Annotated in this window: 44 protein-coding genes and 3 pseudogenes (2 of these 47 only partly in view); 25 read left to right on the plus strand and 22 right to left on the minus strand. The window is 54.2% G+C overall.

What is annotated here, in order from left to right:
- The 3 genes in view from ACFK9X_RS01585 to ACFK9X_RS01595 are tightly spaced (at most 43 nt apart) and all read right to left on the minus strand, a layout consistent with a single transcriptional unit that may run on beyond the window.
- Positions 1-551, minus strand: partial view of a dihydrodipicolinate synthase family protein gene (locus tag ACFK9X_RS01585; RefSeq protein WP_023258638.1) — the 5' portion only. 355 nt of this gene lie to the left of the window's left edge; only the first 551 of its 906 coding nucleotides appear in the window; its start codon is at positions 549-551; the stop codon falls past the left edge of the window.
- 43 nt (positions 552-594) lie between these two features.
- Entirely contained in the window at positions 595-2310 is a 1716-nt protein-coding gene (gene ilvD, locus ACFK9X_RS01590; protein ID WP_151115342.1) for a dihydroxy-acid dehydratase, read from the minus strand.
- Positions 2307-3641 carry an MFS transporter gene (locus ACFK9X_RS01595; protein WP_151115344.1) on the minus strand — a complete coding sequence of 445 codons (1335 nt, stop codon included), beginning with the start codon at positions 3639-3641 and terminating at the stop codon, positions 2307-2309. The genes ilvD and ACFK9X_RS01595 overlap by 4 nt, the downstream gene beginning before the upstream one ends.
- Before the next feature lie 339 nt (positions 3642-3980).
- Here ACFK9X_RS01595 and ACFK9X_RS01600 point away from each other — a divergent pair, with 339 nt between their 5' ends.
- From ACFK9X_RS01600 to ACFK9X_RS01610, 3 genes are all read left to right on the plus strand, one after another.
- Positions 3981-5090 carry a glycerol dehydrogenase gene (locus tag ACFK9X_RS01600; protein ID WP_151115346.1) on the plus strand — a complete coding sequence of 370 codons (1110 nt, stop codon included), beginning with the start codon at positions 3981-3983 and terminating at the stop codon, positions 5088-5090.
- 157 nt (positions 5091-5247) lie between these two features.
- Complete coding sequence (locus tag ACFK9X_RS01605; RefSeq protein WP_023204122.1) at positions 5248-6744, plus strand: PstS family phosphate ABC transporter substrate-binding protein; 1497 nt, start codon at positions 5248-5250, stop codon at positions 6742-6744.
- A gap of 9 nt (positions 6745-6753) precedes the next feature.
- Positions 6754-7299, plus strand: coding sequence for a hypothetical protein (locus ACFK9X_RS01610; protein WP_151115348.1), 546 nt, complete (start codon positions 6754-6756; stop codon positions 7297-7299).
- 46 nt (positions 7300-7345) lie between these two features.
- On the opposite strand, the gene glpD is transcribed toward ACFK9X_RS01610, so the two are convergent.
- A complete protein-coding gene (gene glpD, locus ACFK9X_RS01615) occupies positions 7346-8854 on the minus strand; it encodes a glycerol-3-phosphate dehydrogenase (protein WP_000448178.1) in 1509 nt (502 codons plus the stop codon).
- A 198-nt stretch (positions 8855-9052) separates the two neighbouring features.
- Here glpD and glpE point away from each other — a divergent pair, with 198 nt between their 5' ends.
- From glpE to ACFK9X_RS01630, 3 genes are all read left to right on the plus strand, one after another.
- Complete coding sequence (gene glpE / locus ACFK9X_RS01620) at positions 9053-9379, plus strand: thiosulfate sulfurtransferase GlpE (RefSeq protein ID WP_000434523.1); 327 nt, start codon at positions 9053-9055, stop codon at positions 9377-9379.
- A gap of 75 nt (positions 9380-9454) precedes the next feature.
- Positions 9455-10285, plus strand: a complete 831-nt coding sequence (gene glpG / locus ACFK9X_RS01625; RefSeq protein ID WP_000928699.1) for a rhomboid family intramembrane serine protease GlpG — start codon at positions 9455-9457, stop codon at positions 10283-10285.
- Between the two features lie 93 nt (positions 10286-10378).
- A complete protein-coding gene (locus ACFK9X_RS01630; protein ID WP_000815085.1) occupies positions 10379-11137 on the plus strand; it encodes a DeoR/GlpR family transcriptional regulator in 759 nt (252 codons plus the stop codon).
- Positions 11138-11205: 68 nt separating this feature from the next.
- Here ACFK9X_RS01630 and malT read toward each other — a convergent pair whose 3' ends face one another.
- Positions 11206-13911: an HTH-type transcriptional regulator MalT gene (gene malT, locus ACFK9X_RS01635; RefSeq protein ID WP_151115350.1), complete on the minus strand. Its 2706-nt coding sequence runs from the start codon at positions 13909-13911 to the stop codon at positions 11206-11208.
- Positions 13912-14504: 593 nt separating this feature from the next.
- Here malT and malP point away from each other — a divergent pair.
- Complete coding sequence (gene malP, locus ACFK9X_RS01640; protein ID WP_151115352.1) at positions 14505-16898, plus strand: maltodextrin phosphorylase; 2394 nt, start codon at positions 14505-14507, stop codon at positions 16896-16898.
- A gap of 9 nt (positions 16899-16907) precedes the next feature.
- Entirely contained in the window at positions 16908-18986 is a 2079-nt protein-coding gene (malQ, locus tag ACFK9X_RS01645; protein ID WP_151115354.1) for a 4-alpha-glucanotransferase, read from the plus strand.
- Between the two features lie 118 nt (positions 18987-19104).
- On the opposite strand, the gene gntT is transcribed toward malQ, so the two are convergent.
- The 3 genes from gntT to gntX form a co-directional block, all read right to left on the minus strand.
- A complete protein-coding gene (gene gntT / locus ACFK9X_RS01650; protein ID WP_151115356.1) occupies positions 19105-20421 on the minus strand; it encodes a gluconate transporter in 1317 nt (438 codons plus the stop codon).
- 376 nt (positions 20422-20797) lie between these two features.
- Positions 20798-21373, minus strand: a complete 576-nt coding sequence (gene nfuA / locus ACFK9X_RS01655) for a Fe-S biogenesis protein NfuA (protein ID WP_151115358.1) — start codon at positions 21371-21373, stop codon at positions 20798-20800.
- Positions 21374-21431: 58 nt separating this feature from the next.
- Positions 21432-22115 (minus strand): DNA utilization protein GntX, encoded by a 684-nt coding sequence (gntX, locus tag ACFK9X_RS01660; protein WP_000958732.1) that lies wholly within the window; start codon positions 22113-22115, stop codon positions 21432-21434.
- A 37-nt stretch (positions 22116-22152) separates the two neighbouring features.
- Here gntX and bioH point away from each other — a divergent pair, with 37 nt between their 5' ends.
- Positions 22153-22923, plus strand: coding sequence for a pimeloyl-ACP methyl ester esterase BioH (gene bioH / locus ACFK9X_RS01665; RefSeq protein ID WP_000998146.1), 771 nt, complete (start codon positions 22153-22155; stop codon positions 22921-22923).
- 35 nt (positions 22924-22958) lie between these two features.
- Here bioH and ACFK9X_RS01670 read toward each other — a convergent pair whose 3' ends face one another.
- The 6 genes from ACFK9X_RS01670 to greB form a co-directional block, all read right to left on the minus strand.
- Positions 22959-23873: an Rpn family recombination-promoting nuclease/putative transposase gene (locus ACFK9X_RS01670; RefSeq protein ID WP_151115360.1), complete on the minus strand. Its 915-nt coding sequence runs from the start codon at positions 23871-23873 to the stop codon at positions 22959-22961.
- Positions 23874-24107: 234 nt separating this feature from the next.
- Positions 24108-24344, minus strand: a complete 237-nt coding sequence (gene feoC, locus ACFK9X_RS01675) for a [Fe-S]-dependent transcriptional repressor FeoC (RefSeq protein WP_000157589.1) — start codon at positions 24342-24344, stop codon at positions 24108-24110.
- Between the two features lie 12 nt (positions 24345-24356).
- Positions 24357-26675 (minus strand): Fe(2+) transporter permease subunit FeoB, encoded by a 2319-nt coding sequence (feoB, locus tag ACFK9X_RS01680; protein WP_151115362.1) that lies wholly within the window; start codon positions 26673-26675, stop codon positions 24357-24359.
- An 18-nt stretch (positions 26676-26693) separates the two neighbouring features.
- Positions 26694-26921 carry a ferrous iron transporter A gene (gene feoA, locus ACFK9X_RS01685; RefSeq protein ID WP_001160955.1) on the minus strand — a complete coding sequence of 76 codons (228 nt, stop codon included), beginning with the start codon at positions 26919-26921 and terminating at the stop codon, positions 26694-26696.
- Between the two features lie 436 nt (positions 26922-27357).
- Positions 27358-29688 (minus strand): Tex family protein, encoded by a 2331-nt coding sequence (locus ACFK9X_RS01690; protein ID WP_151115364.1) that lies wholly within the window; start codon positions 29686-29688, stop codon positions 27358-27360.
- 98 nt (positions 29689-29786) lie between these two features.
- Positions 29787-30260, minus strand: coding sequence for a transcription elongation factor GreB (gene greB / locus ACFK9X_RS01695; protein WP_151115366.1), 474 nt, complete (start codon positions 30258-30260; stop codon positions 29787-29789).
- A 225-nt stretch (positions 30261-30485) separates the two neighbouring features.
- Here greB and ompR point away from each other — a divergent pair, with 225 nt between their 5' ends.
- Both ompR and envZ read left to right on the plus strand, forming a co-directional pair.
- Positions 30486-31205, plus strand: coding sequence for a two-component system response regulator OmpR (gene ompR / locus ACFK9X_RS01700; protein ID WP_151115368.1), 720 nt, complete (start codon positions 30486-30488; stop codon positions 31203-31205).
- On the plus strand, positions 31202-32554 hold the full coding sequence (gene envZ / locus ACFK9X_RS01705; RefSeq protein WP_001253818.1) for a two-component system sensor histidine kinase EnvZ: 1353 nt from the start codon (positions 31202-31204) through the stop codon (positions 32552-32554). Before ompR ends, envZ begins: the two co-directional genes overlap by 4 nt.
- Positions 32555-32628: 74 nt before the next feature.
- Here the strand turns inward: envZ and pckA are convergent, their stop codons facing one another.
- Complete coding sequence (gene pckA, locus ACFK9X_RS01710; protein WP_001265685.1) at positions 32629-34248, minus strand: phosphoenolpyruvate carboxykinase (ATP); 1620 nt, start codon at positions 34246-34248, stop codon at positions 32629-32631.
- A gap of 379 nt (positions 34249-34627) precedes the next feature.
- Here pckA and ACFK9X_RS01715 point away from each other — a divergent pair, with 379 nt between their 5' ends.
- On the plus strand, positions 34628-36337 hold the full coding sequence (locus ACFK9X_RS01715; protein WP_151115370.1) for a DUF4153 domain-containing protein: 1710 nt from the start codon (positions 34628-34630) through the stop codon (positions 36335-36337).
- A gap of 110 nt (positions 36338-36447) precedes the next feature.
- Here ACFK9X_RS01715 and hslO read toward each other — a convergent pair whose 3' ends face one another.
- From hslO to igaA, 4 genes are all read right to left on the minus strand, one after another.
- Complete coding sequence (gene hslO / locus ACFK9X_RS01720) at positions 36448-37326, minus strand: Hsp33 family molecular chaperone HslO (protein ID WP_001675842.1); 879 nt, start codon at positions 37324-37326, stop codon at positions 36448-36450.
- A 24-nt stretch (positions 37327-37350) separates the two neighbouring features.
- Positions 37351-37752, minus strand: coding sequence for a ribosome-associated heat shock protein Hsp15 (hslR, locus tag ACFK9X_RS01725; RefSeq protein WP_000660723.1), 402 nt, complete (start codon positions 37750-37752; stop codon positions 37351-37353).
- Positions 37753-37762: 10 nt separating this feature from the next.
- Positions 37763-38431 carry a GMP/IMP nucleotidase gene (gene yrfG, locus ACFK9X_RS01730; protein WP_001520508.1) on the minus strand — a complete coding sequence of 223 codons (669 nt, stop codon included), beginning with the start codon at positions 38429-38431 and terminating at the stop codon, positions 37763-37765.
- Positions 38432-38495: 64 nt separating this feature from the next.
- On the minus strand, positions 38496-40628 hold the full coding sequence (gene igaA / locus ACFK9X_RS01735) for an intracellular growth attenuator protein IgaA (RefSeq protein ID WP_151115372.1): 2133 nt from the start codon (positions 40626-40628) through the stop codon (positions 38496-38498).
- 322 nt (positions 40629-40950) lie between these two features.
- Here igaA and nudE point away from each other — a divergent pair, with 322 nt between their 5' ends.
- Positions 40951-41514 carry an ADP compounds hydrolase NudE gene (gene nudE, locus ACFK9X_RS01740; protein ID WP_000045725.1) on the plus strand — a complete coding sequence of 188 codons (564 nt, stop codon included), beginning with the start codon at positions 40951-40953 and terminating at the stop codon, positions 41512-41514.
- A 95-nt stretch (positions 41515-41609) separates the two neighbouring features.
- On the opposite strand, the gene mrcA is transcribed toward nudE, so the two are convergent.
- Positions 41610-44162 carry a peptidoglycan glycosyltransferase/peptidoglycan DD-transpeptidase MrcA gene (gene mrcA, locus ACFK9X_RS01745; RefSeq protein WP_000673816.1) on the minus strand — a complete coding sequence of 851 codons (2553 nt, stop codon included), beginning with the start codon at positions 44160-44162 and terminating at the stop codon, positions 41610-41612.
- A 120-nt stretch (positions 44163-44282) separates the two neighbouring features.
- Between mrcA and ACFK9X_RS01750 the strand changes: the two are divergent.
- The 12 genes and pseudogenes from ACFK9X_RS01750 to trpS all read left to right on the plus strand — a co-directional run bounded on the left by ACFK9X_RS01750 (position 44283) and on the right by trpS (position 54568).
- Positions 44283-45062, plus strand: a pseudogene (locus ACFK9X_RS01750) (DNA utilization protein HofM).
- On the plus strand, positions 45062-45601 hold the full coding sequence (locus ACFK9X_RS01755; RefSeq protein WP_000951390.1) for a PilN domain-containing protein: 540 nt from the start codon (positions 45062-45064) through the stop codon (positions 45599-45601). Before ACFK9X_RS01750 ends, ACFK9X_RS01755 begins: the two are co-directional and overlap by 1 nt.
- Positions 45585-46058 carry a hypothetical protein gene (locus ACFK9X_RS01760; RefSeq protein WP_151115374.1) on the plus strand — a complete coding sequence of 158 codons (474 nt, stop codon included), beginning with the start codon at positions 45585-45587 and terminating at the stop codon, positions 46056-46058. Before ACFK9X_RS01755 ends, ACFK9X_RS01760 begins: the two co-directional genes overlap by 17 nt.
- A complete protein-coding gene (locus ACFK9X_RS01765) occupies positions 46048-46449 on the plus strand; it encodes a DUF2531 family protein (protein WP_000648135.1) in 402 nt (133 codons plus the stop codon). Before ACFK9X_RS01760 ends, ACFK9X_RS01765 begins: the two co-directional genes overlap by 11 nt.
- Positions 46364-47602 carry a DNA uptake porin HofQ gene (gene hofQ / locus ACFK9X_RS01770; protein WP_151115376.1) on the plus strand — a complete coding sequence of 413 codons (1239 nt, stop codon included), beginning with the start codon at positions 46364-46366 and terminating at the stop codon, positions 47600-47602. Before ACFK9X_RS01765 ends, hofQ begins: the two co-directional genes overlap by 86 nt.
- Positions 47603-48066: 464 nt before the next feature.
- Entirely contained in the window at positions 48067-48588 is a 522-nt protein-coding gene (gene aroK, locus ACFK9X_RS01775) for a shikimate kinase AroK (RefSeq protein WP_000818621.1), read from the plus strand.
- Positions 48589-48644: 56 nt separating this feature from the next.
- Positions 48645-49733, plus strand: a complete 1089-nt coding sequence (gene aroB / locus ACFK9X_RS01780; RefSeq protein ID WP_000439824.1) for a 3-dehydroquinate synthase — start codon at positions 48645-48647, stop codon at positions 49731-49733.
- Positions 49734-49830: 97 nt separating this feature from the next.
- Positions 49831-51108: a cell division protein DamX gene (gene damX / locus ACFK9X_RS01785; protein WP_151115378.1), complete on the plus strand. Its 1278-nt coding sequence runs from the start codon at positions 49831-49833 to the stop codon at positions 51106-51108.
- A 180-nt stretch (positions 51109-51288) separates the two neighbouring features.
- Positions 51289-52125 (plus strand): adenine-specific DNA-methyltransferase, encoded by an 837-nt coding sequence (dam, locus tag ACFK9X_RS01790; protein WP_000742132.1) that lies wholly within the window; start codon positions 51289-51291, stop codon positions 52123-52125.
- 17 nt (positions 52126-52142) lie between these two features.
- A complete protein-coding gene (gene rpe, locus ACFK9X_RS01795; RefSeq protein WP_000816284.1) occupies positions 52143-52820 on the plus strand; it encodes a ribulose-phosphate 3-epimerase in 678 nt (225 codons plus the stop codon).
- Positions 52813-53571 (plus strand): phosphoglycolate phosphatase, encoded by a 759-nt coding sequence (gene gph / locus ACFK9X_RS01800; protein WP_000359649.1) that lies wholly within the window; start codon positions 52813-52815, stop codon positions 53569-53571. The genes rpe and gph overlap by 8 nt, the downstream gene beginning before the upstream one ends.
- The gene (gene trpS / locus ACFK9X_RS01805; RefSeq protein ID WP_000165562.1) at positions 53564-54568 is read left to right on the plus strand and encodes a tryptophan--tRNA ligase; all 1005 of its coding nucleotides are present in this window, start codon (positions 53564-53566) and stop codon (positions 54566-54568) included. Before gph ends, trpS begins: the two co-directional genes overlap by 8 nt.
- Before the next feature lie 143 nt (positions 54569-54711).
- On the opposite strand, the pseudogene ACFK9X_RS01810 reads toward trpS, so the two are convergent.
- Positions 54712-54881 (minus strand): annotated as a pseudogene (locus ACFK9X_RS01810) (YhfL family protein).
- 192 nt (positions 54882-55073) lie between these two features.
- A pseudogene (gene bigA / locus ACFK9X_RS01815) lies at positions 55074-57671 on the minus strand (autotransporter adhesin BigA); it runs 3304 nt beyond the window's last position.

Consider the following 57671-nt stretch of genomic DNA (forward strand, 5'->3'; position numbering starts at 1 on the left):
CTGACATTATTGATGATTTCACGAATATGGCTGATATTATCAACGGTATCCTTAATGCCGATAATATTGGGGTGATCCTGCGCCAGCCGGGTAATTAAATCAACGCTAAGGTCCTGTCCCGTCAATGCTGGAAAGTTGTAGAGAATGACCGGGCTTTTTATGTTATTAGCCACGGTTTTGAAATGATGATAAATATACTCATCGGTCAATCTGGCATAGTAGGGATTGAGTACCAGCACGGCATCGACTTCGAGTCGGTCGGCATGCTGACCATACTCAATCACTTCCTGCGTGCTGGTGCTGCTAATACCTAATAGTACTGGAATACGGCGGTTAATATGACGGACGCAAAACTCTGCGGTTTCCAGACGCAGCGCATTGGTCATATGGCAAAATTCCCCCCCGCTGCCCAGCAGTAATACGCCATTGACCTTGTTTGCAATAAGATGATCCAGCAAGGTTGCCATGCCGACTTTATCTAACTCTCCCTGCGCATTAACAATGGTCGGAACTGGCGGAAATACGCCGTGAAATTTCGTAATCTGAGTCATGTATTGATCCTTAAAACAGGCGAGCCGTAGCCCGCCAGGGATATTATTTAAGCCAGGCTCCGGCCATTAATGATGTTGCATTAGCGGTGAACTGTTTAAAGACGCCGCGACGGTTTGAATAATCAGGTTTCTTCCAGCTTGCTCGACGTTCTTCAAGACAGCGGCGTATTTCCTCTTCTGTTTTAGGCATCCCGTCGATCCCTACAATATTGAGCTTGCGGCCTTTCACATCCATTTCGATTAAATCACCATCTTCCACCAGGGCAATCGGCCCGCCATCAGCGGCTTCTGGCGAGACGTGTCCGACACATGGCCCGCTGGTTGCTCCAGAGAAACGACCGTCGGTAATCAATGCGACTTTTCCGTCGAGGCGTTTGTCATACACGATGGCATCGGTGGTCATCAGCATTTCCGGTGCGCCAGAGCCTTTTGCGCCTTCGTAGCGAATGAAAATGACGTCGCCGGGTTCGATATGGTTATGGATGATGGCCTGCTGAGCGTCTTCTTCGGAGTTAAAGACCCGAGCAGGACCGGTATGGTGGTGCATATCCGGCGCACAGGCCGCGTATTTAATGACCGCTCCTTCAGGCGCGATGTTGCCTTTCAGTACCGCAATCGACCCTTTTTTGGTGGCATTTTCTGGTTTACGGATTACCGCCTCCGGACTGACTTTGTAATTGTTGAGGTAACCGTGGTTGCGGGTAAAGAAGCCGGATTGATGGAGCATTTCCAGGTTGTCGCCGAGCGTACGGCCAGTCACGGTAAGAACATCAAAATCCAGATAATCGCGCAGATACCATTGCACCATTGGCACGCCGCCAGCGAACCACATCATTTCGGTAACGTATTCACCGCTGGGCTGAATATTGGTCAGATAAGGGATTTCGTTATTGATCCGATCAAACAGTTCGGGCTTCAGCTCCCATCCAAGTTCATGAGCGATGGCCGGAAGGTGGATCATCGCATTGGTGCTGCCACCAATAGCAGCATGGACTTTGATAGCATTTTCAAACGCCGCAGGAGTCAGGATCTTATGGGTGGTGATATTTTTCTCCGCCAGATACAGCGCTTGGTGGCCTGCGGTTCTGGCAACGCGGCGAATTTCCGCCAGGGTCGATGGCAGCAAAGCGCTGCCTGGCAGGGCCAGCCCCAAGGCCTCCGACATGCACTGCATGGTACTGGCCGTTCCCATAAACTGGCAGGCTCCGGCGGTGGGGCAACCGCATTGCTGCATGGCTTCCACTTGCTGAATGCCGATTTCGCCTTTCTTCAACTTAGCAGTGATCCCGCCGAGGTCAGAAGTACTCATATTCGGTGCCGGACGCATAGAACCGCCAGGAATATGCAGCAGCGGCAGGTTCAGGCGTGCGGCGGCAATCAGATGCGCCGGGATAGATTTATCGCAGCTTGAGATCAGAATACCGGCATCATAAGGCACCACTGAGGCATGAATTTCGACCATGTTGGCAATAGCTTCTCGAGATGCCAGGATGTAATTCATCCCATCGTGGCCCTGACCCCAGCCGTCGCAGATATCCGTCACATGGTGACGGACCGCGCGACCGCCGCTTTCATGAACACCCAGCACGGCTTCATCGCCCAGTTGGTTAAGATGGAAACTGCCCGGATGACTTTCGCCATAGCAATCATCCACCAGGACCTGCAGTTTATTGACATCTTCTTTGCTGTAATTCATTCCAAGACGCAGGGCGTCGAGCTGCGACCACAGGTCGCGAGCATGTTGACATTTTTGGCTCATTTGGCGATTCCTTCCTGTTTAAGTGACGCACCCGGCGTCGAGGTGTTAGGTGTGTTGCTGCTACCTGCAGGACGAGCGGTAACAGAAGGTAAGCTGAAAAGCAGTCCAACGGCGATAAGCAGGGCAGCAACCAGTACGGTCATTCCTGCTGTTTGCGAGAACGTCACCGTTAACAGCCCGACGAGGTACGGACCGATAAAGCCGCCGATGTTGCCCTGGGCGTTGATCGTGCCGCGCACGCCGCCCAGAACGTTGGGGGCGAAGAGTAATGGAGGCAGCGTCCAGAATGGACCGGCATAGGCTTGCAGGAAGAACCCGCAAATAACCATCATGCCGTAGGCGAGCCAGACGTTATCTTTCAGTAATAAGGAGAGGGCGAGACAGACCGCGAAACCCAGCAGAGGAATAGCCGTGTAAAGGCGGCGATTCATCGTTTTATCACACCATTTGGCGATGTAATACTGACCGATAATGCACAGAACGTAAGGTGCCGCGGTGAGTACCCCAACGATGGTCATGCCGCTGCCGGTCAGGTGTTTAATCAGATTTGGCATCCATAGCGCGAAGCCATAGAAGCCGACCTGTACGAAGAAATAGATACCGACAAGCTTCCACAGGTTGATGCTTTTTAATACGCCGCGAATGCTGCTTTGCTCTCCGCCAATACTCAACGCGCGATCGGCCAGCAATTTTTGTTCGATCCAGGCGCGCTCTTTCGGATCCAGCCACTTTGCCTGATGCGGGTGATCGGAAACCAAAGGTAGCCAGACAAAGAGCAGACCCAGAGAGAGCAAGCCTTCGATGATAAACATCTCCCGCCAGCCGTAGGTTTCAATAAGCCAGCCGGAAAGCGGCCCGGTAATAATAGAAGCGACGGCCAGGTTCATCTGGAAATAGGCGATAGCCCTGGCGCGCTCCTCATTTGGGAACCAGTGGCCAATCAGCGCCAGAATGGCGGGATACACAGCACCTTCCGCCACGCCGAGCACAAAGCGGATAATCAACAACTGCGTCGGTGTCTGAACAAAACCGGTCAGCAGGGCAAAGCCACCCCAGGCGACGATTGTCCAGGCAATTAACTTTTTGGCGCTTAGCCGCTCGGCTATCTGACCGCCGGGAATTTGCAGGAAGATATAACCAATAAAGAAGATCCCGGCGACCAGACCGGCAAAAGAAGCCGTCATGCCTAAATCTTCATCCATGCCGCCTGCGATCCCAATGGCGATATTGGTCCTGTCCATATAGGCCACGATATAAACGAGGATCGTGGCTGGAATAATATGCAGCCAGCGCCCTCGTGTGGTCGGTTTCTCTATTTCAATGCTCATCATTGCATCCCTTTAGTATCAAAAAATTATGTTCTGTATATGGAACTATTATTCTGCATATTGACACTATGCCGACGTATTCATACAGCGTCAATTCCATACTCTAAGGAAGGTTATATTTTGTGATTTGCTTCAAAAATGAACGGAGATAAGGTGAGAAAGAGCGGATAACCCAATGGAAACTGCTCATCGGTCTAATACATAACCAAAATTGTGCGCTGCCTCACAGGATAAGATTATGCTCTCACCTGGTCATTGTGCGTTCAGAGTAAACAGCATTAAATTCTTTATGTGGAATTTATGTTCTGTATATTGAACTTTAATGCTTTTTAAGGAGAAACAATGGTTACTACCGAGATCTTTCCGTCACGATATGTTCAGGGTAAAGGAGCGTTGACAACGCATCTCCCGCAGGAATTGGCCGCACTCGGTCATAAGGCGCTGATTTTGCAGGATCCTGTTGTTCACAGCACCTACCGGGATGCGGTTGCAACAGCACTGCACGGGGTGATTGAATTTGATATCGAAGTATTCAGTAGCGAGTGCAGTGATGAGGAAATTGCTCGCATCTCCGCACGCGCGCAGGAAATTGGCGCCGATGTGATTGTCGGTATGGGGGGTGGGAAAACCCTGGATACGGCAAAAGCAACCGGCGCCAGCCTGCGGTTGCCTATTGCCGTGGTTCCTACTCTGGCCTCAACGGATGCGCCGTGCAGTTCACTGGTTGTTATCTATACGCCAGAAGGGAAATTCAAACGCTACCTGATGATTCCACGTAACCCGACACTTGTGCTGGTGGACAGCAGTATTATTGCTGCCGCGCCGGTACGCTTTTTGGTTTCCGGGATAGGCGATGCGCTGGCAACCTGGTTTGAAGCGGAAGATTGCCGCATCAAAGGGGCTGGCAATATGACCACCAGGCCAGGACCGATGACCGCATTTGAGCTGGCGCGCTTTTGCTACACCACCTTGATGCGCTATGGGCGCCTGGCGAAACTTGCCTGTGAACAACATCAGGTTACTCCGGCGCTCGAACATGTTATTGAAGCGAATACGCTATTATCCGGGCTTGGTTTTGAAAGCGGTGGGCTGGCGGCGGCGCACGCTATTCATAACGGTCTGACGGTACTGCCCGCCACGCACAAATACTGGCATGGGGAAAAGGTTGCGTTTGGCACGCTGGCAATGCTTATGCTCACCGATAGAGCGCCTGAGCTTATCGAGGAGGTTTATCAATTTTGTGAAGATATAGGCTTGCCCACCACGCTGGCGGATATTGGTCTGGCTGGCGTTAGCGATGATGAACTGCTGGCCGTTGCCAGGGCGTCTTGTCAAACTGGGGAAACGATACACAACGAGCCGTTTACCATTACGCCGGAGGCTGTGCAGGCGGCATTGCGGGCCGCCGATGCTGTTGGGCAGGCGCGGAAAAAGATCGATCTTGCAGGTTAATGTGAGCCTGTAAATAAAAAACGGCAGCCGGAACTTTCAACTTCTGTCTGCCGCTATCGTGAATGTTTTAACGTCGCGATTTCAGAAAAATGCATGGGGGGTGCTCAGGACTACCGGGTTTATACTTCCGTTATCGCAGGGATTAGCGGATAGAAAAATGAAAAATGCTAATTGGCTTTTTTTGTCAATCATAATGGCGTTTATCGGCGTGCCGCTGCTGGTGAACATTATTACGATTATCGTGGGGGGAATGTGGGCGTACATTAGCGTTCTTGAAAATAGTATCCCCGTCGCGCGATCTATTGAGGAGGCGACCATTATCCCGGTAGCGCTTCTGGGCGCGGGGTTAATTTTTCTCTGTGGCCGAATATGGGGAAAGGGAAATGCATCAGAGGTAAATCCAGAATGGCGTGATTGCTGCCTGCTTATGCCCGCTCTGGTGGTGCTGATGGGGTGGGTCATCCTGATGTTTCTCACCGATCTTAATATTCGCGCGATAGGGCGTAAACCCATCGCCCAGGTGGTGCAAACGCTTTGGTTAGTACCCAGCGTAATATCCTTTTTCAACGGCTGGGTATGGGCAGTGTTGCTCATCCCGGTTGGCTCGCAGCTCTGTTTTGCATTAGGGTATGGCGGTGCGCGTTGGGGAGTGCTACGCGGCGGTGCGGGCTACTCTTGTCGTAATCTGCTGGTGATTTGCCTGCTGTTTTTCGGGAGCTGTGCCGTATACCAGTCACATCTTTATGCCGTGAAGTATCCCGCTCCCGAGAGCAGTGAATATCTTTATTTCCGCGATTATCAGGCGCACACATGGGGCAACAAGCTAACCGGGCTGCGCGATGAACCGACACTTCTGCTCACCCAAAATTGGCCGCGGCTCGATGGTGCAACGGCTGGCTTGCCGTTATACGCCTCGGCTTTTTATGCGCTTACGCGCTTTCCGGATGATATCTGCCCTGAAGACTACCTTGAAAACCAGGGAACCATTGAAGCCTATCAAAATATCCTTAACGGCAATGCCGATCTTATTTTTGTCGCCCAGCCTTCCACTGCTCAAAAGCAATTGGCCGAGGCCAGTGGCGTAAAACTGGTTTACACCCCCTTTGCACGTGAAGCGTTTGTGTTTATCGTCAACCAAAACAATCCCGTGTCATCGTTGAGTGATGTACAAATTCGCGGCATTTTTAGCGGAAGAATCACCCACTGGAATGAGGTAGGCGGAGAGGCAATCGACATTAAGCCCTGGCAGCGACCGGAAAACTCTGGCAGCCAAACGGCGATGCTGGCGAAGGTAATGAAAGAAACAAAGCTGATGCCAGCGCAAACAACATCAGTGGCAACCGCGATGGGGGAAATGGTGGATATCGTGGCTGAGTATCGCAATACGCACAACGCCATTGGCTATACCTTTCGTTATTACGCTACGCAGATGCACAGCAATAAAGAGATTAAATTACTGGCGATAAACGATGTTGCGCCGACGGTTGAAAATATTCGTAACGGCAGTTACCCGTACACGGTTGATGTTTATATGGTCACCCGTGAACACCCCACAGCGGAAACACAAAAGCTGGTGGACTGGTTTCTAAGCCCGCAGGGGCAGCAGTTGGTGCAGGATGTGGGATATGTGCCGCTGTATCCGGCCGCGAAATAAAGGGACTAAATGGAAGATGTTAAATTATATGTGGAACGGGTAGGCGTAGACCCGGCCAGCGGCGCTGATATTCGTATTGCACGGCGTGAATCCACTTCGTGGCATAAAGATATTGTTGCTGAGCTGATTAATCAGGTCCTCCGGTGTGGCGCAGCATTAATCATCGTCGCTGTGCTGACCGCCTGCGATGATCGCCAGGTAAGCTATTTTCCTGATTATGCCGCTATACCCGAGCAATCCGGTATCTGGACCTGGCTACCTGTGTTCTTTCCATCTTCCGCCAGTGAAATAGAAATGACGTTTAACCTGGACAGCAATCTTTTTTATGCTGACTTTAGCGTGGCCGACGGTGATAAACGCGCGCATTTTGAAAGCGTGCTGGGGGAGGAGAGCGTGGTTCATTATGCCAACAGTTCTCATAAAAGCTGGTGTAAAACGGGGAAAACTCTCTGGAATAGCGAAGCGCGGGCAAAACCCTTCTTTATTACCCAAATAAGTGTCGATCGCTACCGTATCACTAATCATATGCCCGTCTGTACAAAACCCGGCGAGTGAATGCGGTATGTGGCGAAAAGGGCGGTATAAACCGCCCCGGATTTTATTACGACGCCAGTGAAAGTTGGTGTTTCTCAACATACGCCGCCAGCCACTGGGTGATGCGGGACTGCTGCTCGGCGGTCAGCCACATGCCTTCTTTGGTGCGACGCCAGATAGCGTCTTCAGTACGGCGCACCCATTCGTGATCCACCAGGTACTTGAGTTCCGCTTCGTAAAACTCATGACCGAAATCTTCGCCTAAATCAAGCAGCGACGTGGCTTCGCCGAGAATCCACTCCGTGTTGCTGCCGTAAGTGCGCGAATAGTGGCGCGCCAGCGATTCCGTCAGGAACGGATAACGACGACGCAGCTTCGCCGCGTAATCTTCGCGGCTGCCGTCGATGTCGCCGCCGGGCAGTACGCACGTTTTGGTCCATGCCGGCCCGATGCCTGGATAATAAGACGCCAGTTTTTCCATCGCATGTTCGGCCAGCTTACGGTAGGTCGTGAGCTTACCGCCAAACACGGAAAGCAGCGGCGCTTTGCCGTTTTCATCATGAATATCAAGGGTATAATCGCGAGTGATCGCCTGCGGTGAGTCGGACTCATCATCGCACAGCGGACGGACGCCGGAGTACGTCCAGACGATGTCATCGCGCCCCAGTTGTTTCTGGAAGTGCGCGTTATAAACCTTCAACAGGTAATTAATTTCGCTCTCTTCAATTTTTACCGCTTTCGGATCGCCTTTATATTCGACATCGGTCGTGCCAATGATCGAAAACTCTTCCATCCACGGAATGACAAAGACGATACGCTTATCTTCGTTTTGCAGAATATACGCCTGCTTCTGATTATGGACGCGTGGCACGACGATATGGCTGCCTTTGATCAGGCGGATGCCATACGGCGACGGCAGGTGCATCCCTTCGTCGAAGAACTGTTTGACCCACGGTCCGGTGGCGTTAACCAGTCCGCGCGCCTGCCAGACATATTTTTTACCGGTGTCGATATCTTCCGCTTCGACAATCCACAGGCCATTTTCCCGACGAGCGGCGGTTGCGCGAGTACGGGTAAGGACTTCGCCGCCTTTACGCACCACCATCTGTGCGTTAGCCAGCACCAGACGCGCATCGTCTACCCAGCAGTCGGAATATTCGAATCCGCGCACGATTTCCGGTTTGAGCACCGAATCTGCGCCAAACCGCACACCGGTGGAACCGGGTAAACTGGTACGTTTGCCGAGGTGATCGTACATAAACAGACCGATACGGATCATCCAGGCCGGACGTAAATGCGGGCGGTGCGGCAGACGAAAACGCATCGGGAAGGCGATGTGCGGCGCCATTTTCAACAGCACTTCACGTTCTGCCAGCGCTTCGCTGACCAGACGGAACTCGTAGTGCTCAAGGTAGCGTAAGCCGCCGTGGATAAGTTTCGAACTGGCGGAAGAGGTTGCGCAGGCCAAATCCTGCGCTTCCAGCATGAGTACGGACAAACCGCGTCCGGCGGCATCAGCCGCGATGCCTGCACCGTTAATGCCCCCGCCTATCACGATCAGATCTTTGGTTTCCATGCTGCCCTCTTGCACTTTCGTTAAAGTTCAAAAATGTTCGTTATCGAACATAATAGCAAAGAAACGCGCTATTGGTAACATCGAAAAAACATTTTAGAGTGATATGTATAACATTATGGCGCTAAGCTACTCCGTCAACGTACACTGGGCGATAAAATGCCTTAATTGGCTTCACCGGCAATAATGAAAGAGCGATTCATGGAACAATTTGAATGTATCACTGTAGAAGAGGCGTATCAGAAACTGCACCAGGGCGCGGCGGTGCTGGTCGATATTCGCGATCCGCAAAGTTATGCCATGGGTCATGCGCCGCAGGCGTTTCACTTGACTAACGATACGCTGGGCGCGTTTATGCGTGAGCATGGTTTCGATACCGCCGTGATGGTAATGTGCTATCACGGCAACAGTAGTAAAGGCGCCGCGCAGTATCTGCTCCAGCAAGGCTATGATGCGGTTTACAGCATTGACGGCGGGTTTGAGGCCTGGCATCGCCGTTTCCCTGCCGATGTCGCGAATGGCGCGTAATCCCATAAAGATGCAGCCTCCGACGAGAAGGGTATATATACTGTCTTCTTTTGTATGGACTAAGCGACAGCAATAATGTTGATGATTACTTCCTTTGCGAATCCTCGCGTGGCGCAGGCATTTGTTGATTACATGGCCACCCAGGGCGTCATTCTTACTATTCAGCAACATAATCAAAGCGATATCTGGTTGGCAGATGAATCGCAGGCCGAACGTGTGCGGGGCGAGCTGGCGCGGTTTATAGAAAATCCCGGCGATCCGCGTTATCTGGCGGCTAGCTGGCAGTCCGGGCAGACTAACAGCGGGCTACGCTATCGCCGTTTTCCCTTTCTCGCCACGCTGCGTGAACGAGCCGGCCCTGTTACCTGGATCGTGATGCTCGCCTGCGTGCTGGTCTATATCGCGATGAGTCTCATCGGCGATCAGACGGTGATGGTGTGGCTGGCGTGGCCGTTCGATCCGGTTTTAAAATTTGAAGTCTGGCGCTACTTCACCCATATCTTTATGCACTTCTCACTGATGCATATTCTTTTTAACCTGCTGTGGTGGTGGTATCTCGGCGGGGCGGTAGAGAAGCGCCTGGGCAGCGGTAAATTAATCGTCATTACGGTGATAAGCGCGCTGCTAAGCGGCTATGTACAGCAGAAATTTAGCGGCCCGTGGTTTGGCGGGCTGTCTGGCGTCGTCTATGCGCTGATGGGCTACGTGTGGCTGCGTGGAGAGCGCGATCCGCAAAGCGGAATTTACCTCCAGCGCGGCTTAATTATTTTTGCATTATTGTGGATAGTCGCTGGTTGGTTTGACTGGTTTGGCATGTCTATGGCGAACGGCGCGCACATCGCCGGGCTTATCGTCGGTTTAGCGATGGCCTTTGTTGATACGCTGAATGCGCGAAAACGAACGTGAGGCGTATCCGGCCTGTGGTCGAGATATTTTTCCAGGCCGGGTAGGGCGAATGCCGCTATCCGGCGCAAGGTTGGTTACTTTCAGAGATTATTCATGAAACAAACACAACGGCATGACGCGATCATTGAACTGGTGAAAAAACAGGGGTACGTCAGTACGGAAGAGCTGGTGGAGCATTTTTCTGTCAGCCCGCAAACCATTCGTCGGGATCTTAACGATCTGGCGGAACAGAATATGATTTTGCGCCACCACGGCGGCGCGGCGTTGCCCTCCAGCTCGGTGAACACGCCGTGGCACGATCGTAAGGCGACGCAAACGGAAGAAAAAGAGCGCATCGCTCGCAAAGTCGCGGCCCAGATCCCCAATGGTTCAACGCTGTTTATTGATATCGGCACGACGCCGGAAGCCGTAGCGCACGCCTTGTTAGGGCACAGTAATTTGCGGATCGTGACCAACAATTTAAACGTAGCGAACACGCTAATGGCGAAAGAGGATTTTCGTATTATCCTCGCCGGCGGCGAACTCCGCAGCCGCGACGGCGGCATTATTGGCGAAGCGACGCAGGACTTTATCGCCCAGTTCCGTCTCGATTTCGGCATTCTCGGTATTAGCGGTATTGATAGCGACGGCTCGTTGCTGGAATTTGACTACCATGAGGTACGCACCAAGCGCGCGATTATCGAAAATTCGCGCCACGTGATGCTGGTGGTGGATCACTCTAAATTTGGCCGTAACGCGATGGTAAACATGGGCAGCATTAGTATGGTCGATGCGGTCTACACCGATACCCTGCCGCCGCCGGGTGTGATGCAGGTGTTGACGGAGAACCATATTCAACTGGAGCTGTGTTAAAGAGACTGTCTTATCAGGCCTACACTCTGCGCGTGATCGTAGGCCTGATAAGCTCATCAGGCATTAATTTAAACCCCATACCCCATCATCTTCAGCAACTGCTGCGCGTGCTGTACCGCGTCCTGACGGTGCGCGACGCCGAGTTTCTGGTAGAGGTTGCGGATATGCGTCTTAATGGTGGTCGCGGCCACCGCCAGTTCGCCGGCAATCTGTTCGTTGCTGTAACCGGAATAGATAAGCCCTAACACCTGCCATTCACGCTGGGTGAGCGGGCTGGTGCGAATAAGCTCCGGGACATCCGGATGGTTAAGCAGGCGCTCGACGAAGCCTTCGTCAAAATGGGCGAATTTATGCCGGTGATGTTGGTTAATCTCTCGCAGGATGCGCTGCGCGCGATGCTGCTCCATCTCCGGCAGCGTATTAAGCTGGATAAGCTGACGCAATTGTTGCGCCATGGCTTCGCCTTCAATCACAAAATGGCTGATAAATCCGGTGCGGTTGGCGAGCTGTAAGGCATCAAGCAATACGCGCTGGGCGTCGTTTTTCCGCCCGGATTGCCAGTAAAGCTGATTGAGTAACAGCAGATTGCGGTTTAAATCGCTCATTAAGCGCAGGCTACGGGCATTCTCATTTAACTCTTCCAGCACGATTTCCGCAGGCTCGAATTCGCCCAGCAGGATCTGCGCGCGGGCGATATTCCGCCATTGTCCTTGCAGAAAATGGTTATTGGCAAACGCCGGTTTGGGCGTATGACGTAACCAGTTGGCGGCGGATTTCTTGTCGCCGGTTAACTGCCAGTAAATGACACGCACTTTATCGGCGTTAGAGATCCAGTCGCAGTGATAACGACCATTGCCTAATAAATTTTCCAGTCGGTTAAGCTGACTACGGGCATTATCCAGATCGCCGCGCGCCAGCGAGCACTGCACCAGTAACGTCAGGCACTGCAACTGTTGTTGCGGCTGGAAGGTGGACAGCACAGCGATACCGCTGCGCGCCGAGGCCTCCGCTTCGTCAAGGCGCGCCCACGCCCACAGCAATTGCGCGCGGATACGTACCAGAAACTCATGCATCGGCAGTTGTTCCAGATGTTGCTCTTTGATCAACTGGAAGGCTCTCTCCTGCGTTTCCCATGCGGCCTGCAGGAATCCCTGGGCGAACTGAATTTCGCTTTGTTGAATTAAGCTCCACAGCGCGTAATGCCAGACGTCATGATGGCGCGCCATTTGTTCGGTTTGCTGCATCAGCGATAAAGACTGGCTGAGATCGCCTTTACAGTGCAGCACTTCGCCGTGAACGGAGGTCGCGACAATACGGCTATAAAACCAGGCGAGAGGAAGCTCATCCAGCGCCAGTTTCGCCAGCCGCTCTGCCTCTTCCGGATTGCCGTCGTTGATGGCGACCTGGGCGCGCAGCGCGTTAAATTCAGCATGCAGTGTGCCGTCCATGACCCCTTTGATCTCTTGCTCGGCGCGCGCCAGCAGCGTATTCACTTCGCTGTAGCGGTGTTGGCTTTGCATCAGCCAGGCCTGTAACAACACCAGCCGCGGATTTTCCAGCAGGCTTTCCCACGGCAGCGCTTTTAATGACTCTTCCAGCAGCGCCAGTTCACTGTGATTAAACAGCCCCCACGCATGGTTAAGCAGGATATCGCGCAGCATTTGCGCGTCACCCGCCGCCAGCGCATGATGTATAGCTTCGCTGGGAAAACCTTGTTCCATCCAGCTTTCCGCGGCCGCGCGGTGGATCTCCGGCAGTTCCGCCGCCAGTTCCCACTGGCAACGCTGGCGCAGAAAGCTACCAAACAACGGGTGATAGCTGAACCATTCGCCCGTGTCGTCCATGCGTTGCAGGAATAACCCCTGGCGCTCAATCTCCTCCAGCCGCATCTGGCCGTTTTCTTCGCCGGTCACGCGCACGATCAACGCGTCATTCATTGAGCGTAAAATCGCGCTTTTAAGTAAAAAATGTCGGGTGCTGACATCCACGTTATCCAGTACTTCGTCCACCAGATAATCAGAAAGGTGGCTGGCATTAATCCTGGCAAGACGGCGGGCGGAGTGATGCGCAGAGGTATGGTTCTGGCGCGCGGAAAGGGCGATCAACTGTAGCGCAGTGGCCCAACCTGCCACATCGTCGCACATGCGGCTGCTCTCAGCGGCTTCAATGGGCGACGAAAGACGACGGTCAAAAAATTGCTTTGCTTCCTGATGGTTAAAAGCCAACTGCTGGCTGCCGATTTCCAACAGCTGATCGCGCACGCGCAGGTTAGCGATGCCCAGTTGCGGCAAATTACGCGATAACACCACCAGGGTGAAATTTTCCGGCTGATGCCGTAAGAAAAAGCGCATCGCGTCGTGAATCACCGGATTGGTAATCAAATGGTAGTCGTCAATCACCAGATAAAGCGGGCGATGCCACTGCGCCAGTTCAATAAAGAGCTGCGCGAAGAGGGACGTCAGGCTGGCGTACTGACGTTTTTGCGCCATCGCTTCGCTGGTAGAGCAGTGTCCGCCGGTGGCCTGTTGGATAGCGGCAATTAAGTAACTGGCGAATCGCTCTTGCTGGTTATCGCCTTCGTCGAGAGAGTACCAGCCTAATTCATTTTTGCCCGCCGCCCACTGTGAGACAAGCGTGGTTTTCCCATAGCCAGCAGGACTGGTTACCAGGGCGAGCCTGAAATTGTTCGCGCCGGAAAGTTTAGCCAATAGCCGCTCACGAACCACGGTATGGTCGAGACGAACCGGACGACTTAATTTAGACGGAATCAACATAGCAATCACTTCACTGTGGAAAATGGGGGGAACTGCGATTTTTTTTGCGCTTCGTAATTAATAGATATAAGGTCGGCCAGAAAGCATTTTAATGCAAGCTAAGCAGACTTTTTATGTGTCTGAATTTGCACTCTGTCACAATTCTAAATAACGGTATTAAAAAAGTATTCGGCGCGGTTGAAACGAGCGTCAGAGCTGGGCTGAGGTCATATTTCCGTTATTGTAAATAATGTCCTGGACAGGATGCGGATTTAACACAATGGCGATACCAGGCGTTTAATTAATTATGTTAAGTTAGTGAACCTCCCGCTGCTGAATATTTCAGGTAAGAAACTATTTCGGCGTTCATATAATCTTCGAAAATATCCCTTCGCGATTTACTGTTATTTCTGTTTATTCATTTGATTATGCGTAACACTGGGTGTCGTTGACAGGAATCGGCGCGTTTATACAGGGGTAAGTGGCGGCGATCACACTTTTATGCTCATCCCCGCTCCTCCTCCCTCCCTAATCATTGCCGGGAGGAGGAAGGTCAACATCGAGCCTGGCAAACTAGCGATAACGTTGTTTTATTACCCGAGGACGGATTTCCTATGTCACAGCCAACCTTCAATAAAGATCAATTCCAGGCCGCCCTGACGCGTCAGTGGCAGCGTTTTGGTTTACTGTCGGCGTCCGACATGACGCCTCGTCAGTGGTGGCAGGCCGTTAGCGGCGCACTGGCGGAATTACTGAGCGCGCAACCGGTAGTGCAGCCGACGAAAGGCCAGCGTCATGTGAACTACATTTCGATGGAATTTTTGATTGGCCGCCTGACGGGAAATAACCTGTTAAATCTGGGGTGGTACCAAGACGTTAGCGATGTGCTGAAAGCGCACGATATTAATCTGACCGATCTGCTGGAAGAGGAAGTCGATCCGGCGCTCGGCAACGGTGGTCTGGGACGTCTGGCCGCCTGCTTCCTCGATTCGATGGCCACCGTCGGGCAGTCCGCTACGGGCTATGGTCTGAACTACCAGTATGGGCTGTTCCGTCAGTCATTTGTTGAGGGCAAGCAGGTGGAAGCGCCGGATGACTGGCATCGCGGCAGCTATCCGTGGTTCCGCCACAACGAGGCGCTGGACGTCCAGGTTGGGATCGGCGGTAAAGTCACCAAAGAAGGGCGCTGGGAGCCCGGTTTTGTGATTACAGGCCAGGCCTGGGATCTGCCGGTGTTAGGCTATCGTAACGGCGTCGCGCAACCGCTGCGTTTGTGGCAGGCGACCCACGCGCATCCGTTTGATCTGACCAAATTCAACGACGGCGCTTTCCTGCGGGCGGAACAGCAGGGTATCGATGCGGAAAAACTGACGAAGGTGCTTTATCCCAACGATAACCACACGGCGGGTAAAAAACTGCGTCTGATGCAGCAATACTTCCAGTGCGCCTGCTCGGTAGCGGATATTCTGCGTCGCCATCATCTGGCCGGACGCAAACTGCATGAGCTGGCGGATTACGAGGTCATTCAGTTGAACGATACTCACCCGACTATTGCCATCCCTGAACTGCTGCGCGTGCTGATTGACGAGCACCAGCTGAGCTGGGATGACGCCTGGGCTATCACCAGCAAAACCTTCGCCTACACCAACCATACCCTGATGCCGGAAGCGCTGGAGTGCTGGGACGAGAGGTTAATCAAAGCGCTGTTGCCGCGTCATATGCAGATTATCAAGCAGATTAACGATCGCTTTAAGACGCTGGTCGATAACACCTGGCCTGGCGATAAGCAGGTATGGGCAAAACTGGCGGTGGTGCATGACCGTCAGGTACGCATGGCCAATATGTGCGTGGTCAGCGGCTTTGCGGTCAACGGTGTGGCGGCGCTGCACTCCGATCTGGTGGTGAAAGATCTGTTCCCGGAATATCACCAGCTTTGGCCGAACAAATTCCACAATGTCACCAACGGCATTACGCCGCGTCGCTGGATCAAACAGTGCAATCCGCAGCTTGCGGCGTTGCTGGATAAAACGCTGAAAAAAGAGTGGGCTAACGATCTCGACCAGTTGATCAACCTCGAAAAATACGCTGACGATGCGAAGTTCCGTCAGCAGTATCGCGACATCAAACGGGCGAACAAAGAACGGCTGGTGAAATTTATCCAGGCCCGTACCGGGATTGAGATTTCGAGCCATGCGATTTTTGATATTCAGATCAAACGTCTGCACGAGTACAAGCGTCAGCATCTGAATCTGTTGCATATTCTGGCGCTGTACAAAGAGATCCGCGAAAACCCGCAGGCTGACCGCGTACCGCGCGTATTCCTGTTTGGCGCGAAGGCGGCGCCGGGCTATTACCTGGCGAAGAACATCATTTTTGCTATCAATAAGGTTGCGGAGGCCATTAATAACGACCCGGCGGTGGGTGATAAGCTGAAGGTGGTTTTCCTGCCGGATTACTGCGTCTCGGCGGCGGAAATGCTCATTCCGGCGGCGGATATTTCCGAGCAAATTTCTACTGCCGGGAAAGAGGCGTCCGGCACCGGCAACATGAAACTGGCACTGAACGGGGCGTTGACTGTGGGAACGCTGGACGGCGCTAACGTTGAAATCGCTGAGAAGGTGGGTGAAGAGAATATCTTTATCTTTGGCCATACTGTGGAAGAGGTCAAGGCGCTCAAAGCCAAAGGCTACGATCCGGTGAAATGGCGTAAAAAAGACAAAGTGCTGGATGCGGTGCTAAAAGAGCTGGAAAGCGGTCAATACAGCGATGGCGATAAACATGCCTTTGACCAGATGCTGCATAGCCTCGGCAAACAGGGGGGCGATCCGTACCTGGTCATGGCGGACTTCGCCGCTTATGTCGAGGCGCAAAAGCAGGTGGATGCGCTGTATCGTGACCAGGAAGCGTGGACGCGCGCCGCGATCCTCAATACCGCGCGCTGCGGTATGTTCAGTTCCGATCGCTCTATTCGCGATTATCAGGCCCGTATCTGGCAGGCAAAACGCTAAGGGAGCGCGATGGAAAATAAACGTCTCGATAGTGCCGCGCTGGCGGCGGGGATCAGTCCCAGTTACATCAATGCTCATGGCAAACCGCAGTCTATTGGCGCTGAAACCAAGAGACGTTTGCTGGCGGCGATGCACGGCACGACAACAGGACCACAGGCGGTCGTGCCGAATGTGAAGGTTTATACCGCGGGTAAAAAAATGGCGTTGCCGGTAGAGGGGCGCGGTGAGTTTTCCTGGCTGCTGACTACGGAAGAGGGCGAGCATTACAAAGGGCGCGTGACGGGCGGTAAAAAACTTAACCTGCCGGCTACGTTGCCGGAGGGCTACCACACCCTGACGTTGACCCAGGATGAACAGCGTACGCACTGCCGTATTATCGTCGCCCCGCCGCGATGCTATGAGCCGCAGGCGCTGCTGGAAGGGAAAAAACTGTGGGGGGCCTGCGTCCAGCTTTATACTCTGCGTTCAGAAAAAAACTGGGGTATTGGCGATTTCGGCGATTTGAAGTCGATGCTGGTCGACGTGGCGACACGCGGCGGCGCGTTTATCGGCCTGAATCCGATCCACGCGCTTTATCCGGCGAATCCGGAGAGCGCCAGTCCCTACTGCCCCTCGTCTCGTCGCTGGCTGAACGTGATATATATCGACGTCAACGCCGTCGAAGATTTCCGCCTGAGCGAAGAGGCGCAGGCATGGTGGCAAATGCCCGCCACACAGCAAAAGCTGCGACAGGCGCGCGATGCGCAATGGGTGGATTACGCTACCGTTACCGCGCTGAAAATCACGGCGCTGCGGATGGCGTGGACGCGGTTTGCCGCTCGCGACGATGCGCAAATGGCGGAGTTTCGTCACTTTATCGCCCGCGAAGGCGAGAGCCTTTACTGGCAGGCGGCATTCGACGCGCTGCATGCGTATCAGGTAAAAGAGGATGAGCAGCGCTGGGGCTGGCCAGCCTGGCCGGAGGCGTACCAGTCGGTAGAGTCTCCCGCGGTAAAACAATTCTGTGAAGCGCACCGCGAAGAGGTGGAGTTTTACCTCTGGCTTCAGTGGCTGGCCTGGCGCCAATTCGCCGCCTGCTGGGATACCTGCCAGAGTTTTAAACTACCGATTGGTCTGTACCGCGATCTGGCGGTTGGCGTAGCGGAAGGCGGCGCGGAAACCTGGTGCGACCGGGAGCTGTACTGCCTGAAAGCATCTGTCGGCGCGCCGCCGGATATCCTCGGCCCGCTCGGTCAGAACTGGGGGTTGCCGCCAATGGACCCGCATATCATTGTCGCCCGGGCGTATGAGCCCTTTATCTACCTGCTGCGCGCCAATATGCAAAACTGCGGCGCGTTGCGCATTGACCATGTCATGTCGTTGCTGCGTCTGTGGTGGATACCGTATGGCGAAACAGCGGATCAGGGGGCTTACGTCCATTATCCGGTAGATGATTTGCTTTCTATTCTGGCGCTGGAGAGCCAACGTCACCGTTGTATGGTGATAGGCGAAGATCTGGGGACGGTGCCAGTTGAGATTGTCGGCAAGCTGCGCGATAGCGGGGTCTATTCTTATAAAGTGCTGTGGTTTGAAAATGACCTTGAGAAAAACTTCCGCGCGCCAGGCGCGTATCCGCAACAATCGATGGCTGTCGCCTCGACGCACGATCTCCCCACGCTGCGCGGCTATTGGGAATGCGGTGACCTGACGTTGGGTAAAGCTCTGGGGCTTTATCCGGATGAAGTGATTCTGCGCGGGCTGTATGAGGATCGCGAGCGGGCGAAACAGGGGCTATTGGACGCGCTGCATAAATATGGCTGTCTGCCAAAACGCGCCGGGCATAAGGCATCGTTAATGTCGATGACGCCAACGCTAAATCGCGGACTTCAGCGCTATATCGCCGACAGTAACAGCGGTCTATTGGGGCTTCAGCCGGAGGACTGGCTGGATATGGCCGATCCGGTTAACGTACCGGGCACCAGCGATCAGTATAAAAACTGGCGGCGGAAGCTCACCGCCACGCTGGAGCAGATGTTTGCCGATGAGGGCGTAAACAAGCTGATTAAGGATTTGGATAAGCGCCGAAAAGCGGCCGCGAAGAAGAAGTAATAAAGCCGGGGATTTCCCCGGCTTTATTATGGTGAGAGCACGTAGGTCTGATAAGCGCAGCGCCATCAGGCAATCCTGGCGCACATTGCTGCCTTATCCGGCCTACAAGCTGTCTCGCTTAAACCACCATACCCAACAGCAGACAGCCGATCAGGCCGCAGACGGAGATGATCGTTTCCAGCATCGACCAGGATTTAATGGTCTCGCCGATAGTCAAATTGAAATACTCTTTGAACAGCCAGAAGCCCGGGTCGTTGACGTGAGAGAAAATCACGCTCCCGGAACCGACTGCGATAACCATCAGTTCAGGGCTAACGCCGGTAGTGGCGATCAGCGGCGCCGCAATGCCGCCTGCGGTAATCGCCGCGACAGTCGCGGAGCCCAGCGCGATACGCAGCACCGCCGCGATAGACCACGCCATTAACAGCGGAGAGACATTGGTTTCATGCATCATTGAAGCGATGTATTTATCCACGCCGCTATCGACCAGCACCTGCTTGAACGCGCCGCCGCCGCCGATGATCAGCAGCATCATGGCGATAATTTTGATGGAAGAGACCAGCGTATCGTTAATCTGATCCATTGAACGCCCGCGGTTCAGGCCAAAGGTGAACATCGCAATCAGTACGGCAATTAACGTAGCCATTACCGGGTCGCCCAGGAACTCGGCAACGGGCAGGAAAGCGTGGCCTTTTGGCAGAATCATCTCGGCAATCGCACGCATCGCCATCAGAATAACCGGAACCAGCGACGTCCAGACGCTGACGCCAAAGCCCGGCATCTCTTCTTCCGTAAAAGTTTTCGCGCTGTACAGGCCTTCCGGGATCGGCTTATCGATACCTTTCAGGAAACGGGCGTAAACCGGTCCGGCAAGGATCACGGTCGGGATTGCCAGAATCGTACCAAACAGCAGCGTCTTACCCATATCGGCATGGAAAATCGTGGCGATTGCGGTTGGGCCCGGGTGCGGCGGCAGGAGGCCGTGTGTGACGGAAAGCGCCGCGGCCATCGGCACGCCGACGTACAGTAACGGGATATTCGCTGCTGCGGCAATGGTGAATACCAGCGGCAGCATCAGAACGAAGCCCACTTCATAGAACAGAGCGAAGCCGACGGTAAAGCCGGTTAACACTACGGCCCACTGAATATGCTTTTTACCAAATTTCGCGATCAGGGTAGTGGCGATACGTTGAGCGCCGCCGCAGTCGGCAAGCATTTTGCCCAGCATGGCGCCGAACCCCATAATCAGGGCCAGACTGCCAAGCGTACCGCCGACACCGGCTTTGATGGAGCCGATGACTTTATCCAGCGGCATTCCCTGCATCAACCCGACAGCGAGCGCTACCAGGACAAGGGCGATAAATCCGTTCATTTTGAAGCGGATCATCAGAAGAAGTAACAAGATAACACCGATAGCAACGATGACTAATGGCATGATTTACCTGGCCTTTACTTTGTTATGGGTAACGTCATTGTTTCGACGACAAATTCCTGTTGTTCCCGACGGGAACAGAGTCGCAATAGCACCAATACTGATTACCGTTGAAACGAATGAGCGTAGTCAGATGTTATATGGATGTTAGGTGCCCATAAGAATGATACGGGTAACATTTGGGTGTTGAAAATGACCCTGGCAGGCAAAATTTAAATTATGAGACACAGGTCATGTTATCGGCGAAAGAAGAAGGACCATCGTTCTGAGATGTGGCTGATAGCGCCGGATGGCGGCGTATACGCCTTATTCGGCCTACGGTGGGGCAGACAAGGCCCGACAGGCGCAAGGGCCATCGGGCATGGATGCGGGGAAAATCTTAGTAGTAGGAGTGCTCGCCGCGCTGGTGTTCGGTCAGATCGCGAACCCCTTTCAGTTCCGGGAATTCATTCAGCAACTGTTTCTCGATCCCTTCTTTCAGCGTGACGTCAACCATCGAGCAACCGTTACAACCGCCGCCAAACTGCAGAATTGCATAGCCTTCATCGGTAATTTCCATCAGCGAGACGCGACCGCCGTGGCCCGCCAACTGCGGGTTAATCTGCGATTGCAGAGCATATTCCACGCGCTCCATCAGCGGCGCGTCATCGGCCACTTTGCGCATCTTCGCGTTTGGCGCTTTCAATGTAAGTTGAGAACCTAGCTGGTCGGTCACGAAATCAATTTCCGCGTCTTCCAGATAGGGCGCGCTCAGTTCATCGACATAAACGGTCAACAGGTCAAATTTCAGTGCAGTATCGGTGGCTTCTACGGCGTCGGGCGGACAATAAGAAACACCGCACTCTGCGTTAGGAGTGCCGGGATTAATGACAAATACGCGGATTTGCGTCCCTTCTTCCTGATTTGCCAGCAGTTTGGCAAAGTGCGCTTGTGCAGCATCGGAAATACGGATCATAGTAATGGCCTAATAGTTGACTATTTTAGTTGGTTATAATACGCCCATCATCGAGGCTCTACAAGGTTCGACACAGGCACCATACCTGGACAGTCGCTGCGCCGTTGCGCAAAAGCAGTTGCGCGATTTCCGCGACGGTACTTCCGGTAGTGACGACATCATCCACAATAACCATATGGAGACCCTGTACCGGCAATTCAAGGCGAAACGCGTTTTTCAAATTGCGCTTACGTAACCTGGCGCTGAGATGATGTTGTGTTGCGGTCGCCCGTACCCGCGTGATGGTCTGGCTGTCCCACGCGCAGCCCAGCCAGTGCGCTAACGGTTGGCATAACAGATCGCTTTGGTTAAACCCCCGCCGCCAGTGTCGGCGCGACCAGAGCGGAACGCTGACGATTCTGTCGGGAAGCTGCAAGCCAGTGCTGCGGCGCGCCATGAGGACTTCCTGCAACAGTAGACGCGCCAGAGCGGCGGCAATTTCGCTGCGGCGGGTAAATTTAAGCTGATGCACCAGTAAACTCAAGGGCGGCGTATAGTCACTGACGCTCACCAGACGCTGCCAGGGCGGCGGTTTTTGCAGGCAGCGACCGCAGGGGAGCGAAGGATGCGCGGCAGGTAATCCGCATTGCGGACACAGGCTGACGCGCTGACGAACGGCGCGCGCGCATACGGAACAAATTCCCCAGTGGCTTAACGCCAGCGGCATTCGGCATAGCCAGCATAATCCCGGTACTGTTAGCATAGGTGCATCCTTGTTAGACAAAAGAGAACAGTAACTGATGAATGACATCTGGTGGCAGACCTACGGCGAGGGAAATTGTCATCTTGTGCTGCTGCACGGATGGGGATTGAACGCGGAGGTGTGGCATTGCATTCGCGAGGAACTCGGCTCGCATTTTACGCTGCATCTGGTCGACTTGCCGGGCTATGGCCGTAGTTCGGGGTTTGGCGCCATGACGCTTGAAGAGATGACGGCGCAGGTAGCGAAAAACGCGCCGGACCAGGCTATCTGGCTTGGCTGGAGCCTGGGCGGCCTGGTGGCGAGTCAGATGGCGCTCACCCACCCTGAACGCGTTCAGGCGCTGGTGACAGTCGCCTCTTCGCCATGCTTTAGCGCGCGTGAGGGGTGGCCGGGAATAAAACCGGAAATCCTCGGTGGATTCCAGCAGCAGCTTAGCGACGATTTTCAGCGCACGGTGGAGCGTTTTCTGGCGCTGCAAACGTTAGGGACGGAGACGGCGCGTCAGGATGCCCGCACCTTAAAAAGCGTGGTGCTGGCGCAGCCTATGCCGGATGTAGAGGTGCTCAATGGCGGACTGGAAATCTTAAAAACGGTCGATCTACGAGAAGCGCTTAAAAATGTGAACATGCCGTTTTTGCGTTTGTATGGTTATCTGGACGGTCTGGTGCCGCGTAAAATCGTGCCTTTGCTCGATACGTTATGGCCGCACAGTACATCACAGATAATGGCGAAGGCGGCCCATGCGCCGTTTATCTCGCATCCGGCGGCGTTTTGTCAGGCGCTGATGACGCTAAAATCATCGCTGTAACCAGGGCGTTGCCGGGCCCGGACCATTCTGCAAGGTTAATGGCTTTCAGACGCCAGATCGGCAGGCGCCAGCCCGGTAACCCTAAGCACGGTATCGCGATCGAAACCATCGTTTAGCATGGAGCGGGCAATGCGCAATGCGGCGAGCCGTTGGCCTTCCTGCTTGCCTTGCTGTAACCCGTTACGATGTCCTTCCTGACGTAATTTGTCTGCGATAGTCATGATCTTCTCCTTATGCTGTGGGATACGCATAGCCACCTGGCGGATAAACGTATTGAAGCGCGCGGCGTCGCCAGTGTGCATCATGTAATTAAACAAACTTTGAAGCTGGGTGTCATTAGCGTATCCCTTAACCAGCAGGGCGACCAGCTGTTCGACAAGCCCCATCAGATCGCGCTGGCGGATGTGTTTTTGTATGAGTTCCAGCAGCGCGAACCGTCGGTGCCGCATAATCTCGTCGTCCGGCACGACCGTAATATCGACCAGAGGAAAGGCGGTGGCGTATAGCTTACGCGCCATCACCGGGTCGGCAAATTCATCCAGCCAGCATAATGAGAACGGATAGGGGCTTCGGTTTCCGTGGTAAAACAGCATTGGCACCACTAACGGCAACGTCTTATGCCCGGCCTCCAGGTGCCGTTGCATTGCAGCCATTGCGTAACGCATCAGCCGAAATGCCATATGCGCGTCCGGCGTACTCTGATGTTCAATAACCACGTAAATGTAACCTTCACCTTCACTTGTTTCCAGCGACCAAAGAATATCGGAATAATGGGGGCGTAAATCCTCTTCAATAAAGCTACCGGACTCCAGCCGTAACGTATTCAGATTACAGATTTGACGTAATGTCGTCGGGAGATGAATTTCCAAAAAATCCCGTGCAGTATCGGGGTGGCATAAAAACTGTTTGAATACCGCGTCATGCGGCGTGGATGTTGTTGAGGTCGCCATATCGATCCATCATCGGTGAAGTTCAATGGCGTGACACTACGCGCAGACCGGGCTGATTGCAGTAGAGGATTAGTGCGCTTGCGAGGCGCATGGGGAGACAAATGCGCACGGCGGTAACGCTTTCATCTTTGTGGAAGACATGACGCAAAATTGCCCGGCAGCGTGACGCGTACCGGGCAACATAACGCGGAATAAAGGCCGGATAGGACGCGTTACGTCGCTACCCGACGAAGGTTAACGCAAGGCCCACCATTCGCGCAGGCAGGCTTTACCTTCCGGACAACTTTTACAGCTGCCTGAAAGGCAGCCGTCCGGTTCTTCCGGGATACGTACCGCTTTACCCATGATCTCCAGTTGATTCAGCATGGCGTCGATCATGGGCTGCGGAGCGTGCAGCGTATGGCTGATTTGCGTTGCTTCCATACGCCCCCGCAGCGCCAGTAGATCGCGAACCTGTATCAATGAAGCCATTTTTTACATCCCTTAGTGACAATTGCCCGCAGTGCCCGAACAACAGGAACTGACGTTTTTGCGGGTTGCCAGCAGTTCAATGTCTACACGGCTGCGGGCGCGGCGTAACAGGCTTAACACCACAACGTTAAAGACGATCACTGCCAGAATACAGATCAGGCTGTATGTCGGGTGTTGACTGAAGCTGGTAACCTGGTAGAACAGCGTGGCGAGCGAATAGGCGATATTCAGCCCCCACAGGATGGAGAAGCCCATCCAGCCGCGGCTGGACTCGCGGGCGATAGCGCCCATTACCGAGATACACGGTACGTAAAGCAGGACGAAAATCAGGTAACAGTACGCCGCTGCGGCGCTGCCGAATTTTTGATCCATTACGCCCATCGCGCCGGTCGCCATTTCGCCGTCACCTTTACTCGCTTCGATCGGGTTAGCCAGTACGCTCAGGCTAAAGGTGTCTTTCAGGCTTTGCCTGGTATCGTCAACCGCGCCCAGCAGTTCATCGCCGAGGTGGAAGTCGGCAGGATTAAACGCTTCGTCCTGAATATTTTCGGCGGTGTAGAGCGTGTTCAGCGTACCGACGACAACTTCTTTCGCCATGGCGCCCGTAAACAGACCCACGGTCGCTTGCCAGTTATCCTCATGGACGCCGATCGGTTTAAAGACTGGTGTGATGACCCGGCTTACAGAGGCGAGGGCGGAGTCATTAATGTTATCGACGATTTTGCCGCTCAGCGAGAAACTGTTAAACGCGCTCAGGAAAATACTCACGATGATAATGACTTTACCGGCGCGTAGTACAAAACCTTTCAGGAGTTGCCAGGTCTGGATGATCAGGCTCTTGATATGCGGTACGTGGTAAACCGGCAGCTCCATCACAAACGGAGAGGCTTCGCCGCGCATAATGGTATGTTTCAGCATCAGGCCGGTTAATACCGCCATGACAATACCCAGCACGTATAGCGAGAAGACCGCCAGCGCGCCGTTTTGCCCGAAGAAGGCGGCGGCAAAGACGGCGAAAATCGCCAGGCGCGCGCCACAGGACATAAACGGCGCCATCATGATGGTCATCAGGCGTTCGCGCGGAGCGTCAAGCGTGCGGGCGCCCATCACGGAAGGTACATTACAGCCGAAGCCGACAATCAGCGGCACGAAGGATTTACCCGGTAGTCCCAGCGCCTGCATCAGGCGATCCATGACGAAGGCCGCGCGCGTCATATAACCGGAGTCTTCAAGGAAGGAGAGGAACAGGTACATCATCCCGATTTGCGGCACCAGCGGCAGGACGGTATTGATCCCGCCGCCAAGACCTTGCGCCAGGAAGATGGTTAACCAATCCGGGAAGTGCAGCGTGTAGCCAATCCATTGAATGCCATGAATAAAGATGGCGACGGAACCGGCATCAAACAGGGGTTGCAACGCGCCGCCGATGTTAATGGCGAGCAGGAACATCAGGTACATCACGAACAAAAAAATCGGTAAGCCGAGGAAGCGGTTCAGGATAATTTTATCGACCGCCCTGGTGAAGCGGCTGGGTTCGGCTGTCAGGGTATTACTTACCACGTCGCAAATAGCGGCGATACACTGGTAACGGGCGTCGGCGATATGCAGCGCCGGGTCGTCCATTTCGTCCTTCAGACGGGCCAGGGAGGTGTCCAGGTTTTGCGCCGCCTCGCCTGCGTAAGCCCGGCTGTAGATATCGCCCTCCAGCATTTGCAGACCCAGCCAGCGGCGCTGTTGTAAAGGCATCTCCTGGGCCATCGCGTCGGCCAGGAAATCCGCTTCGCGCAGCAGCGGCTGGGCATAATGCACCAGTTCGACGTTGTCGTTAGCGTTGTGACGGTCAATGGCCAGTTTCAGCGCCTCGATACCGCGGCCGCGAGTCGATACCAGCGGTACGACAGGGCAACCCAGACGCGTGGACAGAGCGTCGACATCAATACGAACCTGCTGTTTTTCGGCGATATCCAGCATGTTGAGCGCGACAATACAGGGTATACCCAGCTCCAGCAGTTGCAGCGTCAAATAGAGGTTGCGCTCCAGATTGGAGGCGTCCACAACGTTTATCAACAGGTCGGCGTCGCCGCCCAGGATGTAGTGGCAGGCGATCTGTTCGTCGAGAGAGGTTTGTGACGAGATGGTCGTCAGAGAATAGGTGCCGGGTAAATCTACCAGCGTGACCTGGTGGTCAGTTGTCGCGAACTGGCCCTCTTTACGCTCGACGGTGACGCCCGCCCAGTTCCCCACGCGCTGACGCGCGCCGGTGAGTTGGTTAAATAAGGTGGTCTTGCCGGAATTAGGATTACCAATTAAACCAATGGTTAATTTTTTCATTTTTATAGACTCACTGTATTAACAGGAAACCGCTTCCACTTCTATTAACGCCAAATCCTTTTTACGCAAAACCAGACTCACGCGTCGTGTTTCGATATGGATCGGATCGCCTAAGGGCGCGACGCGGACGACATTAAATGAAGAGCCGGGCAACATGCCGAGCGAAAGCAGTTTTTGACGATACGCCGGGCTGATTTCACGCGCAAAGCCGGTGATTTTCCACGCAGTGTCAGGAGTGAATTGCATACGACCTACTTGTTTCTTACTAACTGGATGTATACCTCATGCGGCGCTCAGGGGGGCGGCAGGAGACCCGATGTTTAGCCAACGAAGGAAAGAGTAAATAATCAACAACACAATGATAATGAGAATGGTTTCTATCTTCAACGATTAAAATGTGACGGAATGTACAAATAAGCGATAATTTGCGCCGATGTTGATATGGCTCAACATTTATTTGTCTTTTTGCAAATACCCCTATTGTGCAAATATCCACCGTTTTTAATGTTTAATTAAGGTTTCATCTGTTAATAAAGTGATAATTAATAGTGCGGATAGCAGAAGGAAATTAATTAACAGATTCTAATGGGTAAGATTTAATTGTTAATTAAAAAAGAAAGGGTTGGACGTATTGCAAAATCGCAGGCCGGATAAGAAGTAACCCGGCCTGCGTATTACCCGATTAGCGTTTTTTTCCCATTGCGGCTGCCAGCGCGTCCATCATGGCGCTGTTACCGGCTGGCTGGGCGTCACGACCGCGCGGTTTCGCCGCTTTAGATGCCGGGCGGTTGCCCTGAGCGCGATCGGCGTCGCCGCCGCGGCGAGCGGCGGTTTCACCGGGCTGTTCGTCCAGACGCATCGTCAGCGCAATACGCTTACGTTGCAGATCCACTTCCAGCACTTTCACCTTCACGATGTCGCCCGCTTTTACCACGGTGTGTGGATCGTCGACGAACTTAGTCGACAGGGAAGAGATGTGGACCAGGCCATCCTGATGAACGCCGATATCGACAAATGCGCCGAAATTGGTGACGTTAGTGACCGCCCCTTCCAGAATCATCCCCGGCAGCAGGTCGTTCATGGTTTCGACGCCATCGGCGAATTGCGCGGTTTTAAATTCAGGACGCGGGTCGCGGCCCGGTTTTTCCAGCTCTTTGATGATATCGCTCACGGTCGGCACGCCGAATTTATCGTCGGTAAAATCAGCGGCCTTGAGGTGACGCAATTCGTTGCTGTTGCCCATCAGATCTTTTAGCGCTTGCTGCGTCGCCGCCAGAATGCGTTCGACAACCGGATAGGCTTCCGGGTGGACGGTGGAGGCATCCAGCGGGTTATCGCCGTGGTTAATACGCAGGAAGCCCGCGCACTGCTCAAACGCTTTCGGCCCCAGACGGCTCACCTTCAACAGTTGCTGGCGATTCTGGAACTGACCGTTCTCATCGCGCCAGGCGACGATGTTTTGCGCCATCATGCGCGTTAAGCCCGCGACGCGGGTCAGCAGCGGCACGGAGGCGGTATTCAAATCGACGCCGACGGCGTTTACGCAGTCTTCGACCACCGCATCCAGCTTACGCGCCAGCTGCGTCTGGCTGACATCGTGTTGATATTGGCCGACGCCGATGGATTTCGGATCGATTTTCACCAGTTCCGCCAGCGGATCCTGCAGACGACGGGCGATAGAGACCGCGCCGCGCAGGGAGACGTCGAGATCCGGAAACTCCTGCGCCGCCAGCTCAGAAGCGGAATACACGGACGCCCCCGCTTCGCTGACGATCACTTTCTGCGCCGTCACGTTCGGGAACTGTTTCTGTACGTCGAGATAGAAGCGTTCGGTTTCACGCGAGGCCGTACCGTTGCCAATCGCGACCAGTTCGACGTGGTATTTTTCGCACAGCGCGGCGATCACGGTAGCCGCTTTGGCCGCCTGACCGGTATGCGGATAAATGGTATCCGTCGCCACCAGCTTGCCGGTGCCGTCAACGACAGCGACTTTTACGCCGGTACGCAGGCCAGGATCAAGGCCCATCGTGGCGCGCAGGCCTGCGGGGGCTGCCATCAGCAGGTCGTGCAGGTTACGCGCAAACACGTTAATCGCTTCGTCTTCCGCACGTTCGCGCACGGTGCCCATCAGTTCGGTTTCGAGGTGCATTAAGACTTTGATACGCCACGTCCAGCTCACTACGCCTTTGCGCCAGCTATCCGCCGGGGCGTTATTTAGCCGCAGGCCGAGATGGTCCATGATGATTTGCTCGCAGTAGCTTTCTTTTGGCGGCTCATCAAACTGTGGGTCGGCATTGAGCGAAAGTTGCAGAATGCCTTCGTTACGACCACGGAACATGGCCAGCGCACGGTGAGACGGGACGTTAGCAATGGGCTCATGATGGTCGAAATAGTCGCGGAATTTTGCCCCTTCTTCCTCTTTGCCGCTCACGACGGTGGCGACCAGATGGGCGTTCTTCCACAGGTAATCACGCACTTTCGCCAGCAATGCGGCGTCTTCGGCAAAGCGCTCCATCAGAATGTAGCGTGCGCCGTCGAGCGCGGCTTTCGTGTCCGCCACGCCTTTGTCGCCATCAATGTACTTTGCCGCTTCCACGTCAGGATCGTGGGACGGCTCGTTCCAGAGCAGATCGGCCAGCGGCTCAAGACCGGCTTCAATGGCGATTTGTCCACGGGTGCGGCGTTTAGGTTTATAGGGCAGGTAGAGGTCTTCGAGCTCGGTCTTACTTAACGTAGCGTTGATGGCGCCAGCCAGCTCATCGGTCAGTTTGCCTTGTTCGGAAATGGACTTGAGGATGGCCTGACGCCTGTCTTCCAGCTCACGCAGATAGACCAGACGCGTTTCCAGGTTACGCAACTGCGTGTCATCCAGACCGCCGGTGATTTCTTTACGATAACGTGCGATAAACGGCACGGTGTTCCCTTCGTCAAGCAGGCGAACGGCAGCTTCAACCTGCCCGGCATTTGCCTGGATTTCACCCGCAATAATGCGGCAGAAAGAATCATTCATCATGGGTTAGCTTCGTCTTCAGGATAAAAATCAGGGGATAGTTATACGGATTGGCTGGCAAAAATGCCAGCCATCAGCGGGGGCTTAGGATTCTTCTTGTCTTATTTGACGTATTCGATCGCATTGACGTACCAGTTTGCTTCGCCGACAGGGGTGTTGACCACCGCCAGATCGCCCACTTCTTTTTTCAGTAGCGCCCGCGCCATCGGCGAGTCGATAGAGATGTAATCCTTACGTCCGAAAATTTCATCGTAGCCGACAATGCGGTACTTCAGCGTATCGCCGTCATCATTTTCAATTTCCACCCAGGCGCCGAAGAAGACTTTGCCCTCCTGCTGCGGGGAATAATCCACGATTTTGAGATTTTCCATGCATTTGGTCAGATATCTGACGCGTCTGTCGATCTCACGCAGGCGCTTTTTATTATACTGATAGTCGGCATTCTCGCTGCGGTCGCCCAGACTCGCAGCCCAGGTCACTTTTTTGGTGACCTCCGGGCGCTCTTCACGCCAGAGATAATTGAGCTCTTGTTTGAGTGTTTCGTACCCTTCGCGGGTGATCAGGGGCGTTTTCATCTCGTTGATTTACCTTTGCTGTCGATATTGCGCACACGGGGTATAACGTGATCGTCCCGACAGAATAAATAATGGGGTTGCCGATTAATTGTATATTTAAGCTGCTGTTAAATATGCTTTGTAACAATTTAGCCTGAAATTCATACCAGAATTTGCTGGTGACTCACGTGAGCTTTTTTAAGAATACACACTTACATTTGTTGCGAACCTTTGGGAGTACAGACAATGCAAGAGAATTATAAGATTCTGGTGGTTGATGACGATATGCGTCTGCGGGCGCTACTGGAACGTTATCTGACCGAGCAGGGCTTCCAGGTTCGAAGCGTCGCTAACGCCGAGCAGATGGATCGTCTGCTGACCCGTGAATCTTTCCATCTCATGGTACTGGATTTAATGATGCCAGGTGAAGATGGTCTGTCGATTTGTCGTCGCCTGCGTAGTCAAAGTAATCCAATGCCGATCATTATGGTCACGGCGAAGGGTGAAGAAGTTGACCGTATCGTCGGGCTGGAAATCGGCGCCGATGACTACATTCCTAAACCGTTTAACCCGCGCGAGCTGTTGGCGCGTATTCGCGCCGTGCTACGTCGTCAGGCAAACGAACTGCCCGGCGCGCCGTCGCAGGAAGAGGCCGTTATCGCGTTCGGTAAGTTTAAACTGAACCTCGGTACGCGCGAGATGTTCCGTGAAGATGAACCGATGCCGCTGACCAGCGGGGAGTTTGCGGTACTGAAAGCGTTAGTCAGCCATCCGCGCGAGCCGCTCTCTCGCGACAAGCTGATGAATCTGGCCCGTGGCCGCGAGTATTCCGCGATGGAACGCTCCATCGACGTCCAGATCTCCCGCCTGCGCCGTATGGTGGAAGAAGATCCGGCGCATCCGCGTTATATTCAGACCGTCTGGGGCCTGGGCTACGTCTTCGTACCGGACGGTTCTAAAGCATGAGGCGAATGCGCTTCTCGCCGCGAAGTTCATTTGCCCGCACGCTGTTGCTCATCGTCACCTTGCTGTTCGTCAGCCTGGTGACGACCTACCTGGTGGTGCTGAACTTCGCGATTTTGCCGAGCCTCCAGCAGTTTAATAAGGTTCTGGCTTACGAAGTCCGTATGCTGATGACCGATAAGCTGCAACTGGAGGACGGCACGCAGTTAGTCGTGCCGCCTGCGTTTCGCCGGGAAATCTATCGCGAGCTGGGGATCTCTCTCTACACCAACGAAGCCGCTGAAGAGGCCGGGCTGCGTTGGGCGCAACACTACGAATTCTTAAGCCACCAGATGGCGCAGCAATTAGGCGGCCCGACGGAAGTGCGCGTTGAGGTCAACAAAAGCTCGCCTGTCGTGTGGCTCAAAACCTGGCTGTCGCCCAATATCTGGGTGCGCGTGCCGCTGACCGAGATTCATCAGGGCGATTTTTCTCCGCTTTTCCGTTACACGCTGGCGATCATGCTCCTGGCGATAGGCGGCGCGTGGCTGTTTATTCGTATACAGAACCGACCGTTAGTGGATCTTGAACATGCCGCCTTGCAGGTAGGGAAGGGAATTATTCCGCCGCCGCTGCGTGAATATGGCGCCTCTGAGGTGCGCTCTGTGACCCGGGCGTTTAACCATATGGCAGCCGGCGTGAAACAATTGGCCGATGACCGTACGCTATTGATGGCGGGCGTCAGCCACGACTTACGCACGCCGCTGACCCGTATTCGTCTGGCGACGGAGATGATGGGCGAGGAAGACGGTTATCTCGCGGAGTCGATCAATAAAGACATCGAAGAGTGTAACGCCATTATCGAACAGTTTATTGACTATCTGCGTACCGGTCAGGAAATGCCAATGGAGATGGCGGATCTCAATTCCGTGCTGGGCGAGGTGATTGCGGCGGAAAGCGGCTATGAGCGTGAGATTAACACTGCGCTTCAGGCAGGCAGTATCCAGGTGAAAATGCACCCGCTCTCAATTAAGCGCGCGGTGGCGAATATGGTGGTCAATGCTGCCCGCTATGGCAACGGCTGGATTAAGGTCAGCAGCGGCACCGAGTCGCATCGCGCCTGGTTCCAGGTAGAAGATGACGGGCCGGGCATTAAGCCGGAGCAGCGTAAACATCTGTTCCAGCCTTTTGTGCGTGGCGACAGCGCCCGTAGTACCAGCGGCACAGGGCTGGGGCTGGCGATTGTGCAGCGCATTATTGATAACCATAACGGGATGCTGGAGATTGGCACCAGCGAGCGTGGCGGATTGTCGATTCGCGCCTGGCTACCGGTTCCTGTGGCTCGCGTCCAGGGGACGACAAAAGAGGCATAAGAAAGGGAGGTATTACCCTCCCTTTCTTCTTAACGCTGGATGACGCCGTTCAAAGCCGCCATCCGGCCTGTTCCTTACAGCTTCGGTCCGGCGCTAACCAGCGCTTCGCCTGCCGGGGTATCCGTATACTTCTCGAAGTTCTCAATGAACAGTTTCGCCAGCGCGGTGGCTTTTTCCTGCCATTGTTCCGGCGACGCGTAGGTGTTACGTGGGTCGAGAATGTGGGTATCCACGCCTGGCAGTTCAGTCGGGATCGCCAGATCGAACAGCGGCAGACGGAAGGTTTCCGCGTTATCAAGAGAACCGTTCAGAATGGCGTCGATAATCGCGCGCGTATCTTTGATGGAGATACGTTTGCCGGTGCCATTCCAGCCGGTGTTAACCAGATAAGCCTGCGCGCCTGCTGCCTGCATACGTTTCACCAGCACCTCAGCATACTGCGTTGGGTGCAGCGTCAGGAACGCGGCGCCGAAGCAGGCGGAGAAGGTGGGGGTCGGTTCGGTGACGCCGCGTTCGGTGCCGGCCAGTTTAGCGGTGAAACCCGACAGGAAGTGGTACTGCGTCTGGTTAGCGGTTAAACGGGAAACCGGCGGCAACACGCCGAAAGCATCCGCCGTCAGGAAGATAACCTTGGTGGCGTGACCTGCTTTGGACACGGGCTTAACGATGTTATCGATATGATAGATCGGGTAAGAGACGCGGGTGTTTTCGGTTTTGGAACCATCGTCGAAATCTACGGTGCCGTCTTCGCGCACGGTGACGTTTTCCAGTAGCGCATCACGGCGAATCGCATGATAAATTTCTGGCTCCGCTTCTTTCGACAGTTTGATGGTTTTGGCGTAGCAGCCGCCTTCAAAGTTGAACACGCCGTCGTCATCCCAACCGTGCTCATCATCGCCAATCAGACGACGTTTCGGGTCGGTGGACAGAGTGGTTTTTCCGGTACCGGAAAGGCCGAAGAAGACCGCGACATCGCCTTTTTCACCCACGTTGGCGGAACAGTGCATTGAGGCGATACCTTTTAGCGGCAGCAGGTAGTTCATTACCGAGAACATCCCTTTTTTCATTTCGCCGCCGTACCAGGTGCCGCCAATAAGCTGAATACGTTCAGTCAGGTTGAACGCCACAAAGTTTTCCGAGTTCAGCCCTTGCTCTTTCCACTGCGGGTTGGTGCACTTCGCGCCGTTCATGACAATAAAGTCAGGTTTGAAGCCTACCAGCTCTTCGTCCGTTGGGCGAATGAACATATTTTTAACGAAGTGGGCCTGCCAGGCGACTTCCGTAATAAAGCGCACGGAAAGACGCGTATCGGCATTTGCGCCGCAGAACGCATCAACAATGAATAAGCGTTTACCGGAAAGCTGATGCGTCACCAGATCTTTCAGGTGTTGCCAGGTTTCCTGGGAAAGCGGCTTATTATCGTTTTTACCTTTACCCTTATCGGACCACCACAGCGTATCACGCGTGGTGTCGTCGCGAACAATATACTTATCCTTAGGCGAACGACCGGTAAAAATACCGGTATCAACGGCAACAGCGCCCAGGTTAGTTAACACGCCACGCTCATAGCCTTCCAGACCAGGATTAAGTTCTTCCTGATAAAGGGTGTCGTAGCTGGGATTGTAAACGATATCCTGGACGTCGTTGATACCATAAGCCTTGAGATCTTGCGGGGTTAAATTGTTAACGCGCATATCACTGCTCCTTAGCCAATATATATTACCGAAAATAGTAAGGTTTTTTGAGGTTGGTTAACCGCGACAAGGCTCATAGATTTACGTATCTGGACAAAATCACGATTGACGAAAAACACTGTGACTCCTGTCACGCAGCGGCGGTTATTATGGCAGGAAACCTACTTTTGTTGTGGAAAATGTTCTGAAAACGTTAAAAGGAAGTGTTTTTGACCGACATAATGTGACTGTAATCGCATTCATGTAAGAAAGTTACGTAACACCAACATTAACAATATCGATTCACCTCTCTGCGTTTTTTTCTGAATTATGCCTGACGACGCCTGGCGGTGAACAGATGATGCAATAATGCGACTTTCTCATCATTCTGGATAACGACATGGAAAGTGTAGCGCTTTCACGTACTACTCGCTGGGGTATGTTGCTCACCGGTTTGCTGCAGGGCGTCTTGTGCTACCTGCTGATGGCCTGGCTGGTACCACAAAATAGCGACTGGCTGTTCTATGGTATGCCTGCGACGATAGCGTTGTCGTCAATGCTATTGCTTACCGTGGTCTCTTTTAAACAGCGCGCTCTGTGGGGCTGGCTGGGGCTGACCTTTGTGGTCGTGCTGGCAATGAGCGGCTGGCTGAAATGGCAGGTTGAGGCGGTGGAGAAATGGCGTCTGGCCGAGCTCCTCTGGCTGTATGGTCTCCGGCTTGTGTTGATGGCGATGCTGGTATTACCCTGGATGCAATATCAGTTACATTCGCAAACCGGTTCGGCGCGTTATCCCCAGTTTTATATGCGGTTATGGCATAACGTACTGACATTGTTTATCGTCCTGGTCGCCAACGGACTGTTCTGGCTGGTGCTTCTGCTCTGGAGCGCGCTATTCAGGCTGGTGGGCATCCGCTTTTTCAGCACCCTTTTCTTTGAAACTGAAGCCTTTATTTATGTGACCATCGGCCTGATTACGGCGCTGGCGGTCATTCTCGCCCGCACGCAGTCGCGCCTTGTGGCGGCGGTGCAAAAGCTGCTGACGCTGATCGCGACAGGTTTACTGCCAGTGGTGTCGCTGCTGGCATTGCTGTTTATTGTGACGTTACCCTTTACCGGACTGGAGGCGATTTCTGCGCGTGTTTCCGCTGCGGGGCTGCTATCCACGCTGACGCTGATGCTGCTGCTCCTCGTGGCGATTGTCAATGAACCGCAAAAGCGCGTATTACCCTATCCGCGCGTACTACGCGGCATGATTAGCGCCTCGCTGTGCGTTGCCCCGATATATATGCTGCTGGCGGGCTGGGCGTTATGGGTACGCATTCAGCAATACGGCTGGACGCCGGATCGTCTGTATGGCGCGCTGACGGCGTCTGTCTTGCTGGTATGGTCCTTCGGTTATCTGATCGGTCTGTTACGCCGCGGACGCGACCCTGGTGAGTGGCAAGGCAAGGTGATACTGAGCGTCTCTTTGTTGACGCTGGTGATATTGCTGTTGCTGGCCTCGCCTGTACTTGATGTCTGGCGTATTAGCGTCAACAGCCATATGGCGCGTTACCATAGTGGTAAAATTACTGCGGATCAGATCAGCCTGTATATGCTGGATCACAGCGGCAAACCTGGCCAGGAAGCGCTGAAATCGTTGCGGGATGACGAGGCGTTTACGCAGAACAGAAAGCGCAATCGTGAACTGATGACGTTTTTGCAGAGAAATAAGGTCTCTCCGACGGCGGACGATTTAGCGCGGGTGGTGATGATTGCGCCCGGTAGCCAGAAGCCGGATGCCGCATTTTGGGCGTTTGTCAAAGAGCAGAGTTATTCGGACGATTCCTGCCTTGAAGCGGATGCCTGCGTGCTGGTGAGTCAGGATCTTAACGGCGACGGTCAGCCTGAGCAGGTGCTGTATAACTTTATTGTTGCCGAGAGCCAGGTCTACGGCTTAAAAGAGGGGAAATGGACGCAGAAAGCGTTCGCCCGACTGCCGGACGGGTTTTCTAAGACGCAACTGTTGCACGCGATTGCCGGGCATCGGTTAGACTCAGCCCCCAAAGCCTGGCGCGATATCATTGTTGATGGTCAGCGGTTGGATGTGGATTACTACAACGAGTAAGCTTTTTGCCGGATGGCGGCATAAATGCCTTATCCGGCCTACGGAGCGGGATGCTGTAGGCCAGATAAGCGCAGCGCCATCAGGCAATGACGTTGCTGACTACGAGGCGATTAGTGAACCTGTGGATCGGCAGGAGAGGCGTTGTTACGGATCTCCGCGATATCCATCGCATTGAACAGGTAATGATTGCCGCAGTAATCGCAGTGCATATCGATTTCGCCGTCTTCCGCCAGAATGCTGTCCACTTCTTCATCCGGCAATGTTTTCAGCGCGCCCGCGCAACGTTCGCGTGAACAGGTGCATTTGAACTCAACATCTTGCGGATCGTAGAGTGTGACTTCTTCTTCGTGATACAAACGCCACAGCACGTCATTTGCCGGTAACGTCAGCAGCTCTTCGCTTTTAATGGTTTCCGTCAACATAGCCAGATGGTCGAAATCCTCAGCCTGCGCGTTCTGTGCCGGCATCACCTGGAGCAACATTCCACCTGCCGCCGGTTTACCGTCGACATCGCCGGTACGGATAAACAGGCGCGTCGGCAACTGCTCGGAGCGCAGGAAGTAATCTTCCAGGCACGCCGCCAGAGTATCGCCTTCCAGACCCACCACGCCCTGATAGCGTTCACCCTCTTCCGGCGTAATGGTGATCACCAGATAGCCGTTGCCAACCAGCGTTTTGAGATCCGCATTGTCAGGGATGTCGCCCTGAACGCGAGCCACGCCGCGCATCTGCTGCTGATTATTGCCATTGATCACCGCCAGGCTTAACGGCCCGTCGCCCTGGAGCTGTACCGTAATGTCACCAGCAAACTTCAGCGTCGCGGTCAGCAGGCTAGTGGCGACCAGCAGTTCGGCCAGTACAGTTTTCACCGGCTGCGGATAGTTATGATTGTCGAGGATCTGTTGCAAGGTTTCCGAAACGGTTACCAGCTCGCCGCGAACGGCAAAGTTTTCAAACAGATAACGATGTAATTGGTCATGTTGCGGCATAATCATCTCTCTTGCGGGTGACAGTTATTCGCTGTCGCCGTGTTTAAATCGTAACAGGTCGCGGCGCTCTTTCTTGTCCGGTCGCCTGTCCGGATGCGGCATGGTCAGGGCGTTAAGCTTGCGCGCCTGCGCCATTTTTTCGCGTTTTTCCACGCTTTCCGCCGTCTCTTCATACAGAGCGACGGCTTCGCTGGCCGGACGGCGCTGTTCGGTGATGGCTTTAACGATCACCGTCCGTTCGTCATTTCCCTGACGCAGGGTAAGGGTTGCGTTCAGTTCGACGATTTTGCTCGGCTTACTGCGCTGGCCGTTGTAATGCACCTTACCGCCTTCAATCATCTCGCGGGCCATCGCGCGGGTTTTATAAAAACGCGCGGCCCACAGCCATTTATCCAGTCTGACCTCAACGGAGGACTTTTCTTTCATGGCGTCTCCTTCACATCAGCGAGGGGATCAGACGGCGGTAGTCGTTCAGGGACGGATGGCGCGTATAGTGCTTTTCCGCCAGGCCGGAATCGGGATTCGTCACGCCAAGACAGTAGCGAATACCAAACCGGGCGGCGGCGTCGAGAATCGGTTCGCTGTCATCGATAAACAGCGTTTTCTCTGCGCTTATTCCCGTTTCCTCAGTGACAGCGCGCCATAACCGCTGATCCTCTTTGGGATAACCAAATGTGTGGGTGGAAAGTAATAAATCAAGGTGTGAGGCCAGACCGGTATGCTCCAGCTTCACCGCCAGGTTATGTGGATGCGCATTGGTGAGCAGAATCCGACGTTTTCCGCTGGCTTTTAACGCATTCAGAAACGGTACGGTATCGTCGCGCAAAACGGCGCGCGGCCCTTGCGCCGTCGTCATGGCGCAAATATCCAGACCCAGACGCTCGCTCCAGTAATCCAGACAGTACCAGTTTAGCGTATGCTGTACGGCATGATACTGCTGGCGAATATATTCCTGCGCGTCCTGCGGCGAAATACCCTGCTGCGCGCCGTAGGTTTCCGGTACCAGCTTTTGCCAGAAATAGTTATCGAACGCGAGATCGAGCAGCGTGCCGTCCATATCCAGCAAAACGGTATCCACGTTTTGCCAGTCAATATCAATATGCATGGGGAACTCCAGGGTAACGCAATTTGCGCGACAGGGTAGCATACCCTGTCGCACGGCGGCGCTATCAGATGAGATTTTCCGGAGAGACGGTTAACCTGGGATTGAGGCAGCTTTCATAGTATTCCTGGATGTCCGCCATACGGGTACGGTGGCGTTGATAACGTCTGAACGCCTGAAGGCCGTTGTAGACCGCGCTCACTATCATTGCCAGCATCAGCAGCGTGGTGCCGAGGTAACGCCACCAGCCGGATTTATCGGGGATACGATGCAGGCTGATATGCTGCGTGCCGTTGGCATCGGTATACACGCTGGTGACAATGCCCTCGGCGCTAAATGGCGTCTGCATGAGCGTTTGCGCCAGACGCTGGAAGGCGCTCCACTGTTCCTGCGCGGGATAGTCATACAGCGGCGTTGACGGCCAGGCCTGATCAACCAGTTCGCTGCCTTCATCGCTGGCGATCAGGAATCCGCCGGGAGCGGGGCTATTCAGCGACTGGGCGGCACGCGCGGTCTCGCGAGAAATAAACGGCGCCGTTGAGGTCGTGACCAGATTTTCCAGCGACTCTGCGCTTACGGGGCGTAGCAGCACGTTGACGCCGTCCAGTTTGCCGGCGTTCGCGCGTTTCACCAGCGCGTTCCAGTCCTTACTGTTACCGAGATTAACCAGCGCATTTTTCAGACGCACGCACTCGTCTTCCGCCGCGCACAAATCAGCGGTTTTCAGAACAATATCGCCAAAGTCATCTAATAATACCATGCCCGATTTTTGTATCGCGGAGCGTAAAGATGCGCTGACGCGCGAGTCGTCTTCGGGTTTTGGATGGAGCTGACGATTTACCGCCTGGCTTAGCGCCATCGCTTTATTCACCAGGTCTGATTCCGGCAGCGGTAGCGCAGGCGCGTCATTCCAGATGATTTGCGAGCAATCGAACGGCATAAACGGTGAGTTAGACTGCCCGCTCCAGGTCGCCCCGGAATGAATATTACACATTCCTTTGCCGCTCAGGTGCAGCGTATCGCCCACCCGCACGCCAGCTTTTTCAAGCTGTTTTACCGTTGTCGCTTCAATGGTTTGCGCGCCTTTCATCCACGATAGCGTGAACTTAATTGGCATATCCAGCGGGATCCAGAACAGCAGCATAAACAACACCAGCAGCGAACCGATAGCAATAACAGTGCTGCGTAACCAGTGCTGCAACGGGAAGTTTTTCACTTCATCATGCAGGGATAAAAAACGGCCCTGGCGGGCGACATGGCGATCAAGGTAAATATCAATATCCGTTTGTTGCCCAAGATCCTGCGTAATGTAAGGTTGCCAGTGGGCAGGGTAAATAAGGTCGATGATGCCCAGGGAGATATTGTTAATCTGCTCCTGATTATTCTCCCCAAACAGTCCCCAGCGGCGGGGCGTTCCCCGCAGACAGTGAATTTCCCGCAGCGCGCTTTTCGACGGCGGCGCAAAAAGCCCCCAAAATCCGGCTGCCAGCAGCAGGATAGCGCCGCCTATCATCCACGGTACAAAAACGTCTGGCGTTATCAGACAGAAAAAGAATAACAAAAAGGAGGCGACGATTAACAACGCTTCGCGCAAGCCAGCCGGGCGGCTGAGCGCATATTCTTCGTGGGTCTCCTGACGGATATTCAACAGCTCAATCTGCTCGCTCTCTTCGCCGCGAATCGACGCCTGCGTAGAGGCCGTATTCTGTAGCGCGTAGCCGCGCGACTCCTGCATATACTCTTGCAGCGTATGGCCGTTTAAAGAGATCACCAGCGGCAGCGTATCCGTGAGGATCAGCTCAACGTTGTTTTCATCATTGATGTACTGTTCCCAGAAAGGCGGCAGATGGACTTCGACGGAGTCGAGGTAGTAGCGCCATTTATTAGGATCGTCAGTGGTAATGCCGTAGCGGGTGATGGAGTGGGTCAGTATCACGACACTGTTGCTTTCCGCGTTCAGCGTCAGCGAGATGGGCGCAGCACTGGCGCCTGTCGGCCCCGGAACTTGCTGGATCTGGCTAAGGTTATCGAGATAGTTTTCTACCGCGCTGCGCTCTTCGGGCAACAGTTTACGCGTTTGCGCGTCCTGAAAGGCACTGATCCACGGTAAGCTCCCTCGTCTGGACTTTACCCGGAACCGCCATATTGCCAGTAGAGAGCAGGCCAGCAAAGCAGCTATAAAAATCAGAATGGTGCTCATGCTTTCCCCATCTTACTAAGTCTGTCAGGCGTGGTCAGTCGCACCCTGTCCAATAAACATTTTTCTGTGGTTGGCTATCGGCAAGCGTGGAGTTGAACTTGAGCATTGTAAAGCGCATCCCAGTGAAGGCAAATCATAGCAATACCACCAAAAACGGAATATCAGCAAATTCCTGGAGTTATTTCAACCTATTGACTTTTAATTTGAAATAAGAATTAATTTTTATTACGTTACATAAATGTAAATAAACGGCAATTCGCATTGCCGAAACCGTGCGGTATGTCGCACAATGACCACAGATTACACTGCAAAGATTCTCACAATGAGCAAATCATTACAAAAACCCACCATTCTGAAAGTGGAAACCGTCGCACAATCCCGACTGTTTAACGTAGAAAGCGTGGATCTGGAGTTCAGCAACGGCGTGCGTCGCGTGTATGAACGTATGCGACCATCAACCCGTGAGGCGGTAATGATTGTGCCGATCGTTGATGAGCATCTGATTCTTATTCGTGAGTATGCGGTGGGAACCGAATCCTATGAGCTGGGCTTCTCGAAAGGATTGATCGACCCGGGCGAGACCGTTTTTGAAGCGGCGAACCGGGAGCTCAAAGAAGAGGTCGGGTTTGGCGCGCATAACCTGACCTTCTTAAAAAAACTCAGCATGGCGCCCTCTTATTTTTCCAGCAAAATGAATATCGTGGTGGCGGAAGATCTCTATCCGGAGTCGCTGGAAGGCGACGAGCCTGAGCCATTGCCGCAGGTACGCTGGCCGCTGGCGCATTTAATGGATCTGCTGGAAGACCCCGATTTTAACGAGGCCCGCAACGTCAGCGCGCTGTTTCTGGTACGCGAGTGGTTGAAAGCGCAGGGCCGAATTGCCTGATGGCGCGGCGTTGATCAAGCCAACGGAAAGTTTGTCTCCCCGTTCGCCGTCATCCGCTAAACACAATAAAAAAGGCGCCGGAGCGCCTTTTTTGATCAGAACAGTTCGTGTGTTTCACCATTATCAATAATGGTGGTTCCCACCTCGTGTACCGCCTGTTGTGTCGGCTGCGTGCCTTCGATGAAATACTCTTCACGGCTGTTACCGCCGCTCGCCAGTTGTCCGGTACTGCGGTCGATATTCACCGTGACGATGCCCGGCGGCGGCGTTAGCGGCTGTTCCGGCACGCCTTCCAGCACGGCTTTCATATAGGCGTCCCATGCAGGTTGCGCGCTCTTCGCGCCGCCCTCATAGCCGGAGATTTGATCTTTGATCGCGCCGGAAGCGGTGGTGCGGCCTAAATCACGGCGGTGATCGTCAAAGCCGATCCATACGGAAGTGACGACGCCAGGACCATAGCCGGAGAACCATGCGTCTTTCGAGCTGTTGGTCGTACCGGTTTTGCCGCCGATATCGCGACGTTTAAGGTCGCGCGCCGCACGCCAGCCGGTACCCATCCAGCCGGGTTCGCCGAAGATATTGGTGTTCAGCGCGCTTTTGATCAGAAACGCCAGCGGCGTATTGATCACATGCGGCGCGTACTCCTGCGTGCCGTTTTGCGCGACCAGCGCCTGGTTTGCCTGTTCCAGCTCAGGCATCGGTACGGCGCTGTTTTGCTGCTCTTGCGAAACCGCGACCTCTTCCACATTGGTGTTTTCCAGCACGTCGGATTTCTGCGTATTGCCGTAAATGACCGGGATATCGCACTCCGGGCAGGCGATTTTCGGTTTCGCTTCGAAGATCACGCCGCCCTGATCGTTCTCAATCTTGCTGATGAAATACGGGTCGATCAGGAAACCGCCGTTCGCCATCACCGCATAACCGCGCGCAACCTGCATCGGCGTGAAGGAGGCGGAGCCCAGCGCCAGCGATTCGGTATGCACGATATTCTGCGCCGGGAAGCCGAAGCGTTGCAGATACTCCGCCGCATAGTCGACGCCCATGGCGCGCATGGCGCGTACCATCACCACGTTTTTCGACTGCCCCAGCCCCTGGCGTAAACGAATCGGTCCGGCGTACTGCGGCGGGGAGTTTTTCGGACGCCAGTCTGAACCTGCCCCGGCGTCCCAGCGGGAAATCGGCACATCGTTGAGCATACTGGCGAGCGTCAGCCCTTTATCCATTGCGGCGGTGTAGAGGAACGGTTTGATGTTCGACCCCACCTGACGCAAAGCTTGCGTCGCGCGGTTAAATTTACTCTGATTAAAATCGAAACCGCCGACCAGCGCCAGTACCGCGCCTGTTTGCGGGTTAAGCGAAACCAGCGCGGAGTTCACTTCCGGTACCTGCGCCAGCCACCAGTCGTTATCCACCTGACGAACCCAGATTTGCTGACCTGTCTGGACGACATCGGTAACTTTACGCGGCGTCGGCCCCTGCTGTGTATCCGAGCGGTAAGGCCGCGCCCAACGCATTCCTTCCATATGTAGCGAAACGGACGTACCGTCGGCAAGCGTAGCGGTCGCCTCTTGCGGATTAGCGCTGGTGACCACGGCGGGAAGCAGCGGTCCGTAGGTCGGCAACGCTTTCAACGTATCGGTAATTTTTTTACTGTCCCACGCCGTTTCGCCCACTTTCCATAGCACATTCGCCGGGCCGCGATAACCGTGGCGCATGTCATAGTCCAGCACGTTATTACGCACCGCCTGTTGCGCGGCCTGCTGCACTTTGCGGGTGATGGTCGTGTAAATACGATAACCATCTTCATAGGCGCTTTCGCCATAACGGTTATACATTTCCTGGCGCACCATTTCCGACAGATAAGGCGCGGAGAAGGCGATTTCCGGCGCGTGATAATTTGCGTCGATAGGTTCGCTACGGGCCTGATCGTACTGCGCCTGAGTGATATATCCCTCGCTTAACATTCGCGAAAGCACTACGTTACGGCGCGCTATCGCCCGATCCATCGAGTAGAGCGGGTTAAAGGTAGAAGGCGCTTTAGGTAGCCCGGCGATAACCGCCATTTCGCTTAGGCTAAGCTGATCGACCGTCTTACCAAAGTAGACCTGTGCCGCCGCGCCAACGCCATAGGCGCGGTAGCCGAGATAGATCTTGTTCAGATAGAGTTCGAGGATCTCATTTTTATTCAGCAACTGCTCAATACGAATCGCCAGAAACGCTTCCTTGATCTTGCGCATCAGCGTGCGTTCGGGGCTAAGGAAGAAGTTTCGCGCCAGTTGCTGGGTAATGGTACTTGCTCCCTGCGATGCGTGACCGGAGAAGAGCGCGACGCTGGCCGCACGGAAAATACCTACCGGGTCAATGCCGTGATGCTCATAAAAGCGGCTATCTTCGGTGGCGATAAAGGCGTTGATCATTTCCGGCGGAATTTGATCGAGCGTAACGGGAATACGACGTTTTTCGCCATATTGCGCGATAAGTTCGCCATCCGCGCTGTAAACCTGCATCGGAATTTGCAAACGCACATCTTTCAATGTCGCGACGTCAGGTAGCTGTGGCTCAATATAGCGATAAAGGCCATAAATCGAGCCTGCTCCCAGCAGGATGCAACATACTGCAAGGATCAATAAATACTTTACGAACTTCACTGGAGATTTCCCATTTAGTGTCATTTGGGCAGTTTATAAACAAACGCGCGGTAGTATAAAGGCAAGCCAGACGCATTGATATACCCGTTAACGCGACGGGTGATAAGGAGATCGACCGTTATGGCTTTTAAAACCTGGCAAATAGGATTGCATATTCAGCAGCATGAAGCGCTGGCCATCGCCGTTATTCGCGGCGCATCGGGCTGGTCCCTGCAACGTTGGTGGCGACTGCCGCTGATGAACGTCTCCACGGCAGAGGGTACGATTCCTGACCCGCAATCGCTGGCTCACGTACTGCGACCCTGGAGCCGCGAGCTGCCGCTACGTCACCGTATTTATCTCTCTTTTCCCGCAAATCGGACATTGCAACGCGCTTTTCCACATCCGCCGATGCGTCTGCGGGAACGTGAGCAAGTCGCATGGCTTTCACAAACGATGGCGCGTGAGCTGGATATGGATCCGGACTTATTGCGTTTCGACTTTCAGGACGATGCGCTAAGCCCTGCGTTCAACGTTACCGCCGTGCAAAGCAAAGAAATTTCAGAGCTGTTAACGCTGGCGCAAACGATCAATGTGCGCATCGCTGCTGTAACGCCCGATGCCTGCGCGTTACAGCGCTTGCTGCCGTTTATACCTTCGGGGCGGCAATGTCTGGTCTGGCGCGATGAGAGCCAGTGGCTGTGGGCGACGCGCTATGCGTGGGGGCGTAAATCGGCGTGAGAGGCGACGACGCTGCATGACCTTGCCGCGACGTTATCCGTCGTGCCGGAACATATTTCGTTATGCGCCGAAGGCGAATTCGACCCCTGGCGCGCCGTAACCGTCCGCCAACCGCCGGTTCCGCCGGACGGTTATCGCTTTGCGATTGCGCTGGGTTTAGCCATAGGGGAGATACGCTGATGGCGCATTCTGTCAATTTGCTCCCCTGGCGGCGCCAACATTACGTAGCGCGTCTGCGGCTGTGGTGCGTGGTATGGGGCGCGTCCCTGCTGCTGATAGCAAGCCTCGCGACGATCGCCCGGTTGGTTTTTTGGCAGGAGGGGAGGATTAATGAACTGCTACTGACGGCGGAAAACGGACGCACGACGGCGCTTGCGGCGAACATACCGCAGTTGCAGCAGCGTCAGCGACAGCAACAGGCGCGATTACAACGTCAGGCGCAGCGTGAACTGACGCAAGCCTGGCAATCTATCTTGACTGACCTTGCCAACCTGTTGCCAGAGCAGGCATGGCTGACAAGCCTCAATTATCAGCAAGAGACGCTAGAGCTGGAAGGGCTGGCGAGAACGTTTGACGCCCTGCTCACGCTTGAGACATCGCTTCGTCACTATGTCAGTTTTCCGCTAAACCGCACGGGCGCCACGCGGCAGGATGCGCAAGGGCGCTGGCAGTTCCATTATCAGTTAACGAGGAGCGCCGCCCGTGAACGCGCTCTTTGATCTCTGGTACGGGATGTCGCTCCGTGGTCGGGTTTTTTGTTGGTGTGCAGGCGTGCTGTGCCTGACGCTGACGGTTGCGTTATCTGTGGGCTATCCCGGCTGGAAAACGTTGGATACGCAACAAACGCGGTTAAGCCAGCAGCGCGAGGCCGCCCGGCAACAGTGGCGTCATCTGCGCCGTCTGAGCGTCGCGGCTGAACCGCTTTTCGGGCGCACAGTGGAAAATCCGCGTCCTTTTTCGCCGTTAGATTTCCTGGCGCCTCCCCTGCGTTTGCTGCACTGGCAGCCATCGGCGCAGGGGGGAGAAATGGCGCTGAAAACGTCCTGGGATGCGGTGCCGTCGCTGTTTGTCCGGTTGGCCGAAAGCGAGATGAGCGTAAGTCGGTTTTCATTGCGTAAAGAGGGGGCGGAATTATTGATGACGCTGCAACTGGAGCGCCTGGCGAATGAAGGCTAGCCGCAGTGTATTGCTCTGTTTTTGTTTGCTGATGTTGACAGGAATGCGCGATCCCTTCCGCCCGCCGGAAGATCGCTGCCGGATAGCGGAACTCTCGCAGTGGCGGTATCAGGGCGCGGTGCGTAAAGGCGAGCGATGGACAGGCATTCTTAAAGACAGTCAGCAAAAATGGCGACGAGTGGAAGAAGGGCAGACGCTGGAAAACGGTTGGACGATTGTCCGCCTGACGGCGGAAGCCTTAACGTTAACGACCGGTAAAAATTGTGCGCCGCCGCAGTGGCGGTGGCTACGTCAGGGAGCGGACAATGAAGCGATGGATAGCCATAATACTGATAGCCTTGATGCCCGCCGCGCAGGCGGGAAAAGCGGCGAAAGTGACGCTGGTGGTTGATGACGTCCCTGTGGTGCAGGTTTTGCAGACTTTAGCCGAGCAGGAGCGGCAGAATCTGGTGGTGTCGCCGGACATCAGCGGGACATTATCGCTACATCTGACGGATGTGCCGTGGAAACAGGCGCTACAGACGGTGGTCAATAGCGCGGGGCTGGTGCTACGTCAGGAGGGGAATATTCTCCATGTTCATTCACAGGCCTGGCAGAAAGAACACAGTGCGCGGCAGGATGCCGAGCGGTTAAGGCTTCAGGCTAATTTACCGCTGGAAAACCGCAGCATTAGCCTGCAATACGCCGATGCCGGCGAACTGGCGAAAGCGGGCGAGAAACTCCTGAGCGCGAAGGGAACCATCATGGTAGATAAGCGCACCAACCGCCTGCTGTTGCGCGATAACCGCGCGGCCCTGGCGGAGCTGGAAAAATGGGTATCGCAAATGGATCTGCCGGTGGCGCAGGTGGAGCTGGCGGCGCATATCGTCACCATTAACGAAAAGAGTCTACGGGAACTGGGCGTAAAGTGGACGCTGGCTGACGCGACGCAAGCGGGCGCGGTGGGTGACGTGACGACGCTTTCCAGTGATTTATCCGTCGCCGCCGCCACCTCACGCGTCGGGTTTAACATCGGGCGCATTAACGGACGCCTGCTGGATTTAGAGCTGTCAGCGCTGGAACAAAAGCAGCAGTTGGATATTATCGCCAGCCCCCGGCTGCTGGCTTCGCATCTACAGCCAGCCAGTATCAAGCAAGGCAGCGAAATTCCTTATCAGGTTTCCAGCGGCGAAAGCGGCGCGACCTCCGTGGAATTTAAAGAAGCGGTGCTGGGGATGGAGGTGACGCCCACCGTTTTGCAAAAAGGGCGCATCCGCCTGAAGTTACATATCAGCCAGAATGTTCCCGGTCAGGTACTACAACAGGCTGACGGCGAAGTGCTGGCGATAGATAAACAGGAAATTGAAACGCAGGTAGAGGTAAAAAGCGGCGAGACGCTGGCGCTGGGCGGTATTTTTTCGCGAAAAAATAAATCGGGTAGCGATAGCGTGCCGCTGTTGGGGGATATTCCCTGGCTTGGTCAGCTCTTCCGCCATGACGGTAAAGAGGACGAGCGACGCGAATTAGTGGTGTTTATCACCCCCAGACTGGTGGCGACAGAATAATTTATGCATAAAAAAGCGCTGTTTTTGCACTGAACGCATCTGCGGGATTTGACGTGCGGATGTATTTAGCATACAAGGAGTACCGATTTGAGAGTCGTGCTTTTCGTTGCTTACGCATTGATTAATGCGCTTTGCCTTGCCGAAGGTGTGCATAAGACCGATGATAAACGGCTGAATGTCCGCTGATGCAGACGTATTGGTTCTGCGGATTGCGCACAATTGTTTGAAAGTAGAGCAATTTGTAGGCCGGATATGTTGTTCTGGTCGCCATTCGGCAACGCTAACTCGGGTTTTGCAACAATCAGGCTTGGTGATTTATTCAGTTGCCAAACCCGCTTGAGTATTGAGATAATTTTCAGTCTGACTCTCGCAATATCTTATGAGGTTTCAGTTCATGTCCTGCTGCGCTGGGTGTCTGTGAAGCGGGTTTACCATTAACGAATAGTCTTAGTAGTACCGAAAAAATGGCAGAGAAACGCAATATCTTTCTGGTTGGGCCTATGGGTGCCGGAAAAAGCACTATTGGGCGCCAGTTAGCTCAACAACTCAATATGGAATTTTACGATTCTGATCAAGAGATTGAGAAACGAACCGGAGCTGATGTGGGCTGGGTCTTCGATGTTGAAGGTGAAGACGGCTTCCGTAATCGTGAAGAAAAAGTTATCAACGAATTGACGGAAAAACAGGGTATTGTGCTGGCAACCGGCGGTGGCTCTGTAAAATCGCGTGAAACGCGTAACCGTCTCTCCGCGCGTGGCGTCGTGGTCTACCTTGAAACGACCATCGAAAAACAACTGGCGCGCACGCAGCGTGATAAAAAACGCCCGCTGTTGCAGGTTGAAGCACCGCCTCGCGAAGTTCTGGAAGCGCTGGCTAACGAACGCAATCCGCTGTACGAAGAGATTGCCGACGTCACCATTCGCACCGACGATCAAAGCGCTAAGGTTGTGGCAAACCAGATTATTCATATGCTGGAAAGCAACTAATTCAAGCAGAATACGCTGGGTAAGCGGGCACAAGTAACTAAGGTGGATGTCGCGTCATGGAGAGGATTACAGTCACTCTCGGGGAACGTAGTTACCCGATCACCATCGCGGCTGGTTTGTTTAACGAACCAGCTTCATTCTTGCCGCTGAAATCAGGCGATCAGGTCATGTTAGTGACCAACGAAACCCTGGCGCCGCTTTATCTGGACAAGGTTCGCGGCGTACTCGAACGGGCGGGCGTTAACGTAGACAGCGTGATTCTTCCTGACGGCGAGCAGTATAAGAGCCTGACGGTGCTGGATACGGTGTTTACGGCGTTACTGAAAAAACCGCATGGTCGTGATACCACTCTGGTCGCGCTTGGCGGCGGCGTGATTGGCGATCTCACCGGTTTTGCGGCGGCCAGCTACCAGCGAGGCGTACGTTTCATCCAGGTACCAACTACCTTACTGTCGCAGGTTGATTCTTCCGTGGGCGGGAAAACCGCCGTCAACCATCCCCTTGGCAAAAACATGATTGGCGCGTTTTACCAACCCGCTTCTGTGGTTGTCGATCTTGATTGCCTGAAAACGCTTCCCGCACGCGAACTGGCATCGGGGCTGGCAGAGGTGATCAAATACGGCATTATACTCGACGCAGACTTCTTCACCTGGCTTGAGGGTAATCTGGATGCGCTATTGCGTCTGGACGGCCCGGCGATGGCGTACTGTATTCGCCGTTGTTGCGAGCTGAAAGCCGAAGTTGTTGCCGCCGACGAGCGTGAAGCGGGCTTACGTGCTTTACTGAATCTTGGACATACCTTTGGCCACGCCATTGAAGCGGAAATGGGATATGGCAATTGGTTACATGGTGAAGCCGTTGCCGCAGGTATAGTGATGGCTGCGCGCGCATCCGAGCGTTTGGGGCAGTTCAGTTCTGCTGATACGCAGCGCATCATCGCTCTACTCGAACGGGCCGGGCTGCCAGTCAATGGCCCTTGCGAGATGTCCGCGCAGGACTATTTGCCGCACATGCTGCGAGATAAAAAAGTGTTAGCGGGGGAGCTGCGTTTAGTGCTTCCGCTGGCCATAGGGAAAAGTGAAGTGCGCGGCGGAGTGTCGCACGAAGTCGTTCTTAGCGCGATTGCTGACTGTCAGCAGGCGTAACAACAAGAAAGGTCAGACTGATATTGCGTAGATGTCAGTCTTTTAGCTTCAGGTTATGTGCAATGTCGTAAGCATTAACCTTTGAGTGGGGTGTTAAATGGATGAATTCAAACCAGAAGACGAGCTGAAACCCGATCCCAGCGATCGTCGTACTGGTCGTTCTCGTCAATCTTCAGAACGCGATAATGAGCCGCAGATCAACTTTGATGACGTTGATCTGGATGCCGACGATCGCCGTCCGACGCGTACGCGTAAAGCGCGTAGTGAAGAACCTGAAGTTGAAGAAGAGTACGAATCCGATGAAGACGATACGGTGGACGAAGAGCGTGTTGAACGCCGCCCACGTAAGCGTAAAAAAGCGACCCATAAGCCAGCCTCTCGTCAGTACATGATGATGGGCGTTGGCGTACTGGTGCTGCTGCTGTTGATTATCGGTATCGGCTCCGCGCTGAAAGCCCCCTCAACGTCTTCCAGCGAGCCGTCGGCCTCTGTCGAAAAGAGTATCGATCTTTCCGGTAACGCCGCCGATCAGGCGAATGCGACCCAGCCTGCGCCGGGCGCCACCTCCGCAGAACAAACCGCGGGCAATACGTCGCAGGATATTTCGTTGCCGCCGATTTCTTCAACGCCGACGCAGGGACAGTCACCTGTGGTCGCTGACGGTCAGCAGCGCGTGGAAGTACAGGGCGATCTGAATAATGCGCTGACGCAGAATCCAGAGCAGATGAACAATGTTGCGGTGAACTCTACGTTGCCGACAGAGCCTGCAACCGTCGCGCCAGTTCGCAATGGCAGCACGACGCGTCAGGCGGCGGTTAGCGAACCTACCGAGCGTCATACCACGCGTCCGGAACGTAAACAGGCCGTCATTGAACCTAAGAAACCGCAGACCACGGCGAAAACCACGACTGCGGAACCGAAGAAACCGGTCGCGCCAGTGAAACGTACGGAACCGGCAGCGCCAGCCGCGACGCCGAAAGCGACCACCACGACGGCTGCGCCGACAGCGACGGCAAGCGCTGCGCCGGTACAAACCGCGAAGCCAGCGCAAGCCTCGACGACGCCTGTCGCAGGCGGCGGGAAAAGCGCCGGCAACGTTGGCGCGTTAAAGAGCGCGCCATCCAGCCACTACACATTGCAGCTCAGTAGTTCTTCAAATTACGACAACCTGAACGGTTGGGCGAAGAAAGAGAACCTGAAAAATTATGTGGTATACGAGACGACGCGTAATGGACAACCGTGGTATGTGCTGGTAACGGGGATGTATGCTTCGAAAGAAGATGCTAAACGTGCGGTGTCCACCTTACCTGCCGATGTGCAGGCGAAAAACCCGTGGGCAAAACCGTTGCATCAGGTTCAGGCCGATCTGAAATAATCCAGGCTGTGTCCTGCAATTGCCTGTGAGTGTCGCTGACAGCTATTTTTGTTCAGGACAGGCGCGAGGGGCGCATTTGCTACCGTCAAATGCGCCGTAAAGCAACGCGGCACAGCCTAAAGCGCAGGATGCTGTCGGAGCTTTCTCCACAGCCGGAGAAGGTGTAATTAGTTAGTCAGCATGAAAAAAAATCGCGCTTTTTTGAAGTGGGCAGGGGGAAAATACCCTCTGCTTGATGATATCAAACGACATTTGCCAAAAGGCGAGTGCCTTGTCGAACCTTTTGTGGGTGCCGGATCGGTGTTTCTTAACACCGACTTTTCTCGTTATATCCTCGCCGATATCAACAGCGACCTTATTAGCCTCTATAACATAGTGAAGTTACGTACTGACGAGTATGTACAGGCTTCGCGCGAGCTGTTTATGCCTGAAACTAACCAGGCTGAGGTCTATTACCAACTCCGCGAGGAGTTCAACACCTGCCAGGACCCCTTTCGTCGGGCGGTACTGTTTTTATATCTGAACCGCTACGGTTATAACGGACTCTGTCGCTATAACTTACGCGGGGAATTTAATGTACCGTTTGGTCGTTATAAAAGACCTTACTTCCCGGAAGCGGAGTTGTACCACTTTGCAGAAAAAGCGCAGAATGCGTTCTTTTACTGTGAGTCATACGCAGACAGTATGGCGCGTGCGGACAAGTCGTCGGTGGTCTATTGCGATCCGCCTTATGCGCCGTTGTCCGCCACGGCTAACTTCACAGCGTATCACACCAATAGTTTTAGCCTGACGCAACAAGCGCATCTGGCGGAAATCGCTGAGAATCTGGTCAGTAACCGGATACCGGTGCTCATTTCCAACCATGATACGGCGCTCACACGCGAGTGGTATCAACTCGCAAAATTGCATGTCGTCAAAGTTAGACGCAGTATAAGCAGCAACGGCGGCACACGTAAAAAGGTGGACGAACTGCTGGCTCTGTACCAACCAGGAGTCGCAACGCCTGCAAGAAAATAATTCTCAAGGAGAAGCGGATGAAACAGTATTTGATTGCCCCCTCAATTCTGTCGGCTGATTTTGCTCGCCTGGGTGAAGACACCGCCAAAGCGCTGGCTGCCGGTGCTGATGTTGTACACTTTGACGTCATGGATAATCACTATGTGCCGAACCTGACTATCGGCCCGATGGTGCTGAAATCCCTGCGTCAGTACGGTATTACCGCGCCTATTGATGTCCACCTGATGGTCAAGCCAGTCGACCGTATCGTGCCCGACTTTGCCGCCGCTGGCGCGAGCATCATTACCTTTCACCCGGAAGCCTCCGAACATGTTGACCGCACGCTACAGCTGATTAAAGAACACGGCTGTAAAGCGGGGCTGGTATTCAACCCGGCAACGCCGCTCAGTTATCTCGATTACGTCATGGACAAACTGGATGTGATCCTGCTGATGTCCGTGAACCCAGGCTTCGGCGGCCAGTCTTTTATTCCGCAGACGCTGGATAAACTGCGCGAAGTGCGTCGCCGCATTGATGCGTCCGGTTACGACATTCGCCTGGAAGTGGACGGCGGCGTGAAGGTGAACAATATCGGCGAGATCGCCGCAGCAGGTGCGGACATGTTTGTTGCGGGGTCGGCAATTTTCGATAAACCCGACTACAAAAAAGTAATTGATGAAATGCGCAGTGAGCTGGCAAAGGTAACTCATGGATAAGTTACAGAATATTCGGGGCGTCGCCTTTGATCTTGACGGTACGCTGGTGGATAGCGCGCCGGGTCTTGCTGCGGCGGTGGATATGGCGCTGTATGCGCTGGAACTGCCGGTCGCGGGCGAGGAGCGCGTGATTACCTGGATTGGTAACGGCGCAGACGTATTGATGGAACGCGCGCTGGCCTGGGCTCGCGAGGAGCGCGCCACGCTGCGTAAGACGATGGGGAAACCGCCCGTTGATGAAGATATTCCTGCCGAGGAACAGGTACGCATTCTGCGTAAACTGTTCGACAGGTATTATGGCGAAGTGGCGGAAGAGGGCACTTTTTTATTTCCGCATGTCGCCGACACGCTGGGCGCGCTGCACGCCAGCGGATTGTCATTAGGTCTGGTGACGAATAAGCCGACGCCGTTCGTCGCGCCGTTGCTGGAATCGCTTGATATCGCCAAATACTTTAGTGTGGTTATCGGCGGCGATGATGTGCAAAATAAGAAGCCGCATCCGGAGCCGCTGTTGCTGGTGGCAAGCCGGCTGGGCATGATGCCGGAGCAGATGCTTTTTGTCGGCGATTCGCGTAATGATATTCAGGCTGCAAAAGCGGCGGGCTGCCCTTCGGTTGGCCTGACATACGGCTACAATTATGGCGAAGCGATCGCTCTTAGCGAGCCGGACGTCATTTATGACAGTTTTAACGATCTTTTGCCCGCACTTGGGCTTCCGCATAGCGATAACCAGGAAATAAAAAATGACTAAGCCCATCGTTTTTAGTGGCGCACAGCCCTCAGGTGAATTGACCATTGGCAACTATATGGGGGCATTGCGTCAGTGGGTAAACATGCAGGATGACTATCATTGCATCTACTGCATCGTAGACCAACATGCTATTACCGTGCGTCAGGACGCGCAGCAGCTACGTAAAGCGACGCTGGATACGCTGGCGCTGTACCTGGCATGTGGTATTGATCCTGAAAAGAGCACTATTTTCGTTCAGTCCCATGTGCCGGAACATGCGCAGCTTGGCTGGGCGCTGAACTGCTATACCTATTTCGGCGAGCTGAGCCGTATGACGCAGTTTAAAGATAAATCTGCGCGCTATGCGGAAAACATTAACGCCGGCCTGTTTGATTACCCGGTGCTGATGGCGGCAGACATTCTGTTGTACCAAACCAATCTGGTGCCGGTAGGCGAAGATCAGAAGCAGCATCTGGAACTGAGCCGCGATATCGCCCAGCGTTTTAACGGGCTGTATGGCGATATTTTCAAAGTACCGGAACCGTTTATTCCAAAATCCGGCGCGCGCGTGATGTCGCTGCTGGAGCCGACGAAGAAAATGTCCAAATCGGACGATAACCGTAATAACGTGATCGGCCTGCTGGAAGATCCGAAATCGGTAGTGAAGAAAATCAAACGTGCGGTCACTGACTCCGACGAGCCGCCGGTAGTACGTTATGATGTGAAAGAGAAAGCGGGTGTCTCTAACCTGCTGGATATTCTTTCCGCCGTGACCGGTCAGAGCATTCCTGAACTGGAAAAACAGTTTGAAGGTAAAATGTATGGCCATTTGAAAGGCGAAGTGGCGGAGGCGGTTTCCGGAATGTTGTCTGAGTTGCAGGAGCGCTATCACCGTTTCCGCAACGACGAAGCGTTCTTGCAGAAGGTGATGAAAGACGGGGCGGAAAAAGCCAGCGCACGTGCAGCCGAAACGCTGAAAGCCGTTTACGAAGCCATTGGCTTTGTGGCGAAACCGTAAGGGTTATTGCGTGCCCGATGGCGCTAGCTTATCGGGCCTACCAACGAGCGTAAGTTGGACAAGACATTTGCGCCGTACCGTTTATCAGACCTGTAAAAAAACCGGGAAAATCCCGGTTTTTTGTATCTGCGCAGTCGTTTCTATTATTGATCGGCAGCCGGGCCGCAACCGCCAATAATTTTAGAAATAGAAATTGCAGGGTGCAGCAAATAATCATAGCTGCAGTTATTTTTTTTGTTTTCGATATGACCAGTACAAGCAGTGAGCGTCGCCAGAACCCCTCCACAACGGCAATTTTTACAAATTTAAACATTTCAAAATCCTTGTTGATAAAACGAGCACTACTGGTGGAATAAATATAAGATCTATTTAGCGTATAGTACGATAGCAATTATTAAACTATACAGGTAGTCCAAATAAGGACTTTATCTTTACCAGGGGATATGATTTAAAAAGGCCGCTTAATAATAAGCGGCCTGTATTAGTGTTATATAATGTCGTTTATTTAACGAAATGTTTTCTTAACGTTAAGCATAAAGCCTTTATCGCTGATACTGTCTTCCTTCCACTGGTATGCATCCAGATGTAGCGCGGTATCATTGCTGCTATATTTCACGCCGATGGTTGCCAGGCCATTAATGCCGCCGCCTTTTTGACCGTCATCCACGCCGAACGATTGACCCGCCGCACCCTGTAATGACGCTGTACGCTGGCTCTTGCTGTAGCTCAGGTTCGGGCCGCCTTCTAGGGTAGCGGTGGCGCTCCAGCCGTCTTTCCCGGCATAATCCAGCTTCAGGCCGACAATAGAGTCTACCGCCGTTTCGTTGCCAGAGTTCATGGACAGGTTAAAATCTCCGGCGCTGCGCTCTTTGTAGCCTCCTTCCATGGTGTGACGGAATTTCACCCCGGCATACGGCGTGACTTTCAGCGTATCACTCATCATGGTGAAAGTTTTCGCCCCTTCACTGCGAAACTCAAGGTACTGCTGACGCATGTCGGAATCGGCAATTTTGTTGACATCGCCATAAGCGACAGAACGGCTGCTGTCGAGGTTGTGCACGTCATAACGCAGGCTGTTGTTCCACGCCAGACCTTCATCAAACGCCATGCTGTGCTTCAGGCCAAAGAACTGGCTGTAGCCGCCTGTCAGGCCGTTATCGCCCGCAGTTTTCGAACCGTCGCCATCCAGACGCGCAATACCGTACTCCAGCGTCAGATTCTGGCTGGCGGTGAGATCCAACGTCTGGCGTAATGCCAGCATGTCGTACTGGGTGTCGTTGCCCAGCTCCGCACGTGGGTCGCCTTTCGCCACCACGTTGAACGCCAGACCATCTTTAATTTGCGGCGCGGCGTCGGCCAGCATGGTAAAGCGGTTGCTGAGTACACGCGCTTCACGGAATACCGTGGTGGCTTGAGCACCGCTCACCTGCTTGAGTGCGCTGTTCAGCTCGGCGGTAGTCCCCACATTAAGGCTGGTGTACAGCTCGTTGTTGGTGTAACCGGCGTCCAGCGCCTGCGCCACGTCGCTTACCGAGCTGTCGGTCGCCACATCGGCATAGGCGTTTTTGGTCATGGTGACGTCAACGTTGCCGTCGGCATCCTGGCTACCCTGGGCGTTCCACACCACGCTGGTGGAAGTGATGTTGTCCGCGCCCTGGATATTGCTGCCGGTGAAGGCGTTATCCACCACCACGGTGGTATCCGCCGTACCGCTGGTAAAGCCGGTATCCACCTTCACGTTGTCGCCAATCACCAGGTTATTGGCTTTCAGCGTACCGGAACTACCGTCGGCGTTGGTGCCAACAATATAGTTGGAGAGCTGCTGTGGCGCGTTGGGATCCTCTGGCGGCGTCGGGATGCTGCCCTCGGTCGGGGCGGTAGTCGCATCCGGAATAGCGATGTCCGCTGTCCCGTTATGGTCGTTCTGCGTACCCGTAGTACCCGGCGCGTAGATGTCGCAGCCGCTGTCGCACAGCAGGTTGATTTCGCCGTTGTTGATGATGGCTTTGGTCGTGCCGCCAAACGCATACGAGTCATCCGCGTAAACGTTAATCACGCCGTCTGCGGTGTTATTTATGGTGGTGGCATTACCGTTGCCTTTGATGCCGATAAGCCCGGTGCCGTTGGTGCCGTCCTCCTTGCCCTGCTCGGTACCGACGTTGATGGTGCCGCTATTGACCAGGTTAATGACATAACTGCTGGTGCCGCCGCTAATCGCCACGGCGTTATCGCCCTGCACGTTGATAGTGCCCTGGTTGCCGAAGTTATAGCCGCGGCCCAAATTGATTAGCGGCGCATCCGGGTTAATACCGTTAATCACGCCGGTTGCGGTGTTCCAGATCCATTTGGGGTCATTGCTGCCGTTGACCGTGGTGATGGCGCTGTAACCGTTAGTGGCGGTGATGGTGCCGCTGTTCACCTGGGTCAGCGAATCGTTGGCGCGCGTCAGATTGATGATGGTGTTCTCGCCGCCTTCCACCGCGCTGCCGCTGTTGGTAAGCGTTGCGTCCTCTTCGTTATAGAAATAGAAGCTGCCGCTGACCAGCGATTTGCCATCTTCCGCCACCGTCATATCGCCAGTATTGACGATTTCCTGCTGGTAGCTGGTGCCCGCTATGGAGCCGGTGAAATCGCCGTTATTGTAAAAAGTAACGTCGCCATTAAGGGTTAACAGATCGGTGGTGATGCTGCCGTCCGCTTCATTAAAGAGGCTGTGCCAGGTGGAAATAGCGTCCGCGTCCAGCGTCCCGTAGTTAGCCAGCGCGTTAGCCCCGCCGTTAATCGTCACGGTGCCGTTGACGGTGAGCGAGGCGCCCGCTTCGTTGTACAGCCAGCCCCCGTTAACGTCCACATCGCCGTTCAGGGTTTCAGTACCGTAGTTGGCCAGCGTACCGGCGGTGAAGAAACCTGTGTCGGAGGTCCTGGTGTCGCTGTCGCCGCTGCCGGGCAGAGACTGAATCCAGATTTTGTCCGTTGGCGTGCCGCCCATGTGTGAATCAGTATCATCCATCGGGCTGCCGTTAAGGTTGATAGAGCCGTTATTGATGATGTAGCTGGAACTGTCGCTCAGAAACGCCTGGCCGTAATCGGCGTCGATGTTAAT

Origin of the sequence: Salmonella sp. WC3 (assembly GCF_042932255.1) — a bacterium.
In the GTDB taxonomy this organism is placed as follows: Bacteria; Pseudomonadota; Gammaproteobacteria; order Enterobacterales; family Enterobacteriaceae; genus Salmonella; species Salmonella enterica.

What these genes read in the sequence shown, in the direction of transcription:
- ilvD (WP_151115342.1), bottom strand. Translation starts at nt 2,310, where the DNA reads ATGAGCCAAAAATGTCAACATGCTCGCGACCTGTGGTCGCAGCTCGAC.
- ACFK9X_RS01595 (WP_151115344.1), bottom strand. Translation starts at nt 3,641, where the DNA reads ATGATGAGCATTGAAATAGAGAAACCGACCACACGAGGGCGCTGGCTG.
- ACFK9X_RS01600 (WP_151115346.1), top strand. Translation starts at nt 3,981, where the DNA reads ATGGTTACTACCGAGATCTTTCCGTCACGATATGTTCAGGGTAAAGGA.
- ACFK9X_RS01605 (WP_023204122.1), top strand. Translation starts at nt 5,248, where the DNA reads ATGAAAAATGCTAATTGGCTTTTTTTGTCAATCATAATGGCGTTTATC.
- ACFK9X_RS01610 (WP_151115348.1), top strand. Translation starts at nt 6,754, where the DNA reads ATGGAAGATGTTAAATTATATGTGGAACGGGTAGGCGTAGACCCGGCC.
- glpD (WP_000448178.1), bottom strand. Translation starts at nt 8,854, where the DNA reads ATGGAAACCAAAGATCTGATCGTGATAGGCGGGGGCATTAACGGTGCA.
- glpE (WP_000434523.1), top strand. Translation starts at nt 9,053, where the DNA reads ATGGAACAATTTGAATGTATCACTGTAGAAGAGGCGTATCAGAAACTG.
- glpG (WP_000928699.1), top strand. Translation starts at nt 9,455, where the DNA reads ATGTTGATGATTACTTCCTTTGCGAATCCTCGCGTGGCGCAGGCATTT.
- ACFK9X_RS01630 (WP_000815085.1), top strand. Translation starts at nt 10,379, where the DNA reads ATGAAACAAACACAACGGCATGACGCGATCATTGAACTGGTGAAAAAA.
- malT (WP_151115350.1), bottom strand. Translation starts at nt 13,911, where the DNA reads ATGTTGATTCCGTCTAAATTAAGTCGTCCGGTTCGTCTCGACCATACC.
- malP (WP_151115352.1), top strand. Translation starts at nt 14,505, where the DNA reads ATGTCACAGCCAACCTTCAATAAAGATCAATTCCAGGCCGCCCTGACG.
- malQ (WP_151115354.1), top strand. Translation starts at nt 16,908, where the DNA reads ATGGAAAATAAACGTCTCGATAGTGCCGCGCTGGCGGCGGGGATCAGT.
- gntT (WP_151115356.1), bottom strand. Translation starts at nt 20,421, where the DNA reads ATGCCATTAGTCATCGTTGCTATCGGTGTTATCTTGTTACTTCTTCTG.
- nfuA (WP_151115358.1), bottom strand. Translation starts at nt 21,373, where the DNA reads ATGATCCGTATTTCCGATGCTGCACAAGCGCACTTTGCCAAACTGCTG.
- gntX (WP_000958732.1), bottom strand. Translation starts at nt 22,115, where the DNA reads ATGCTAACAGTACCGGGATTATGCTGGCTATGCCGAATGCCGCTGGCG.
- bioH (WP_000998146.1), top strand. Translation starts at nt 22,153, where the DNA reads ATGAATGACATCTGGTGGCAGACCTACGGCGAGGGAAATTGTCATCTT.
- ACFK9X_RS01670 (WP_151115360.1), bottom strand. Translation starts at nt 23,873, where the DNA reads ATGGCGACCTCAACAACATCCACGCCGCATGACGCGGTATTCAAACAG.
- feoC (WP_000157589.1), bottom strand. Translation starts at nt 24,344, where the DNA reads ATGGCTTCATTGATACAGGTTCGCGATCTACTGGCGCTGCGGGGGCGT.
- feoB (WP_151115362.1), bottom strand. Translation starts at nt 26,675, where the DNA reads ATGAAAAAATTAACCATTGGTTTAATTGGTAATCCTAATTCCGGCAAG.
- feoA (WP_001160955.1), bottom strand. Translation starts at nt 26,921, where the DNA reads ATGCAATTCACTCCTGACACTGCGTGGAAAATCACCGGCTTTGCGCGT.
- ACFK9X_RS01690 (WP_151115364.1), bottom strand. Translation starts at nt 29,688, where the DNA reads ATGATGAATGATTCTTTCTGCCGCATTATTGCGGGTGAAATCCAGGCA.
- greB (WP_151115366.1), bottom strand. Translation starts at nt 30,260, where the DNA reads ATGAAAACGCCCCTGATCACCCGCGAAGGGTACGAAACACTCAAACAA.
- ompR (WP_151115368.1), top strand. Translation starts at nt 30,486, where the DNA reads ATGCAAGAGAATTATAAGATTCTGGTGGTTGATGACGATATGCGTCTG.
- envZ (WP_001253818.1), top strand. Translation starts at nt 31,202, where the DNA reads ATGAGGCGAATGCGCTTCTCGCCGCGAAGTTCATTTGCCCGCACGCTG.
- pckA (WP_001265685.1), bottom strand. Translation starts at nt 34,248, where the DNA reads ATGCGCGTTAACAATTTAACCCCGCAAGATCTCAAGGCTTATGGTATC.
- ACFK9X_RS01715 (WP_151115370.1), top strand. Translation starts at nt 34,628, where the DNA reads ATGGAAAGTGTAGCGCTTTCACGTACTACTCGCTGGGGTATGTTGCTC.
- hslO (WP_001675842.1), bottom strand. Translation starts at nt 37,326, where the DNA reads ATGCCGCAACATGACCAATTACATCGTTATCTGTTTGAAAACTTTGCC.
- hslR (WP_000660723.1), bottom strand. Translation starts at nt 37,752, where the DNA reads ATGAAAGAAAAGTCCTCCGTTGAGGTCAGACTGGATAAATGGCTGTGG.
- yrfG (WP_001520508.1), bottom strand. Translation starts at nt 38,431, where the DNA reads ATGCATATTGATATTGACTGGCAAAACGTGGATACCGTTTTGCTGGAT.
- igaA (WP_151115372.1), bottom strand. Translation starts at nt 40,628, where the DNA reads ATGAGCACCATTCTGATTTTTATAGCTGCTTTGCTGGCCTGCTCTCTA.
- nudE (WP_000045725.1), top strand. Translation starts at nt 40,951, where the DNA reads ATGAGCAAATCATTACAAAAACCCACCATTCTGAAAGTGGAAACCGTC.
- ACFK9X_RS01755 (WP_000951390.1), top strand. Translation starts at nt 45,062, where the DNA reads ATGGCGCATTCTGTCAATTTGCTCCCCTGGCGGCGCCAACATTACGTA.
- ACFK9X_RS01765 (WP_000648135.1), top strand. Translation starts at nt 46,048, where the DNA reads ATGAAGGCTAGCCGCAGTGTATTGCTCTGTTTTTGTTTGCTGATGTTG.
- hofQ (WP_151115376.1), top strand. Translation starts at nt 46,364, where the DNA reads ATGAAGCGATGGATAGCCATAATACTGATAGCCTTGATGCCCGCCGCG.
- aroK (WP_000818621.1), top strand. Translation starts at nt 48,067, where the DNA reads ATGGCAGAGAAACGCAATATCTTTCTGGTTGGGCCTATGGGTGCCGGA.
- aroB (WP_000439824.1), top strand. Translation starts at nt 48,645, where the DNA reads ATGGAGAGGATTACAGTCACTCTCGGGGAACGTAGTTACCCGATCACC.
- damX (WP_151115378.1), top strand. Translation starts at nt 49,831, where the DNA reads ATGGATGAATTCAAACCAGAAGACGAGCTGAAACCCGATCCCAGCGAT.
- dam (WP_000742132.1), top strand. Translation starts at nt 51,289, where the DNA reads ATGAAAAAAAATCGCGCTTTTTTGAAGTGGGCAGGGGGAAAATACCCT.
- rpe (WP_000816284.1), top strand. Translation starts at nt 52,143, where the DNA reads ATGAAACAGTATTTGATTGCCCCCTCAATTCTGTCGGCTGATTTTGCT.
- gph (WP_000359649.1), top strand. Translation starts at nt 52,813, where the DNA reads ATGGATAAGTTACAGAATATTCGGGGCGTCGCCTTTGATCTTGACGGT.
- trpS (WP_000165562.1), top strand. Translation starts at nt 53,564, where the DNA reads ATGACTAAGCCCATCGTTTTTAGTGGCGCACAGCCCTCAGGTGAATTG.